Source organism: Nocardia amamiensis NBRC 102102, from assembly GCF_001612745.1.
Lineage (GTDB): Bacteria > Actinomycetota > Actinomycetes > Mycobacteriales > Mycobacteriaceae > Nocardia > Nocardia amamiensis.
In genome coordinates this window covers 1-41,280 of the sequence record NZ_BDBA01000039.1, presented here as the reverse complement: position 1 = coordinate 41,280, position 41,280 = coordinate 1, and the positions used below count along the sequence as shown (strand labels likewise).

The window sequence follows — 41,280 nt, the reverse complement described above, 5'->3', positions numbered from 1 at the left end:
CTCGCTCACGCGCGCTCTGCTGAAGCATGCGCCGAACCGTGGCTGTTCGGGGGCGGATTCGCGAACTCGCTCACGTGGCGCGTAATTCATCCGCTATGCGCCACCGGCATCAGACTCGGTGCATATCCGAAAAGTACTCCACAGCAACTATCTACGAGTGGGCGTCGACCGCGGGAGAAAATCGGCTCGGCGCCCGACGACTATGGCCCGGGCGGGGCGACCGTTTGCGTGCAGAACGGCTCGCATGGGCCCTGTGTCGGAGTGACTTTGGCGGGTCCGGTGTCGAAATCGGTATTGCTGACCATGATCAGTACCAAGACGGCTCCCAGCAGCACCATCGCGAGAGCCAGCATGGTCGGCCGCAGCCAACTCGACCGACGTTCCGTGACGACATGCCCCAGGGCACCCATCTCGATGGCATCAATTTCACGCATAACCCGACAACCTCGCTGACTTGTTTCTCAGCGCATACCCTCGATTCGGTCGCGAAAACGACTCGGCCCGTGGCGACTGTCGAGCGGACGGGCGACAGGGCAGCACGGCTCGCCGCGCAACTACTCGCGTCACTAACCGCGCGAGGCACACAGCAATCCGTCACCGACCGGAATCAGCACACAGGTGAGTTCGGGATTCTCCGCGATGGCGCGGGTCGCGGCGCGCACCGCCTGGGTGGCCGGATCGCGCTGCGCCAGGTCGGGCACCCGACCGCCCAGCAACGCGTTGTGCAGCAGAATGGCCCCACCGCTGCGCAATAATCGCACCGCTTGGGCCACATACTCCGGATGCTCCAGCGGCGCGGCATCGATGAAGACCAGATCGTAGGCGCCGTCGGCCAGCCGCGGCAGCACATCGAGCGCACGCCCGTTGATCAGGCGGGTTCGCGCGGGCGGGATGTCGGCGGCGCGGAACGCCTCCTTGGCCGCGCGCTGATGCTCCGGCTCCGAATCGATGGTGGTCAGCGTGCCGTCCTCGCGCATGCCGTCGAGCAGCCACAGCCCGCTGATGCCCGCGCCGGTGCCGACCTCGACCACCGCCCGCGCGCCGAGCAACTGCGCGTACATGCTCAGCAGCGCGCCCACCGAGGGCGGCACGGGCGCCACGCCGAGTTCGGTGGCCCGCTCGCGCGCGCTGACGAGGATCTCGTCTTCCACGACGGATTCCTCCACGTAAGCGAGATTTCGCTCCAGATTCGATGCCACGGGTATGAGGCTAACGCCGGGCGGGTGGTCTGGGCGTTCCGGACAACACGCGCCGCCACCAATTCCACGGCCATTTTTCTCAGGTGTCCCTCAGGATCTCCATAACCCGGCCATATCAGGACCAGAAAGAGTATGGGCAACGCAAGACCACCGACCGTGTATTAACACAGGACGCGGGAACAACGACATACAGCTTGTCTGTTGTATCCGTACGTGACGGACCGTAGACCCGGCCCCGATCGAGTCCGTGTCTGTGCGGTCCCTAGTAGGAGGTAGCCCCATCCACATGGTCGATGCGGCGCGTGAGTACGCCACCCTGCCCGAGCAGATCCCGCCTGTCGAAGCCGACATCGTCGCCGAACCTGTCGAGCTCACCGGGACTGCCGCCTTCGACGCCACCGGTGACCGGTCGGCCATGCCGTCGTGGGACGAACTGGTCCGCGAGCACGCCGACCGGGTCTACCGGCTGGCCTATCGCCTCTCCGGCGACGCTCAGGACGCGGACGACCTCACGCAGGAGACGTTCATCCGGGTGTTCCGTTCGCTGTCGAGTTACCAACCGGGCACGTTCGAGGGCTGGCTGCACCGCATCACGACCAACCTGTTCCTGGACATGGTCCGCCGCCGCAACCGGATCAGGATGGAAGCGCTGCCCGAGGACTACGACCGGGTGCCCGCCGAGGGGCCCGGCCCCGAGCAGGCATACCACGACGCCCGCCTCGATCCCGACCTGCAATCCGCCTTGGATTCGCTGGCGCCGGAGTTCCGCGCGGCCGTGGTCCTGTGTGATATCGAGGGACTGTCCTACGAGGAGATCGGCGCTACGCTCGGCGTGAAATTGGGCACTGTGCGCAGCCGGATCCACCGTGGGCGGCAGGCGCTGCGCGACTACCTTGCGCATAATGGAAGTGAGCAGCGGTTCGCCGCTGATACGAACATAGGGTGATTCGTCGGAAGCCGGCGTCGCCCCACGGTCGATGTCGGTTGAAAGGGTGAGCACCGAATGAGTGGCGACTTCAGTACGTCCGGTCGTCGTCCGCCTCGCTTCAGCCCCACCGAACATCTGGCGAGTGAGGCGATCGCGGCGTATGTGGACGGCGAACTGCGGATGAACGCGTACCTGCGCGCTGCTCAGCACCTTTCGCTGTGCCCGGAGTGCGCGGCGGAAGTCGACGCTCAGCAACAGGCCCGCATCGCGTTGCGGCACGCGGGCAACGTCGCGATTCCCACCGGACTGCACGACAGCTTGACCAGGATTCCGCTCGGGGAATTGCCGGGTGGCGCCTCCAGCGCGCGCACCCCCACGTCAGGAGCCGGCCAGACCTCCCGTAACGACGCGGTTTTCGGTTTTCTGACCGATTCCTTCACCGCGACTCGGTGGACAACCTGGTGGCGCAAGTAGAGTTTTCCGCGTGACCACCGAATCGACGAATTCCGGATCGGCCGACACCTCGGATTCGGCGGCCAACCGCGGGAATCTCCGGCCACCGGACGCGCCCGTGCTCGGCCCGCGACCGGTCTATCGGCCCCATGTCGACACGCACACCGCGCGCGCCTTCCGCAGGCCGTCCGGGCTGTCCGGTTCGTTCGCCGACCCGCCGCCTGCCCGCACCGCAGGCGCGGCGCAGAGTGGCCCCGAACTGCAGAACCGTCCACCCGACGCGGTGCTGGCCGAGGCGTTCGGTCGCCCCGAGGGTTCCACCGAGCTGCTGCAGCGCGATCCCGATGCCGCAGGCGGCGCCGCCCCGGTCGCCGGTCCCGCCGATCCGTGGCGTGATCCCGACGCCGTCGCGCGGCTGGGCGCCCCCGCGGTGCCAACCCCCAAAACGCAGCTCCTACCCCAGGCCGAGAAGCTCAGCGCGCGCGAAGTGCTGTTCGGCGACCGTGTCGCCCCCAAGGCGCTGGCACTGCTCGCGCTGGCGGCGCTGGTCATCGGCCTGCTCGGCGGGCTGGTCGGCAGGCTGACCGCGGAAACCGCCTCGACGCTCACCTCGCGCAAGGTCACCCTGGAGCAGACCGGCGACGGCGATCGCCCGCACGGCCTCATCGCGCAGGTCGCGAACGCGGTGCTGCCCTCGGTCGTCTCGATCCGGGTCACCGTCGGCGACAACGGCGCCACCGGCTCCGGTGTGGTCATCGATGGCGGCGGCTACATCGTCACCAACAACCACGTCATCTCGATGGCCGCCCAGGACAAGAGCAACCGGGCCGCGATCCAGGTGCAGTTCTCCGACGGAACCCGGGTGCCCGCCCAGATCGTCGGCCGGGACCCGAAGACCGACCTGGCTGTACTGAAGGTCGATGTGAAGAATCTCACCGTCGCCCAGATCGGGAAGTCGGGCGACGTCCAAGTCGGCGATGACGTGCTGGCGATCGGTTCGCCGCTCGGCCTGAGCAAGACGGTCACCTCCGGCATCGTCAGCGCCCTGCACCGTCCGGTGAAACTGGAGGGTGAGGGCAGCGACACGAAGGCCGTCATCGACGCGGTGCAGACCGATGCGTCGATCAACCCCGGTAACTCCGGTGGCGCGCTGGTGGACATGGACGGCCGGGTCGTCGGCATCAACACCGCCATCCGCAGCGAGACCGGCGGCTCGGTCGGCCTCGGCTTCGCCATCCCGGTGGACATGATGACCGAGGTCGCACAGACATTGATCCGCGACGGCGTCGTGCACCACCCGATCATCGGCCTGAGCGCGCGGACCAAGCAGGTGGCCAACGAGGTCATGAGCGGCGCGGCGGTGGCCGACGTCACCCCGGGCGGTCCCGCGGCGAAGGCCGGGATCGTTGAGGGTGACGTGATCGTCAAAGTCGGCGACCGGGAGGTCACCGGTCCGGACGAACTGGTGGTCGCGGTGCAGTCGCACAAGATCGGAGAGATGGTGAACGTGCAGTTGATCCGCGATGGCAGGCAGGTGGACGTGCCTGTGACGCTGGAATCCGACTGACCCGCCGACCCGATCGCCGGGTAGCCTGATTACGTGTTCAGCAACATCGGCTGGAGCGAGATGGTCATCCTGCTCGTCGCCGCCCTCATGATTCTCGGCCCGGAGCGTCTGCCCGGTGCCGTGCGCTGGACCACGCGCAGCCTTCGGCAGGTGCGCGACTACGCCAGCGGCGCCACCACGCAGCTGCGCCAGGAACTCGGGCCGGAATTCGACGATCTGCGCAAGCCGCTGGCCGACCTGAACGAACTGCGCGGGATGACTCCGCGCGCGATGGTGACCAAACATCTTCTCAATGGCGATGATTCGCTGTTCAAGGATTTCAACAGCGCATTGCCCGACCCGAAGGACTTGTACAGCACGAACAGCGGTATGCCGGACTATCCGATGCCCAAGTTCGATAAGCCGTTGGAGCGCAACGAACGTCCTCCGATCGACTCCGACGCCACCTGATCCGTCAAGAAGTCTAGACACCATGCGGTGTTCAGCTGTCTAGACTTCGCACATGTCGGCCGATGACGTGGCGCGCGTGTTCGCGATCGAGGACAAGGTCGAGCGACTGAAGGCGGCCACCGATGGAGTGGCGGCGGCCCAGCAGACCATCAACGAACTGACCAGGATTCGGCGTGCCGTGATCCGCGAACTCCATGCCGACGGCTGGACGTTCGCCAGAATCGGTGCGGCGGCGGGCCTTTCCCGCGCCCGTATCCACCAGGTGAGTACGCAAGGGCCCGCGCCGGAAGGACTGTTCTTCGGGCATGGTTCGCTCACCGTGCTCGTCCCGGAGGTGCGCGCCGGGCGGGTGATCGGCGCACCGGATCCGGCCGCGCCGCAACGGTTGGCCGAACTACTCCGCCAACTCGGATTCACCGTCGCGGTCGAGCATTTCCTCCCCGGCCGCCCGGTCGATCTGCGCCGCGACGGACTGATCGTGCTCGGCGGCCCGGAACTATCCCCCAGCTTGCGCCAATTGGTCGCCGCCGACCCACGGCTACGCCGCGCCGTGGCCAGAGTGGGCGATACGCGCCGGGGAATCGAGGACCGGGCGGCGAGGCGGGTGTACCGGCCGGGCGGCCCGGAACCGCACGACATCGCCTATCTCGCCAGGCTTCCGCGCCTCGACGGCCGCGGCACCGTGCTGATGATCGATGGCATGCACCCGCCCGGCTCGCTCGGCGCCATCCGCCTGCTCGCCACCCGGCTGGCCACGCTGCACGAGCGCGCGAGCAACCACCTGTTCTCGGTGTTGATCGCCTGTCGCTTCGACCGTGCCACCGGGGAACCACTCGAGGCCGAACTGCTCACGCCGGTCTATCGCCACGACCCCGAAAACCGCTCGCCGATATCGGGTCTGCGCCGCTGAGCCGCGGCACGTCAGGACCGGATTCGCGCACTCCACGGCAATCGGCTGCGTCGGGAATTGCTCGCCGCGCCACGCCCCTTCTCTGAGACCGTGATTCGACTGCTCGCCTCCGTCCACGCTGGTACGAACGTCGGATGCGGTGGCGCAAAGGAATTCAGCAAACCATCCGCCACACAAGATGCAGGCGCCGACACGCTCACCAATCGCCGACCGCACGGCGGAGTCGAACGGCCTTCGGCACTCCATGCCGTGGCAAGCAGCCTGCTCAACCGCACCTGCCGAGCAGGTGCCCGCCGCCGACCCGGCTGTGGCGCCGGTCACCCGACCTGCCGATGTCACGTTCCAGGAGAGCTGGCTAAAATAGCTGAAAGATAACGCGCGAGCAGCTCGACCCCGTGGTGCCTACCGAGACCGACGCGCCCTATCTCCGGCTCCGCCAAACGGACGTGCGAGACGTCCGGCAAGGAGGAAATAGTGAATCCGCTTCTGATCATCGGTGCCGCCATCCTGGTGACGGGACTGCTCGTCCTGGTCGCCACCATGCTGCTGCGGCCGACGTCGTCGCGCTCCCACCTCTCCGTGGCCGAACTCCAAGCCCGGCTCGCCACGGAGCAGGAGGGCTCGTCACCCCCGCCAGAGGGTTCCGAGAAGGACGAAACGGCGTCCGACGAGGACACGCACACGGATGGCAAGCCGCGGCTGACCATGCCGGCGGTACGTCGCCAGCTCCCATACCCGATTGCGGATAGCGACGACGCGAAGAGCGAACCCACGTCCACGACGAGCGACAACGGGATGCAGAGCGAAGCCGCGTCCACGCCGAGCGACGACAGCACCGAGAGCGAACCCGCATCCGCGGCGGCGGCCGACTTGGACCCCGTGCAGGCACAACGAAGGGCCGCCGCGGCGGAGATGCTGCGCCGGATCACCTCCGCATAGCCCAGGCCGACGGTACGGCGGAACTCGCCGTCCGTCTCGGCCCTGACGCTCCGGCCAGACGCCGCTCGGAAGGAGACCACCTCCTGGTGGCACCAGTCCGTCGCGCTGGCACGCATCGACCGGTTCGGCTACGCCGACGCCGACCGGCTCACGGTCGGGTTGGCAGATCGTGGCGGACCGGCCGCACCGTTATCTGCGCACCGAGCGGCAAGCCGGGCAGATCGACGTGCGCACCGGGTCTGCGTGCTCACTCAGGATGACGAGTTCGACGCACCAGCCGCGGCCACGGCACTGACCTTCCTGCGAATCGGCTTGGTCGGCGTCCCCGGTTCACCCCGGGACTCCGGAGTCACTGAAGACCAGCTCGCCCGGGTCCGGTCGGACTGGATCCGATCATGGACTCCGGAGCGACGACCAGCTCCATGCCGCTCGGATTCCGGCCGAGCGCGGCGGCGCGTCCGCCCGTCCGCACCTACGGTCCCATCCGCCGCCGAGGCGCTCGAAGTCTCCTCGCACGAAGCGGATTGGATCCTGATTCGCCGGGAATACCCCCGCCAAGCCAGCCGGTCGCGTGAGCGCGCTCATCTCCCCCTTGCACGCCGTGACCGTTCGGCCCACACTTGATTTGCTGAAAGTTAACTAGACCAGGTGACGGTGCGTTGCGCTTCGGCCCCGCCACGCTCTGCCCGGCCCGCCCCACCGAGAGGAGAAAGCGCCGTGACCGCCACCCAGATCGCCGTTCTCTGTTCGCTCGCCGGCGCCGCGAGTCTGGTCGCCACCATCGGTCTGCTGCACGGTCCGGCGACCCGGCGGCGCCGAGTCGGCGTCGCTGAGCACGGGATCGCGGAGCAGGTCGCCCCCCGGCTGCCGACCTGCCCGATCGGTCGGCCGCAGCAACTGCCCACCGAGCCGTTGACCGTGGCGGAGGCACACGAACTCATGCAGCGCCACCGGATCTGTGAGCCCTCGGAATGCGTCTACAAGAACGCGGCCTTCCGCACCCTGATCGAAGCCGGGTACATGCGCGACCCGCGGGCCAAGGGGTCCTGACCCCCGAACCCGGGCACTTCCGGCGTTGCCGGCGGGCGGGGATCCGATAGCGGATCGCGGACGCTCAGGCCGCCGCCCACGCGGGCCGCAGTGTGTTCATCGGCGGGCGATCGATCAGCGACACTTCGGTGCTGTGCGCGGTGAATTCATCGCCGATCAGCGGGAATTGGGTCAGTGCCGCCCCGGAGTCCTGGACCCCGCTACGGCCGAGCACCGTGCCGAGGATCTGGCGGCTCATCACGCCGAGATCGGCCAGCGGCCGGTTCCGATGCGTGCGAACGCCCAGATTGACCTGGCCGATCGCGGACATCCCGAGCCGGTCGTAGGTGTCGAGCAGCAGTCCGATCTCCACGCCGTAGCCCGGCGCGAACGGCACCGAGGTGAGCAACTCCCTGGAGCCCGCGTACTCGCCGCCCAGGGGCTGCAAGACCTGCGACAGTTCGGGCCGCAGCGCCGCGAGCAGCGGGCGCGCGACCAGCTCGGTGACCCGTCCGCCGCCGTGCGCGTCCACCGCGCCGCCCTGCCGCAGCGGCCTGCGGTAGTAGGCCTTGGCCAGGTGCATATCGTGGATCGTGAGCAGCGGTCCGAGCAATTTCGGCACGAAGGCCGGGTCGGGGTCGATCAGATCGGAGTCGACGAAGGCGATGAGGTCGCCGCTGGTCACCGCCAGCGAGCGCCACAGCACCTCGCCCTTGCCGGGGACCGGCTCCAGCTCGGGCACCGCCTGCTCGCGGCTGATCACCTCGGCGCCGGCCGCGCGAGCCCGCTCCGCGGTGGCGTCGGTCGAACCGGAATCGAGCACGACCAGCTCGTCGACCAGCGTGCCGAGCAGCGGCCGGATGCTGGCCACCACGTCGGCCACGGTCCGCTCTTCGTTCAATGCGGGCAGCACCACCGACACGGTGCGTCCGGCTTTGGCGGCGACGAGCTCGTCCACCGTCCAGTTCGGGGTGTCCCAAGTATTGGTCGTCGCCCAGGCGGGCTCGAAGGGTTGGAATGTCATACCAGACCTCGCAAGGTTCGTGCGGGGGGCCGGATGCCCTGGATCGCGGCGATCATGTCCACGACCCGCCGGGTCGCGGCGACTTCGTGGACACGAAAGACTCGGGCGCCGGCCGACGCCGACCATGCTGTTGCCGCCAACGTGCCCTCCAGCCGCTCGGAAAGACCGACACCTAAAGTCTCCCCGATGAAATCCTTGTTGCTCAGCGCCATCAAGACTGGCCATCCGGTTTTTACAAGAACGTCGATTCCGCGCAACAGTTCGAGCCCGTGATAGGTGTTCTTACCGAAATCATGGGTCGGATCGATCAAAATCGAATCTTCGTTCACGCCCGCCGCGAGCGCGTTCTCGGCCGCGCGTACCACCGTTTCGGTGACCTCGTTCACCACGTCGGCGTAGCGCACCCGATGCGGCCTGGTGCGCGGCACCGCGCCACCGGTGTGGCTGCACACCACGCCCGCGCCGTGCGCCGCCGCCACCGGGACCAGCTCCGGGTCGGCCCCCGCCCAGGTGTCGTTGATCAGATCCGCGCCCTCCCGCAGCGCGGCCGACGCCACCTCGGCGCGCCAGGTGTCGATGCTGATCAGTAGCTCGGGGTATTGCGCGCGGATTGCCGCGACGAACGGCACCACCCGGCGCGTCTCCTCGGCCGCGTCGACCAGGTCTCCGGGCCCCGCCTTCACTCCGCCGATGTCGACCAGGTCGGCGCCCTCGTCCACCGCCCGCGCGACGGCGTCCATGGCCGCCGCGTCGGTGAAGGTGGCGCCGCGGTCGTAGAACGAGTCCGGCGTGCGATTCACGATCGCCATCACCAGCGCTCGATCCGTCGCCACCGGTCGCCCGCACAGCGTGGGAAACCGCGCCGGAATCGAGATCGACATGGAGACGACTCTAGTTGGGGGGCGTCGTCAGTTTCGGGGGGCTCGGCCCGCGGCGACGTCGGCGGGGTAGCCGTCGTAGGCGGGGACGTAGCCCTCGGTGCGTCCGGCGAGGACATACAGCGTGCTGTCCGGGTCCGGGGTGTAGCCCTGCTTGCGAAGTTCGACCTTGCGGCTTTTGAACGTGGAAGTGTGTTCCAGTTCGGGGACGACGCGGACGAACAGGGGGACGGCATATCCGGGGAGCTGTTCGTAGGCCAGCTTCGCCAGCGCGGCCGGGTCGAACTCGGCGCCGGGGTGCAGCGTCACGGCGGCCATGCCCGCCTTGCCGTCGGTTCCGGGGATGTCCACGCCGTAGACCACGGCTTGGGCGATCGGCTCCGCCTTGCTGAGAGCGCGCTCCACCTCGGTGGTCGCCACGTTCTCGCCCTTCCAGCGGAACGTGTCGCCGAGCCGGTCCACGAACGCGACGTGATGCCAGCCCTGATCGCACACCAGATCGCCGGTGTCGAACCAGACGTCGCCCGGCTCGAAACCGTCGCGCACGAGCGTGGCCTCGGAGGCGGCCTTGTCGGTGTAACCGTCGAACGGGACACGGTCGGTCACTTTGGCCAGCAGCAGCCCGACGCCGCCGGTGCCCACCCGGCGCAGCCGCCCGTTGTTGTCCCGCTTGGCCTTTCCGGTCTCGTCGTCGTACTCCACCACGGCATACGGAAGTGGGTTGAACCCCGCGGTGCGGTCGACGCCGAAGACGTTGGCGAACCCGGTATTCGCCTCGCTCGCCCCGTAGAACTCCACGATCCGCTCGATGCCGAAGCGCGTTTCGAACTCTTCCCACAGTTCTGGGCGCAGTCCGTTGCCGACGACGAGCCGGACAAGATGCTGCCGATCTGTCGGTTTGGCCGGCTGATTGAGCAGGTAGCGGCACAACTCGCCGATGTAGATGAAGGCCGTCGCCTGCTCACGAATGACCTCGTCCCAGAACCGCGACGCGGAGAAGCCCCGCCCGAGGGCGAACGCGCCGCCGGAGGCGAGCACCGCCGACAACGCGACGGTCACCGCGTTGTTGTGATAGAGCGGCAGGCAGCAGTACAGGGTGTCGTCGCCGCGCAGCCGAATGCCGAGACCGCCCATCCCGGCCATGCACTTGGCCCAGCGCAGATGGGTCATCACGCTGGCCTTCGGCAGGCCCGTGGTGCCCGAGGTGAAGATGAGGAACGCGCGCTCGCGCGCGGTCACCTCGGCGCAACTCGGCGGGTCGGTGTCGTCGGCGCTCTCGGCCGCCCGATGCAGTTCGTCGGCAGGCAGGATGTTGTCGAGCGGCTCGGGCAGCGAGCCGATCGCCTCCGCGCATTCCACGCCGACCACGTTCAGCGCACTGCCGAGCAAGCCGAAGCTGTGGGCGAGCACGCGGTCGCGCTGGTGGTGGTTGAGCAGGCCGGCGGTAGCGCCGAGTTTCACCGTGGCCAGCACGACGAACATCGTCTCCGGCCGGTTGGTCATCAGCACGCCGACCACGTCGCCGCGCCGCACACCGCGCTCCGCCAGCACGCTCGCATAGCGGTTCACCTGGGCATTGGCCTCGCCGTAGGTGTATGTCGCGCCCTCGAACCGCAGGAACGGACGATCCGGATGACGATGCGCGCTGCGCTGGAAGTACAGCCCGATCGAGGACCTGGACTCCGGCTTCACCAGAATCCCCCGCGCGTTGCGCAGCATGCGCGGCACGTCGAGTGCGATGGCGGGCAGATTGCGGACGATATCGGCCAGGCTCACCGTCGAGCGTGCGTCGCTGCTCACGTCTTCAGTTCTCCTCGTCAAGCGGTACGCGGCGCCTCCAGTGCCGCGAAGGCGGACGGGAGATCGGTCACCACGGTAATCCGGGACAACGCTGTCTGGGGCACGAACTTCCGTTCGTACAATTCATCCAGCCAGGAGAACAAGCCGCGAAAGAATCCATTGGGATCCAGCACAATAACCGGCTTCTCATGCTGTCCCAGATAGCCGCCGGTCCAGGTCTCGAAGAACTCCTCCAGTGTGCCGATGCCGCCGGGCAGGGTGAGGAAGGCGTCGGCACGGTCCTCCATCACCTGCTTGCGCTGGCGCATCGTGTCGGTGACCACGAGCTCGTCGGCGTCGACGTCCGCGACCTCGCGGTGCACCAGATGCTTCGGGATGACGCCGATCGTCTTCGCGCCACCGGCGCGTGCCGCGGTGGCCACCGCGCCCATCATCGACACGTGACCGCCGCCGGACACCAATTGCCACCCGCGCCGGGCGATCTCGGTGCCCACCCGAGCGGCCAGCGAGAGGTGGTCCGGGTCAGTGGTGCTCGCCGAGCAATACACGCAGACTGCGAAGGGCTGGTCGTTCACCACTCGTCCTCCGTTCCGATCGCGTCCTCGGCGCCGCCCGCTTCCGCATTGGCCTGGATGATGCTCACGACCTCCTCGACGCTGTCGGTCACGTGCAGCAGACCGAGGTCACCGGGCGAGATCTTGCCGGAGCCGCCGAGCGAATCCCGCAGCCAGTCGACCAGCCCGGCCCAGTACCTGCTGCCGAACAGGATGATCGGGAACCGGGTGATCTTGCGGGTCTGCACCAGGGTCAGCGCCTCGAACAGCTCGTCGAGGGTGCCGAAGCCGCCGGGCAGGCAGATGAACGCCTGGGAGTACTTCACGAACATCGTCTTGCGGACGAAGAAGTAGCGGAAGTTGATGCCCAGATCGACCCACTCGTTGAGGCTCTGCTCGAACGGCAACTCGATGCCGAGGCCGATGGAGTAGCCGCCCGCCTCGCAGGCGCCGCGGTTGGCCGCTTCCATCGCGCCGGGTCCGCCGCCGGTGATCACCGCGAAACCGGCCCGCGCCAGCGCGGCGCCGATCGCCCGGCCCGCCTGGTACTCGGGATGGTCGGCCGGCGTGCGCGCGGAACCGAAGACGGTCACCGCGCGGGGCACCTCCGCGAGCGCGCCGAATCCCTCGACGAATTCGGCTTGGATGCGCAGCACGCGCCAGGGGTCGGTGTGCACCCAGTCCGTGTCGCCGCGCTGGTCCAGCAGATTCCGGTCGGCGGTGGAGATGCCGTCCTTGCGGTCGCGGCGGAACATGATCGGCCCCCGGAACTTCGCTGTCGACTTCGGCTTGGTGGTGACCTCACGGTCGGCGGCGTCGGTGGACATGCGATCCACGCTACCGTCCGGAAACGATCACACACTGGCTGCACGTGAGAAGTCGTCCGGTGTTCAGCCGGGCGCAGCGAGGGCGAGAGGCATCCGCAATCTGCGCGTTCAGCGGCGCGCCGGCAGCGCGAGCGTCGGGTACCGCAGCAGGTCGACGACGCCCTCGCGCTGCATCGGTTCCTGCCGCCGAGAAGCTGACCGAAGTCCGGTCGTCGCTCAGGCCGGAGCGCCGGTCAGGTAGCTGCGCAGCATGGCGGTGACCGCGGTGATCTGGTCGACCGGGACGTGCTCGTCGCGCTTGTGCGCGAGGTTGGGGTCGCCGGGACCGAAGTTGACCGCGGGGATGCCGCGGGCGGCGAACCGGGAGACGTCGGTCCAGCCGTATTTGGCGCGCACGCCGCCGCCACCGTGCCGCTGCACCGAGGCGATGAGGTCCTTGGCGGCCGGGGCGGTCAGGCCGGGCAGCGCGCCGGGTGCGGAATCGGTCACGTCGAAGGAGAGTTCGAGACCATCGAAGACCTCGCGTACGTGCTCGACGGCTTGGTCCACGGTGCGGTCGGGTGCGAAACGGAAGTTGACGTCCACCTCGGCGGCATCCGGCACCACATTGCCCGCCACGCCGCCGGCGACGCGAACCGCGGACAGCCCCTCGCGATAGACGCAGCCGTCGATGTCGACCTCACGCGCACGGTACTCGGCCAGCCGTTGCAGGATCGGAGCCAATCGGTGAATCGCGTTGTCGCCCAGCCAGGCTCGCGCCGAATGTGCCCGCACGCCCGAGGTGCCGAGCCGAACCCGCAGCGTGCCTTGGCAACCCGCTTCGATCCAACCGGCGGACGGTTCGCCGAGCACCGCGAGATCGCCGGTGAGCCAGCCGGGCAGATCACGTTCGATGTGGCCGAGCCCGTTGAACTCCGCGGCGATCTCCTCACCGTCGTAGAAGATCAGGGTCAGATCGTGCACCGGATCGGCGACCGTCGCGGCCAGGTGCAGAAACACCGCGTCGCCGGATTTCATGTCCACCGTGCCGCAGCCGTAGAGCACCTGCTCGCCCGCCGGGTTCATGGCGAAGCGGCTGGGCACGTTGTCGGCGATCGGCACGGTGTCCAGGTGCCCGGCCAGGATCACCCGGGTCGGCAGCCCGCGATTCGTGCGCGCCAGCACCACGTTCCCGTGCCGCAGCACCTCGAACCCCACCGTCTGCTCCCGCAGCGCCCGCTCCACCACATCGGCGATGGCCGCCTCGCCGAGCGAAACGCTCGGTATGTCGACGAGTGCGGCGGTCAGCGTGATCGGGTCGGCATGCAGGTCGATGGTCACGCCCTTCACCCTACGGCGGTCGCCCAGCCGCGCCCGCGCACCACGTCTCGACGCTGGGATTGGGGACACACTTCTCCTCTTCGGTGCAGCTGGTATTGCTGTCTGCCGGGCCGAGCTCGTCCGACGAAGGTCTGGGCTGTCATCTCCGCGTCGCGGCTTCTGCTGGCGGCGAGCGCTCGGACATCCGCCGGCAACTGGCGTCGTCTCTCGGATGCGCTGGCAGCGTGGTCGCGGATCCGGCGGGTACCGCGACGGCGGTCCCCGCCGGATCGGCGACCGGAACTCACCCGATGCGGACGATGCTCTTGCCGCTGGTCGCTCCTGCGGCCAGGTTCGAGATTGCGGTCTCGACGTCGGCGAGGGCGTATTCGGCGGTGACGTCGATGCGCACCGACCCATCGGCCACCATCGCCATGGCGTGAGCGGCGCTGTCTGCCAACCGCTGCGGGTGGGTCTGGCTGGCCAGGTTGCTGTTGTAGGTCAGCAGAGACTGCCCCTGCATCAGCAGGTCGTTGGCCGACACGGTGACCGGTTCGAAGGTCGCGATGTTGCCGTAGACCACGATCCGGCCGTGCGGAGCCAACCGCGCCAGATTCGTGACGCGGGTTGGGCCGCCGATCGGATCCAGGATCACATCGAACTTCTCGTCACCATCGGGAAACTGCTCCCGGACCAGCACCTCGTGGTAGCCGAAACGGCGGGCGTAATCGACCTGACCGGCATCACCGACCACCCCGACGATCCGCTCCGCACCGGCGGCAGCAGCGAACTGCACGGCCAGCGAGCCGACGCCACCGGCGGCCGCGTGGATCAGCACACTGTCCGCGCCCTGCACCCTGGCGACAGTGTTGATCAGGTCGTACGCGGTCGGCGCGACCCACCCGAACCCGGCGGCGTCACGCAGGCCGACTCCGGCGGCATTGATCGCAAGCACCGCGGGTGCGGTCACCACTTCGGCGTAACCACCCCCGCCGATCAACGCGGTGACCTGCTCACCGATCCGCGCCTCGTCCACACCGTCACCGACCGCGACGATCTCACCGGCGGCTTCGAAACCCGGCACGAAGGGGCGCGGGATCGGGAAATGACCCGCACGCACCAGCACATCGCCGTACTGCACGCCCGCGTAGGAGACGTGGATCGCGACCTCGCCCGGACCGGCTACGGGTTCGGGCATCTCCGAGAGCCGGAACTGATCGTCGGTGTCCAGAACAACAGCCTTCATCACATACAACCCTTTGTCTTGAATCAGTATCCTGATACAGGAACTAAAGCATTATCAAATACCTGAGTCAACTTAGAAGGTTGTGTCATGACGGACGTGCCTGTCGAGGAGTACGTATGCACCCGGATCCGTCGCGCCGAACAGGCGCTGATGGGCCATCACGAGACGGTGCTGCGCGCTTACGGGCTGACCATGATCCAGTACGCCGTGCTGCTGACCCTGTCGCGCGAGGACGACATGTCCGGCGCTCAACTGGCCCGCGCCTGCGGGGTCACCCAGCAGAGCATGGCCACCGTCCTGGCTGGGATGCAGAACAAGGGACTCATCGACCGGAATCCGTCCCCGGTGCATGCCAAAGTCATGATCGCCGGCCTCACGCCAGCGGGCTGTGACCTGCTCGAGCGCGCCTACCAGGAAGTCATCGTGCTCGAACGCGCCCTCACCGACCGCTTCACCCCCGAGGAGCACCAGCAGTTCTGCGAATTCCTCGACCGCGCCACCGCCACCCTCGTCGAGCAGACATCCACATCCCACACCAAGTGACAAGCCGTACAACGCCCCGGAGTGGTCGCAACGCCACGGTTCGTTCAACGCCGCGGCGTCTCCTCCGGGTTGCGACGCGGACATTCGGCAGACCGGCCATGCGCCTCGGCAGGGCGGGCGAAGGGAGCGTGCGGCCCGGAGCACCCGCACACTCGTTCGCCTCGGGTGGGTAACCTCTAGTGACGTGAGCATCCAGGGAGCAGCAGCAGTCGGTATCGCCAACGTGACCGCGGACGGGACCGTGCTGGACACGTGGTACCCGAACCCGCAGCTGGGCGAGTTCTCCGAGACCGGCACCAAGCGACTGGACGAGGCGCCCGCCGAGTACGCGGCGCTGCTCGGCTTCGACGACGCCCGCGGGGTCGACGTGATCGCGGTGCAGACCACCGTCGCCGACCTGTCCGCCGCCCCGGTCGACGCGCACGACGTCTACCTGCGCCTGCACCTGCTCTCGCATCGCCTGGTCAAGCCGCACGAGGTGAGCCTGGACGGCCAGTTCGGCCTGTTGACCAACGTAGTGTGGACCAACCACGGCCCCGCCGCTGTGGAGGGCTTCGAGGCCACTCGCGCCAAGCTGCGCGCTCGCGGCCCGGTCACGGTGTACAGCGTCGACAAGTTCCCGCGCATGGTCGACTATGTGCTGCCATCGGGCGTGCGCATCGGCGACGCCGACCGGGTCCGCCTCGGCGCACACCTGGCCTCCGGCACCACGGTCATGCACGAGGGCTTTGTGAACTTCAACGCGGGCACTCTCGGCGCCTCCATGGTCGAGGGCCGCATCTCCGCGGGCGTCGTAGTCGGCGACGGCTCCGACATCGGCGGCGGCGCGTCCACCATGGGCACACTCTCCGGCGGCGGCACCACCGTGATCTCCATCGGCGAACGCTCGCTGCTCGGCGCGAACTCCGGCCTCGGCATCCCCCTCGGCAACGACTGCGTCGTGGAGGCGGGCCTCTACCTCACCGCGGGCACCAAGGTCACCACCCCGGACGGCACCAAGGTCAAGGCCGCCGAACTGTCGGGCCGCGACAACCTCTTGTTCCGCCGCAACTCCACCACCGGCGCGGTCGAGGTGGTCCCCCGCAAGGGCACCGGCATCGAGCTCAACGCCGACCTGCACGCGAACGACTGAGGTCCCGGGGACACCGGAAGCTGCTGAGCGGTTCGCCAGGTCCCGCGTCGCCCGGCAACCGCGCAGCGTAGTTGGCTGCGCGCTTGCCGACGCGTGCGTATTACGGCTTCGGGTGTTCCGCCAAGATCTCATCGAGACTGTCGGCGGTAACAGCGCGGTCTATCCAGATGTTGATCTGGTCGAGATCGGTGCACTCGGCAATGCGGCTAGCGATGGCTTCGGACATCGTGAAGCCGCGGGTCCGCAGAATGCGCAACAGTGCCGCGGCCTCACCTTCGGCCCGGCCTTCGGCCTTGCCCCTGGAGTAGTAACGCCGGGCGAACTCGCTCTTGTATTCATAGGTGCCGGTCGTCATGAGGCTCTCCAAGAAGTGCCGGGCCGCCTTTGGGAGAACGGCCATTACCAGGTCTGGCCGCAGCTGCACCTCGATAATGACCCCGAGGGCGGGATCGGTCCCGTTGGCCAGGACTACGACGGCATCTGCTCGGTATTCGGTCGGGTCGATGTCAGGGAAATCGCCGGATTCCAGTCGGGCATGGTCGAATTCGGGTAGTGGAGAATCCATCACGAGCGCCAATAGGTCGGCAGCCAGTCGCGGGCGTTGCCGGAACAGGTCGATGATCACCTCGTGCAGGACGGTGGGCATGCGGGCACAGTACCCATGCCCACCGACAGGAAATCAGTGCCGGGGTATGCCTGCGGCGTCGACGAGTTCTATTGCCTTGCCTCGGATTTCGCGCCGCAGCGGCGGTCGGGGCGAACCGGCTGGATGGTCAGCTCGGCTGCCGCCATCTCGACTTGGACCATGCGCCGCTCGAACACCGCAAGACAGCACTAAAGGCCGACCGAGAGCCGAGGGTGATCAAGCAACGCCCGCCATGCGGCGATCCATGGGAAGCGGTTGATGTAGTCGCTGCCTGCTTTCGGCTCGTGCGGGGAATCTTCGGTCAGCATGGTCACGCCCCACCCAGAGAGCTTGTGCACTGCTTCTTGCACGGCAGGGAAGCTGAGCAGTGCTCGATTTGCGAAAGGCACTGCCACCAGTGGTAGCCCTAGCCCCACGGCTTCGACCAGTAGTCCGAGCGGCAAAGTATCGGAGATACCTGCCGCCCACTTCGCGAGTGAGTTGGAGGTGATCGGCGCGACGATCATTCCGTCGGCTGGCGGCAGGACATCCGGGGCGTCAGGTTCCTTGTATGCACTGCGCACCGGGTGGCCCGTCTTGGCCGCAAGAGCATCGGCGTCGATGAAGCGGAGACCGTTCGGTGACGCGATCACGCACACATCCCAACCGTCTGCCGTGGCCAGATCAACCAGCTTGTCAACGTCTCGGGCGACGCGTGCCCCAGTCACGATCGCGTACAGGACGGGTTCTCCGTTCTCGTTCACGGATTCATGGTCTCAGCGCAGCGCGATCGGCGGGCTCCATCCGGATCAGAGAGTGACGCCGACCCATCGAGCGAATGCGCCGAGGCTGTCACTGCGCCGACGTTCGGCTGCGGCGATCCCGTACAGCGTTTCGCGAACGTTTGGGTGCAGCTTGGTTTGCTGGGGAGCCACGCGACGGGCCACATTCAGCGCTTTGAGCGCGTTGTCCGTGCGCCCGGCGAGTAGCCAGGCACGGGCTGTGTCCTGCCAGTGATGGCCTGCCCGTGGCGGTGCGACGTCGTCGGGTAGCTTCAACGCCGATCCTTCACGGGCCGCTTTGCCAGGGTCGCCCGCTTCCAACTCGACAGCACAGGAATGGATTTCGGTGTTCGCCTGGCTGAACAGCGTTCCGTAGGAGTCGCATTCGCCCGAGATGTGCCGGGCCAGTTTCCGAGCTTCGCTGATATGGTCGCGAGCGATGTCGAGTCGACGATCTCGCGCGGAGATAATCGCCCCGGACAGGTGGCTGAATCCGAGCACTTCGGAAGAGGCCGGATCATCGCCGCCGATCTGGTCGAGAGCCCCTTCGACCAGTTGGAGTCCTACGTCGTTGGATCCGTAGTACATCAGCACCTTTGCCCGTCGGGGCTTGGCTTGCACGGCGTACAGCGGATCGTCGGCTTGGGCCGCCGCCCATTCCAAACCGTCCAGCGACGGCAACGTGAGCGTCATGAAGCCGAATCGGTGAGTCAGCCGCTCCGACTGGATGTAGGCGTGCGCCAAGAGCGAGAAGACTCGACCACGATCGGCATCGCCGGTAGCTGCGTGCAGTGCACCGTACAACTGGCGAATCAGTATCGGTAGCCGGGCAAGGGCAATGCGGCCTTTGTCGTTGCGATACAAGCGGTTGATTGCGTCCAGGTCGGCGACAAGTTGCGTAAGTGGCGGTGGTTCGATCTGCCGGACGTAAGTGCCTTCGGCCAGGATGGCACGCAGCTCGGTGAGCCCTTCCAGGGGACCATCCTCTTCAAGAGTGTCGTAGTACGGAGCCCCGGTCAGCTGCTCCGGCTCGATACCCAGCGCTTTCGCGGCAGCTGCCACAAATCCAGGCGACGCCGGTTCGCGACTCTGCTCGACGGCTCGCACCATGCTCACGCTGTATCCCGCGCGGCTCGCAAGTTGGGGCTGGGTCAACCCGGCAAGCTTTCGTTCGGCGCTGATTCGGGCACCGATACCGACGAATGTCACTGCGAAGCCCCCTAATTCGGCCAGACCTCTTGGTTGATTTCAAGCCTATCGGCATTCGCTGGGCAACGCGGGCAACTGGCAGAGAACTGTCACTTCGGCTGGTACGCCCCGTGTGAGTCTCGGAACCAGGCCCCGGCGCCGGGTCGATGCCGTGCCTCGCATCGGCACACCGACCGCAGTGAGCTGCCGGTCGGTGGCGAAAGCCCTCGGCGCCGGGCGCCACCAACAGACAGCGAATACGACAGGGGTGAAGTGGTGGGATTCAACTGGTGGCGGGAAGCCGAGCCCGACGAGACATCGCCGCAGGCGATCATCGACCGCGTACAGGCCGAGTGGCGAGCCGAGCGCCAACGTATCCAGGCCGGGGATGCACTGCCCGCCGACGCCGGGCTGGGGCCGCGGGGGTGGCCGCATGGGGCACCCGACTACCCGCTCAGCGTGCCCGAGGCGCACGCCACCATGCAGCGCCACAGGGAATGCCGCGTACAAGACTGCCCGCGCAAGGCGGCAGCACGGCAAACGCTGATCGACGCCGGTCGAATGCGGCCGGACACGTCACGGGAACACTGAGCATTGTCGGCCGCATAGTGCTGTGGGGGAAGGGTTTTCACACCGGGATACCGTCCCGGAGCGCTCACCGGACGGAGTGCGGTGCGGCGGAAGCTACGAGCTGTCGCGGCGGAGCTGCGGTGGGGCGTCCCACTGCGGCGTGTGGCCCGGCGAGCCGGGGTCGGCCGGGACGGCGTCGATGGTTTTGCTGCGCGCGAGCGCGACCGTCGCGAAGACCACCGTTGCGAGCGCGGCAACCAGTACCGCGACGAGTTCGATGTTCACGTCCAGGTATTCGCCGAGGGCCAGGAATCCGAGGGTTGCGACCACCATGGGTTCGACGACCGTCGCCGCCGGGAATGATGCGTGCAGGCTTCCGGCCCGATACGAGTATTGCTGCAGCACCGTGCCGGCGAGACCGATGACAATCAGCGCGTATGTCTCGGCCGAGACGAGCACGGCGTTCGCGCCACGGCCTGCGGTCGAGACCACGCCCTTGACGAGCACGGCGGCGAGGCCGAACAGCGCGCCGGAGCACAGGCCGAGCAGGACCGCCCGCCGCGGCCCCGGCCAGGCACGGGCAGCGAGCAGCGCGGCGGCGAACAACGGAATGGCGATGATCCCCACGAGTACCCAGTGCAACGCCTCGGCGTGCGGTTCGCCGGGCCGGGGGTCGCCGACCACCACCAGAATCGCGATCCCGGCGGTCAGGGCCAGCGCCCAGGCCCAGTCGCCGGCCGAAACCGAGCGCCCGTTGAGCCACGCGCCCAGCGGCAGCACGAACAGCAGCGACAGCACCAGCAGGGGCTGCACGAGCATCAGCGCACCCCTGCCCAATGCGGCCGCCTGGAAGGCGAATCCGCCGGCGCCTACAAGCGTTCCCAGCCACCAGTCGGGCGAGCGGAGCAGGCCACCCATGAGCCCGGGAGATTCGGGCGTATCGGCCGACCGTGCCGCGGCACGCTGGCGGATCACCGCCCCGAGCGCAATACATACGGCCGCGCTCACGGCGAGAACTATGGCGACCTGTGAGGACGACACTCCGGTAGCCTACTCCGGGGCCTGGCCGTGCCGCGGTGCTCCGCACTCCACCGCGAAACGATGGATGACCTTGCAGGAGCCGGTTTTCGGTGTTCACCCGACACGGCGAAATCGGCCCTCGGCCGGGGCTGGAGTGCTGGTGCCGCCCGCAATCGTCCGCAGCACCGGTGGCGTCACGGATGTCTGTGAAGGTTGCAGGAGCGCCTGCCGTGTGTACGGCACATAACAGGGGCTCTGCCGCCGCTCGTAAGGGGAAAGCCGATCTATATCGGCATCCCTCGCTGTCGGCAAGGAATTCGCGAAGTAACAGAATTCGCGCGATGGAAACAATTTGGGAAACATTCGAGATCGACCTTGCGTTTAGATTGCGCGTCTGCATGATCGGGCACGGATCGCGAATTCCGACGCATTTTCCGCCCGGCGTGGTCAGGTGTCCTGTTCGGCGGCTTCGCTGCCCGTTTTCCAGTGGCAGGATGCGGTCGCCTGGGCGGCTCATCGTGTGCATTCGCGCTGGTCAGCAAGGTTTGGAGAAGAGCGCGACACAGGAGGAAAACGGACGCCGCGACTGGCTGGCGGGCGAGCCGACTATTGCGGCGACAGTGCGACTCAGTCGTATACTCGCGCTATGTCGGATGAGTCTTCCACGGAATTCCCCGACGGGCCGGTTCTTGTGGTACAGACACGAGAACGCGTCTATCGGCTTCGCGCTGGGGGTGCATACAACGTCGGTCGCGATCCGGCAGCCGACATTGTTGTGACCGATCCGCGGGTATCTTCGTTGCACGCCGTTCTGGAGCGCGGTTCGGGCGGTTGGGAAATCGAGGACAGGGGCAGCCTCAACGGGACCTTTTTCGAGGGTCACCGAGTCGAGCGGATGCTGATCGACCACGACGAGACGTTTCAGCTCGGTCACGCCGTCGACGGTGAGCAGTTGGCCTGTTCCGTAGAGGGACAACCGGGACCCGGGCCCGAGCCGGGCGGTGACGTCGGTGGCGACACGATGATCGTCCCCGATCCCGGATACCAACTCGACGACGAAGCGACGGTCACGAAGTTCGAGCCGGGCCTGCCCCGCCGGGTTTCGCGATCGTCGGCTCCAGCGGCCGCCGGGACGGTAGTCCGGATCACCTCGCCCACCATGCGGATCGGGCGCGCGGCCGATAACGACATCGTGGTGAATGACCTCATGGTCTCCCGCCATCACGCCGAGCTGCGTACGATCGGCGCGGGCAGATACCGGATCGTCGACCTCGACAGCCACAACGGCACCTACGTCAACGGCTCCCGGGTCCACACCGCAGACCTCTCCGAATCCGATTTGATCGGCATGGGGCACACCACGGCCCGGCTGGTCGGCGACGAACTGCGCGAGACCGTCGACACCGGCGACGTGTCGGTCTCCGTGCAGAACCTCATCGTCCGGACTCCGGAAGGCAAGGTGCTGCTCGACGAGGTGAGCTTCCCGATCCCAGAGCGCTCGCTCGTCGGCGTCATCGGGCCCAGTGGAGCGGGCAAGTCGACGCTGCTCGGCGCGGTCACCGGGTTGCGGCCCGCGACGGAGGGGACGGTTCGCTACGACGGACGCGACCTGTACACCGATTACGACGAGCTCCGGCATCGCATCGGGCTGGTCCCGCAGGAGGACATCCTGCACAGCCAGCTTCCGACGCGGCGCGCCCTGCTCTACGCGGCCGAACTGCGCTTCCCCGGTGACACGGGCAGCGAGGAGCGGGAGCAGCGGGTCGACGAGGTCCTCGAGGAACTCGGTTTGGCGCGGCACGCCGATACCCGCATCGATCGGCTTTCGGGCGGGCAGCGCAAACGCGTGAGCGTCGCATTGGAGTTGCTGACCAAGCCGTCCCTGTTGTTCCTCGACGAACCGACCTCCGGCCTCGATCCTGGCCTGGACAAAACGGTCATGGAGATGCTGTCCGAACTGGCGCATGACGGGCGGACGGTCATCGTCGTCACGCACAGCGTCGCGAATCTCGATGCCTGTGACCGCTTGCTGGTTCTGGTGCCCGGCGGGCGGCTGGCCTACTACGGGCCCCCGGAGGAGGGGTTGCAGCAGTTCGGGCAGCGCAGCTGGGCCGAGGTGTTCCAGGCGTTCGACCGCGAGGAGGACCGCGACTGGGCCGGTGAATTCCGGGCTTCGCCACGCTTCCAGCAGTACGTGGCGGTCGGACTGACCGACGAAGTCGGCCCAGCGGAAACGCAGCGCCCACCGGCGCCGCCGCCGGCGCCGCAGTCCAAGCTCAGCCAGCTCAGCACACTGTGCAGGCGATATCTGGCGGTCATCGCCTCGGACCGGAGCTATCTGGCGCTGCTCGGCGTGATGCCCCTGCTGCTCGGTGGCTTGATCGTCGCGATACCGTCGGGCGAGGGTTTCACCGGGTCGCCGGGAACCAACACCGATGCCCCGACCAAGCTCATGATTCTGATCTTCGCCGCATGCTTCGTCGGCACCGGCAACTCGATTCGCGAGATCGTCAAAGAGCAGACGATCTACCGCAGAGAACGCGCGGCGGGCTTGTCGTCCGGGGTCTACCTGATGTCCAAACTCCTGGTCCTTGGGGTGATCACCATCCTTCAGTCGGTGGTGCTGTTCTTCATCGGCACCATTGGTGAGACCATGCCGGCGAAAGGGGTGTTCACCTCGGTCGAGCTGGAGCTGATCCTGGCGATGGCGACGATCGGCGTCGCATCGCTGGCATTGGGCTTGCTCGTGTCGGTGGCGGTGAACACCTCGGAGAAGACGCTACCGCTGCTGATCGTGCTGTCGATGGCGCAGCTGGTGCTCACCGGCGGTCTGGTGCGGCTCCCCGGGACACCCGTCCTGGACCAACTGTCCTACCTATCGCCGTCCCGTTGGGGCTACGGCGCGGGAGCCGCCACCCTCGACCTCGACAACCTCTCACCGCACACCGGCGCAGCCGACCCGCTGTGGAAACACACCCTCGGCACGTGGCTGCTCGATATGGGCGTCACGGCCGGTCTAGGGGTCCTCTTCCTCGCGCTGGCCTGGTACCGCCTGTACCAGCTGCGTCCACGGCGCCGTGGTGCGCGCCCCGCGAGGATTTGACGCCACGACGCTGGTTCCATAGGCCGACCCCATGGGCTACGGTCCCGTCCGTGGCGACGGCGAAGGAGCAGCCGACGGCGGGGCCGTTGACCACGGTGAGCACGGGTTTTGAGTAAGCACGCCTCGCGAGTCGGCGGCGTGCACAGGAAGAACGATCAGCTTCCAATGACCGGGCTGCCGAGATCTGAGTGCACGCCGCCCGGAGCGGTCAGGCGTTGTCCAGGGCCTCTTCCGTCAAACCGAAGGCGATGACGCGGTCCGGATGGATGCGGATCATTTCGCGAGAGACTCCCGCCATGTAGGGATCGACGTCGGTGAGCGCTTCGGCGGTGCCGCGGATTTCCAGGCAGCGGACGCGCCAGGGCTGGACCGAGGCGACGTCGTCGACGACGAATGCGACGTGGGAGTTCGTGGTCAGGTTGCGGAATTTCCAGGAGGCACCCATGTTCCAGCCCGCGATGTCGATGGTGCCGAGGTCGGCGTTGTAGCGGAAGCCGACCGGGTTGTTCTGCGGAGTGCCGTCGGGGCGGACGGTGGCCAGGCGGCCGAGGCGCTGGGTGTGCAGGTAATCGATCTGTTCGGTGGTCAGCGTCGAAGTCATGTGGCGACCGTAGAACCTTGACCTCACTCGAGGTCAACCGATCGATCCCCTCAGCTCAGCAACTTCTTCTGCACCTTCCCCATGGCGTTGCGCGGCAAGGCGTCGACCACGCGGATCTCACGGGGACGTTTGTGCACCGAAAGTTGTTCGGCCACGTGGTCGATCAATTCGCGTTCGGTGGCCGCGCCGCGCAGGACGACGAAGGCGGTGATGCGCTGGCCGAGGTCATCATCGGGCAGTCCCACGACCGCGGCCTCCGCGACGGCGCGGTGGCCGAGCAGCACCGTCTCCACCTCGCCCGCGCCAACGCGATAGCCGCCGGACTTGATCAGGTCCACCGATTCCCGGCCGACGATGCGGTGGAAGCCCTCCGGGTCGATGACGGCGACGTCGCCGGTGCGGAACCAGCCGTCGTCGGTCCAGCTCTCCGCGGTGGCCTCCGGACGGTTCAGGTAGCCGTCGAAGAGCATCGGGCCGAGCACTTGGAGGCCGCCGATACTTTCCCCGTCGTGCGGGACCGGGGCGCCGGACTCGTCCACGAGCCGGGTTCGCACACCGCGCACCGGCGTGCCGACCCAGCCCGGCCTGCGCTCACCGTCGGCCCGGGTGGACAACGTGATCATGGTCTCACTCATGCCGTAGCGCTCGATCGGCGCGTGCCCGGTCAGCTCGCGCAGCCGGTCGAATACGGGCACCGGCAGCGGCGCGCTTCCAGAAACCAGCAGCCGGGCGTCGGCCAATTGCTTTGCCGCGTCGGGGTCGTCGACAACCCGCGACCACACGGTGGGCACGCCGAAGTACAGCGAACCTTTGGCTTCCGCGTACGCCTGCGGAGTCGGCTTACCGGTGTGGATCAGCGGACTGCCCACCCGCAGCGGGCCGAGCACGCCGAGGATCAGACCGTGCACATGGAACAGCGGGAGTCCATGTACCAGAACGTCGTTCGCGGTCCATGCCCACGCGTCGGCGAGCGCGTCCAGGCCCGCCGCGATGGCGCCGCGGCTCAACACGACACCCTTGGGCAGACCCGTGGTACCCGAGGTGTACAGCACGAAAGCCGTTGTGGCCGGGTCGGGTTCGGGATAGGTATGCCAGGACCTGGCGTGCCGCCGGACCGGCACCCGCGGCAGCTCACTGTCCTCCGGCGCCTTCCCCAGCCACGCCTGCGCGCCCGAGTCGGCGAGGATGTGGGCCCGCTCCGCGGTGCCGGAGTCCGGCGGCACCGGCACCACCGTGACGCCCGCGATCAGGCAGCCGACCACCGCGAGGACGGTCTCCACGGTCGGTTCGGCCAGCACCGCCACCCGCTCCGCGCGCGCGACGCGTTCGGCTACCGAGGTGGCGGCGCCGAGCAGGTCGCTGCGCGACAGGATGGTCCCGTCGATGGTGACGGCGTCGGGGATGTCCGCTCCGCCCGCGACGGCGAGCGGGTTCAGCGAACTGAGCAGCAGCGGTGGGGCGAACGGCATTCGACCACGCTACTTCGTCGGCTCCCCTGCGACATCCGGCCGGGCACCGCGTCGCGGATCGTTGACACCCCGCTGACGCGGTGAGAAAGTTGTTGCATAGCCTTCTCAGTTCCTGCGAGGTCAACGATGACCAAGCCACTTCGCGCGACGCATCGGCCCGAATCGCCGGACTCCTTCGACATCGGGCAGTACATCGACGGCATCGCCGGATTCCTCGGCGGCACCGCGAACGTCATCATGCAGCTCAGCGCACCACCGGTCGGCTATGGCGTAGTCGAGAGCACGGTCGACAGCGGGAAGGTCATGCTGCACCCGGTCAAGCGTCTGCGGACCACTCTGACCTACCTGTCCGTGGCGATGCTCGGCACCGACGAGGAGCGTGCCGCCTACCGAGAGGCGGTCAACGTCTCGCATCGCCCGGTCCGTTCGACCGAGTCGAGCCCGGTGCGCTACAACGCCTTCGACCCCGCTCTGCAACTATGGGTCGCGGCCTGCCTGCACTGGGGCGGGAAGGATCTGTACGAGCGGATGCACGGCCCGATGGACGAGGCGGCCGCCGACGCCTTCCACCGGCTCGGCGCCCGGCTGGGCACCACACTGCAAATGCCCGAATCCATGTGGCCGGCCGACCGGCGCGCCTTCGACGAGTACTGGGCTGCGAACCTCGCGGCAACCAGCATCGACCCGACCGTTCGCGCCTACTTCTACGACCTCATCGACCTGCACATGTTGCCCCGACCGGCGCAACTGGCATTCGCCCGGCTGCACCGGTTCTTCGTCACGGGCCTGCTACCCCAGCACTTGCGCGACGAGATGGGTCTGACCTGGACCGAACGCGACGAGCGCGCGCTCCGCTACATCCTGCGCGCCGTCGGCGCCGCGGAGGCCAGGCTGCCGCGGCCGATCCGCGTCTTCCCGTTCAACGCCTATCTGCTGGATATGCGCATCCGGCGGCGGCTCGGCCTGCGCCTGGTCTGAGGCGATCGGATCGGGTCCACCCGTTTCACTCCGGCAATCGCTGGGCAATCGCTGCTCCAGTAGTCCGATCCAGCTGTCGCGAGCCAGGAGGAAAGATGGGCTATCGAATGACGATGACCGCGCTCATCGCAGGCGCGTGCCTGGCACTGTTCGCGCCGGTCGCTGGGGCCGAACCCGAAGAGAGCGGCGCCGCTTCCGTGCCGCCTCGCACCGCGATCTCCGTGCGCACCACCTTCGGCATCGGATGGGGCACCGCCAACGAACACGAATCGCGCTCGAGCCTGTCGCTGGCCAAGCTGTTCATGGCCGACTACGCCCTGCGCCACGGCGACGGCTCAGCCGAAGACCGCGCCTTGGCCGAACGGATGATCCGCTATTCCGACGACGCGGCCGCCGGCCAGATGGAGGCCAAATATCCGCAGGCGGTCGCCGCCATCGCCCAGGAGTACGGCCTCACCGAGACGGTTCCGGGTCCCAGCTGGGGCGCCGGGGCGACGAGCGTCGCGAACGTATCCGACTTCCTCGTCGCCAAACTGCGCGCCGACCCAGGATCGCCGATCTTCGAGTGGATGGCCGCCGCGGGCTCCATGGCCCAAGACGGCACCGAACAGGATTGGGGCACCGCACGCTGGCCGTTCGTGCTCGGCACCAAATGGGGCTGGTCGGATTTCGGCGAGCCGGAGGTCGCCTCGGCGTCCTACGGCAACGGCTTCGCGGTGACGGCGCACACCCGCGGCACCGCGGCCGAGCAGACCGCCGACGTCCTCGCCGCGCTCGGCGCGATGATGAGCGGGCAACCGCACTTCCGCTGACCAGGCTCGCGCCGATCCCGAGATCGCTACGGCACCCGGAACGACACCACCACGTGGTCGCGCGCGAACTGCCGGATCGCGGCGTCGTCGCCGAGCGGGATCACCGTTTGCGGGGTGAGCGCCAGCGAAAGCGCTGTGCGGGCGATCATCTCGGCCAAGGGCTCCGGGTCGTACTCCGGCAGCTTGCCCTCGCGCTGTAACCGCGTGATGAACTCGGCGAGGTAGTCCCTGCCGAGTTCGATGACGGGGGCGCCTTCGGTGGTGAGGTAGGGCAGCACGAGTTCGGGCTCGGTCGCCAGCAGCCGGTGGATCAGCCGGTTTCCGCGCAGGCCGGTGATGAACGCGGCGAACAACTCGACGATCTGATCCTCGGCACTCGCGTCGCGATCGACCTGCCGTTGCAGCGCGGCGTCGACTTCCTCGATGAACTCCCGGGTCTGGCGCAGCCCGACGGCTTTGATCAGATCGGATTTGCTGGCGAAGCGCCGGTAGAGCGTGGCCAGCGACAGCCCGCAACGACGCGCGACCTCGACCATGCTGGTGCGTTTGATGCCGAAGTCCAGGAACGCCACCAGCGCCGCGTCCAGCACACGGGCCTGATTGCGGTCCTCCGGTGCCGAGCTGCGCACGAGCGGCAGCAGTCTGGTCAGCGTGGCCATGCCTCCACCCTCTCCGCGTCGGCGAAACAATGACACTTCCAGCATCGCATACCATCACGGCAGTTCCGCGCCGATTGACAGGGCTGACAAGAGAATGAGAAGATGAGGGCATAATCTTCTCATTGCTCGGCTCTGGGTCGGGCGGATACCGAAAGACGAGGTCAACGATGACCGCGCCGCTGGGCACCACCGAGCACGAGCCGGATCCGGACCCGATTCTGACCCCGGAGACCGTCGCGGAATATCTGGACGGAATCGCCGCGTTCCTCGGCGGCACCGCCAATGTCATCCTGCAGCTGAGCCTGCGGCCGGTGGGCCGCGGTGTCTTGGAGAGCACCGTCGACAGCGGCAAGGTGACCTTGCACCCGGTCAAGCGGCTGCGCACCACCTTGACCTACCTCGCCGTCGCGCTCCTGGGTTCGGACGCCGAACGCGCCGCCTACCGCGCGGCGGTCAATGTCTCGCACCGCCCGGTGCACTCCACCGCGGCAAGCCCGGTGAAATACAACGCCTTCGACCCGAACCTGCAACTGTGGGTGGCCGCGTGCCTGTACTGGGGCATCGACGATCTGTACACCCGGATGCACGGCCCGATGGACCCCGCCACCGCTGACGCCTTCTATCACTACGCCGCCCGCCTTGGCACCACATTGCAGATGCGGCGGGAGATGTGGCCCGCGAATCGTGCCGAGTTCCAACGGTACTGGGATGAGAACCTGAAGCAACGCGCCATCGAACCGGCCCTGCGGGACTACTTCGAAGATCTGATCGATCTGAAGATGATGCCGCGTCCGGTGCAGGCGGTCTTCGCGAGGCTGCAGCGGTTCGTCGTCACCGGCCTGCTGCCCCAGCACCTGCGCAACGAGATGGGCATGACCTGGACCGAGCGCGATCAGCGTCGCTTCGATCGGCTGCTGCGGGCCATCGCGGCGGTGCAGACCCGGCTGCCGAGGCCGGTGCGGATGTTCCCGCTCAATGCCTATCTGGCCGACCTGCGCATCCGGATGCGGTTGGGGAAATCGCTGGTGTAGGTCCGCAGCGGCGGTATCACGTGTCCATGTGCGGGTAGCGGTATTCGACCGGCGCAACGAAGGTCTCCTTGATCGTGCGCGGCGCGACCCAGCGCAGCAAGTTCAGCGGCGAGCCTGCCTTGTCGTCGGTACCGGAGGCGCGGGCGCCACCGAACGGCTGCTGGCCCACCACCGCACCGGTCGGCTTGTCGTTGACGTAGAAGTTGCCCGCCGCGAATCGCAGTGCGGCGTCGGCCTGTTCGATCGCGTTTCGGTCTCGTGCGAACACCGCGCCGGTCAGCGCGTAAGGCGCGGCGGACTCGACCTCGGCGAGAATGGCGCTGTACGCGCCGGGTTCCGCGTCGTCGTAGACGTACACCGACAGAATCGGTCCGAAGTATTCGGTCGCGAAGGATTCGTCGTGGGGGTTGTCGGTCAGGAACACGGTCGGCCGGACGAACCAGCCTTCGCTGTCGTCGTAGGTGCCGCCGACCGGAATGGTGAGACCGGCATCCCTGGCTCGCTGGATGGCCGCTACATTCTTGTCGAACGCCCGTCGATCGATCAGCGCCCCACCGAAATTCGACAGATCCGCGACGTCGCCATAGCTCAGCTCCTCGGCGACGTGCAGGAAGTCGTCACCCATCGCACGCCACACCGATCGCGCGATATAGGCGCGCGATGCCGCCGAGCACTTCTGGCCTTGATACTCGTAGGCGCCGCGAATCAGGGCGGTGCGCAACGTATCCGGATCGGCGGAGGAGTGCGCGACGATGAAGTCCTTACCGCCGGTCTCCCCCACCAGACGCGGATAGCCGTGGTAGCGGCCGATATTCGCGCCGACTTGCTGCCAGAGATGCTGAAACGTCTTGGCCGAGCCGGTGAAATGGATACCGGCCAACCGAGGATCGGTCAGCGCCACCTCCGACAGCTGCACACCGTCCCCGGTGACCATGTTGATCACGCCGGGTGGCAGGCCCGCCGCCTCCAGCAACCGCATCGTGTGGAACGCCGACAAGGTCTGGGTGGGTGATGGCTTCCACACCACGGTGTTGCCCATCAGCGCGGGAGCGGTCGGCAGATTACCGGCGATCGCGGTGAAATTGAAGGGGCTGATCGCGTAGACGAACCCCTCGAGCGGCCGGTAGTCCATCCGGTTCCACATCCCGGCGCTGGACTGCGGCTGCTGCGCGAGGATGCCGCGCGCGAAGGACACGTTGAACCGCCAGAAGTCGACCAATTCGCACGGCGCGTCGATCTCGGCCTGCTGGGCGGATTTCGACTGGCCGAGCATGGTAGCGGCGGCGACGGTCTCCCGCCACGGGCCGGCCAGCAGGTCGGCCGCGCGCAACAGCACCGCGGCGCGTTCCTCGAACGGCAGCGCCCGCCAACCCGGTGCGGCCGCCATTGCGGCGTCGATGGCTCCGTGTGCTTCCGAATGCGTGGTGTCGGTATAGGTCCCCAGCACGTGTCGGTGCCGATGCGGCGCAACGATGTCGTGTCGTTCGCCGATGCCCGGCCGGTGCTTGCCGCCGATCACCAGCGGCACGTCGACCGGTTCGGCGGTCAGCTCAGCAAGTTTGCCGATCAATAGCTCGCGTTCCGGCGTGCCCGGCGCGTAGGAATGCACCGGCTCATTACTCGGCGTGGGGACAACCGTGACAGCGTCCATACCACAGGCTAGCTCTCCCGGCGCGACGCGCGCGGCTGCCGACACGCTCGCCGGTCAGGATCAGCGCGAGCCGCCCCGCCCTCAGCCGGCGGTGAGGCGTTCGGCCGCTGCGGCGATGCGCTCGTCGGTCGCGGTGAGCGCGATGCGCACGTGCGCGGCCGCGCCGGGGCCGTAGAAGTCGCCGGGCGCGGCCAGGATGCCGCGGTCGGCCAGCCAGTCCAGCGTGGTACGGCACGGCTCGCGGCGTGTCGACCACAGGTACAGGCCCGCCTCCGAGTGATCGATCCGGAAACCGGCCTCCACCAGTGCCTTTCGCAGCACATCGCGGCGTGCCCGGTACCGCTCACGCTGCTGCGACTCATGCGCGTCGTCGCTCAGCGCGGCCGTCATCGCGGCCTGGATCGGGAAGGGCACCATCATGCCGGAGTGCTTGCGCACCTCGAGCAGCTCGGCTACCAGGGCCGGGTCGCCCGCCACGAATCCGGCCCGGTAACTGGCCAGGTTGGAGGTCTTGGACAGCGAATGCAACGCGAGCAGGTTGGTGTGGTCGCCGTCGCAGACCTCGGGGTCGAGCAGTGAAACCGCGCGGCCCTCCCAAGACAGTCCCAGGTAGCACTCGTCGGAGGCGACGATCGCACCTCGTTCGCGCGCGAACGCGACCACCTTGCGCAGATGATCGACGCCGAGTACGCGGCCGGTCGGGTTGGACGGCGAGTTCACGTAGATCAGCGCGGGCGTCTGCGGACCGAGCCGGGTCAGCCCGTCGGCGCGCAGCACCTGTGCGCCCGCCAACAGCGCGCCCACCTCGTAGGTGGGGTACGCGACCTCGGGGACGACCACCAAGTCGCCGGGGCCGAGACCGAGCAGCCGGGGAAGCCCGGCGATCAGTTCCTTGGTGCCGATGGCGGGCAGCACCGCGGCAGGATCGAGACCGGTGATCCCATAGCGCCGCTTCAGCGCGTCGACCGCGGCCGCGCGGAGCTCGGGGGTGCCGTGCGTGGTCGGGTATCCGGGCACTTCGGCGACGGAGTTCAACGCCGCGCGGATCAAGGGATCGACCGGGTCGACGGGGGTGCCGACGGACAGATCGACGATCCCGCCGGGATGAGCGGCGGCCTTCACCTTGACCGAAGCGATGGTGTCCCAGGGAAAATCGGGCAGCTGACCGCTGACCCGGCCACGCGGTGACACGTCAGATCTCACTCACTCGCCATCGGGGGCAGTTCCTTGACGAACGGCGGGTCGTAGTCGACCTTGCCGACCTTCGTGGCGCCGCCGGGCGAGCCCAGCTCGTCGAAGAAATCGACGTTGGCGTTCACGTATCCGCTCCACTGGTCCGGGGTGTCGTCTTCGTAGAAGATCGCCTCCACCGGGCACACCGGCTCACATGCACCACAGTCCACGCACTCGTCGGGATGGATGTACAGCATGCGACCACCCTCGTAGATGCAGTCAACGGGGCATTCCTCGATGCATGCCTTGTCCTTCACGTCAACGCACGGTTCAGCGATGATGTACGGCACTGCCGCTCTCCTAGTCTGTCCTCGCCTGCGGTATATAGTCCGCCCGACAAAACCCTATCCCGGCCACCCCACGTTACTACTGGTCAGCCTTGCCTAACTCGGATGTCCCGCCACCCGCGATACGCTGCGGTCGCAGCGGCGAAATCCCGCTCACGACGTGGGTACGGCCAGGACCGCGACAACAGCACCCTCTCTGCGGCCTTGGTTACAGCTGCGGCGCAACTTCGAGATCCGACCAGAGCAGTTCCAGCGGAAACGGATCCGAGACCGATACCGCGACCGGACCCATATCGCGGTGCGATGTTCCGATATGCGTGTACGGGCCGGTGCGCCCGGACAGTGCGTAGCGCTCGATCGTCAGGGCACCGACCTTGTCGAAACTGACCAGCCAGTAGTGCGGAATGCCCGCGTCGGAATAGTCGCTCATCTTGTGCACTCGATCGCGGCGAGCCGACCACGTCGACAGCACCTCGGCGACGATCAGGCAGTGTTCTGCGGCAAGCTGCTCGAACTCCGGTATACATCGATGCAATACCGCATCGGGTTTGCGAGCGGTCGGCGGCACCTCCCAGAGCGGGACGTCGACTTCCGTGTTGGTCTCGTAGCAGGAACCTTCTCGGCTGCGACGCATTTCTTCGACGGCAGCTCGTTCGAGCGCCAACGACAGCCGCGTGCCCACCTTCTGGTGGTCGCGGCCTCGCTGCTCCCGCGGCACGACATAGCCGTCGACTATCTCCAGCTCACGCCGGACATCCTCGTCGATATCGAGGAACGCCTCCCAGGTGATGGGTTCCTGTTGCGCTCCCGGCCAGCTCACCGTCACGGCACGATCGTAGTGGTCAGCCAACGGATAGGGGTAGTGCGGCGACCTTGTGCCGGGGCACGCCGTAGGTCGTGGTCCGCTCCCGGGCCGGTCGGCCGATGCCCGCGGCGATCTCGACCAGCTCGGCGACGGTCTTCGCCGAGCCGTGCTGCGATCCGGCCATCCGGGAAATGGTCTCCTCCATCAGCGTGCCGCCCAGGTCATTGGCGCCGCTGTTCAGCATCACCCGCGTTCCAGTGGTCCCGAGCTTGACCCAGCTGGTCTGGATGTTCGGGATCCGGCCGTGCAGCATGATCCTGGCCAGCGCGTGGGCGGCGCGGTTGTCCCGGTTCGTCGGTCCGGGTCGCGCCGCACCGGCCAGATACAGCGGCGCGCTCTGATGGACGAACGGCAGCAGCACGAATTCGGTGAAACCGCCGGTCTCGTCTTGGATTCCGCGCAGCACCCGCAGGTGCCCGACCCAGTGCTTCGGATTGTCCACGTGGCCGTACATCATGGTCGAGCTGGACCGGAGGCCTACCTGGTGCGCCGTGGTGATCACCTCGATCCACGCCGAGGTGGGCAACTTGCCCTTGGTGAGCACCCAGCGCACCTCGTCGTCCAGGATCTCCGCGGCCGTGCCGGGAATGGTGTCCAGGCCGGCTTCCTTCAACGCGACCAGCCAGTCCCGGATACTCTGGCCGCCGCGCGAAGCGCCGTTGACGATCTCCATCGGACTGAACGCGTGCACATGCATCGACGGCACCCGCTGCTTGACCGCGCGCACCAGGTCCGCATACCCGGTGACCGGCAGGTCGGGGTCGATGCCGCCCTGCATGCAGACCTCGGTGGCGCCGTCGACGTGCGCCTCCCAGGCCCGGTCGGCGACCTCGTCCGTGCTCAGCGTGAACGCGTCGGCGTCGCCCTTGCGCTGGGCGAAGGCGCAGAACCGGCACCCGGTGTAGCAGATATTGGTGAAGTTGATGTTCCGGTTGACCACATAGGTGACGTCGTCGCCGACCGTGTCGCGACGCAGCTGATCGGCCAGTGCGGCGACCGCGTCGAGTTCGGCGCCGTCGGCGGTGGCCAGCGCGAGATACTCGGCGTCGCCGAGCCCGGCCGGGTCGCGTTCGGCGGCGCGCAGCGCGGCGAGCACGTCCGAGTCCAGCCGCCGCGGCGTCGCGACCGCGAGATCGCGCGCCTGCTCGCGGATGGTGTCCCAGTCGCCGAAGGCACCGACGACGTCCTGGCCGAGCCCGGCGTCGCTGCGGTGCTCGGTGTTGCGGCCATCGATATCGATGGCGGTGTTGAGGTCGACGCGTCCGGTCGATTCCCAGGACTCGTCGGGCTCCTGCCAGGGCAGGCCCACCGGTAGCGCATCCGGATTCGCCAACCCGGTCGCCGGATCGGTGAGCGCAGCGACGTGCGCGCCGATGCGCGGATCAACCCACGGATTGCCCGCCCGCACGTACTTCGGGTGCGCGGAGGTGCGCTCGACCAGCTGATAGCCCGCCGCCTCGGTGATCTCGCGCAGCGTGTCGAGATTCGGCCACGGCCGCTCCGGGTTCACATGGTCGGGCGTCACCGGTGACACACCGCCCCAGTCATCGATGCCCGCGTCGATCAGCGCGCGGCATTCGGCATGCGACACCAGGTTCGGCGGCGCCTGCACCGGCACGTCGGGTCCGAGCAGGATGCGGGTGACGGCGATGGTGGCGAGGAATTCCGTCAGGCCCGCGTCCGGCATGTCCCGCATCGCGGTGTCGTCCTTGGCGCGGAAGTTCTGCACGATGACTTCCTGGATGTGCCCGAAAGCCTTGTGCTGCTTGCGGATCGCCATGATCGACTCGGCTCGCTCGGCCATCGTCTCACCGATGCCGACCAGGATGCCGGTGGTGTAGGGCACCGAGAGCCGGCCCGCGTCGGTGATGGCGCGCAGCCGCACCGCGGGGTCCTTGTCGGGGCTGCCGTAGTGGCAGTTGCCCTTCTCGGTGAACAGCCTGGTCGCCGTGGTCTCCAGCATCATGCCCATGGACTGCGCCACCGGCTTGAGCCGGGCGATCTCCGCCCAGGACATGACACCCGGATTCAGGTGCGGCAGCAGGCCGGTCTCCTCCAGCACCATGATCGACACGGCGCGCAGGTAGTCCAGCGTCGAGTCGTAGCCGCGCTCGTCCAGCCACTGGGCGGCTTCCGGCCAGCGGTCCTCGGGCCGATCCCCCAGCGTGAACAGCGCCTCCTTGCACCCCAGCGCCGCGCCGCGCCGGGCGATGTCGAGCACTTCGTCGGGTTCGAGGAACATCCCCTTGCCCTCGGCGCGCAGCTTGCCCGGCACGGTGACGAAGGTGCAGTAGTGGCACTTGTCCCGGCACAGGCGCGTCAGCGGGATGAAGACGTTGCGGGAATAGCTGATCGTCTTCGGACGGCCCGCCGAGGCGAGCCCCGCATCGCGCACCCGGGCGGCACTGCGACAGAGGTCGGCGAGGTCGTCACCGGTCGCGTGCAACAGCACCGCGGCCTCGTCCACGTTCAACGTGACACCGTCGCGGGCCCTGCGCAGCGCCCGGCGCATGGCCGATGGACTGGGCGGCGCCGGCGGGACGCTCGGGTTCGGTAGGTCGGTCACGCCCTCGATCATGCGCTACACATCCGGAACTGTCTCCCTCCAGTGCTCGAGAGTGAGGCGAAGCGGACCAGCCGCGCTCACTGCGGCGCCCACGCTGGGCGCGGCCGCCGTCGAGCGTTGACAACTGTGCGGCGCCCGAGGCTATTCCGGGGGTGGTGCCGGTGCGCACGACGTCGCCTCGGTCCGCGGGCGATTACCTGCGACATCGGGTGCGCGATCGTGCAACCATGGCAGCATGTCGCAGTCGCGCACGATCTTGGCCGACCCGGCCTGGCGCCCCAGCCCGAAGGCGAAGCTGCTGTGGACCGTGCAGGCTGCGATGGCCTGGGTGATTCCCTTCGCGGCGCAGATCGTGTGGGCGCTGCTGGACTCCGCGCACCGCGGCTGGCAACTCGGCGTCTTCCTGGTCACGGTGGCGCTGGCCGCGCTGAACATCGGCGTCGTGCCGTGGTGGCGGTACACCGTGCACCGCTGGGAGGTGACCGACGAGGCGGTGTACACCAGGGTCGGCTGGCTCACCCAGGAGAGCCGGGTCGCGCCGATCTCGCGGGTGCAGACGGTCGACACCGAACGCGGACCCCTGGAACGTCTGCTCGGCCTGGCGACAGTCACCGTGACCACCGCCTCCTCTGCGGGCGCGGTGCAGATCACCGCCCTCGATCTCCCGATCGCCGAGGAGACCGTGACCCGGTTGACCCGGATCGCCGCCCAGCACCGCGGGGACGCGACATGAGTGAGCGACCGACCGACACAGCCGAGCACTCGCTCGTGGCGACAACGAGCGCCGGCGAGGCGGCGCCATGAGCGAGCGCAGCGAGCGACCTACCAGCACAGCCGAGCCCTCGCTCGTGGCGACGCCGAGCGCCGGCGAGGCGGCGCCATGAGCGAGCGCACCGCAGATCCTCCTGATGCGGGCACCGCACAGGCGGAGCAGCCGTGGCAGCGGCTGGACAAGCGGATGCTGCTGGTCCATCCGATCACCGAGGTGGTGAGGTTCATCCCGGTGCTGATCGGTTCGGTGATCCTCGGTACGAGCAGCGGCAACCATGTGTGGAGCATCATCCCGGTGGTGCTGATCGTCGGGTTCGCGCTCACCCGCTGGTTCACCACGACGTACCGGGTCGGACCGACGCACGTCGAGCTGCGGACCGGATTGCTGCAGCGCAAGAAGCTGTCGGTGCCGCGATCGCGCATCCGTTCGGTGGACATCGAAGCGGACCTGCTGCATCGGGTGCTCGGGCTCGCGGTCCTGGCGATCGGGACGGGGCAGCAGGCCGATTCCGGCGAGCAGTTCAAGCTCGACGCCTTGGACACGCAGGTGGTGCCGCCCTTGCGCACCGCGCTGCTCGCGCACACGGCGGGCCAGGTGGATGCAGCCGAGGAACGAAAAGTACCGCCGGAGAACGCCTCTGCCGGTTTCGCCACGACACGAACCCCGGCGCATGAGATCGGGCATTGGCGCCCGGCGTGGGTGCGCTACGCCCCGCTGTCGCTGACCGGGTTCGCGATCGTCGCGCCGATCGTCGGCGTCGCTTTCCAGTACGGACTCGGCGAGATCGTGTTCCAGTCGGACGCCGTGCACGACGTGGAAGACGGCGGCGGGCCGGCCTTGGCGCTCGCCGGTGCCGCGCTATTGTCCGCGATCGTCCTCGTGGTCAGCGGCGCCGCGTGCGCGCACTACCTGGCCACCTATTTCGGGCTGCGCGTCAGCGATGACGGCAAGACCTTGCAGCTGCGCCACGGCCTGTTCACCACGCGGCAGATCACCCTGGATCTGGCCCGCCTGCGCGGGGCAACAGTGAAGGAACCGCTGCTACTGCGCCTAGCGGGCGCCGCCGAGCTAGAGGCGATCATGACCGGCGAGAACCCGCGGCAGAAGATACTGCCGCAGGCACCGCGCGGCGCGGTCGAACACACCCTGAGCCATCTGCTCGCCCCGGACAAGATGCGCGACAACGATATTCCCGTCCCCCGGGACGCGAGGCCCAGTGGCGCAGGGGCATCGGACGCCGGTCCGGCGCCGGGCCGCGCACCGTTGGTCGTGCACGGCCCGGCCGCACGGCGGCGCAGGCACACGCGCGCACTCGCGCCGATCGCTCTCCTCGCCGTCGCGATGGCCTACCTCGGCCTGGCCGGAGCGGGCTATTCGCCATGGTGGTGGTTGCTGCCCGGCCTCGCCGTTCCGGTGGCGATCGCCCTGGCGGAAGACCGCTATCGCGGCCTCGGCCACGCCGTACTTTCCCGCACGGCCACCAACCCGACCTGGTTGGTCACCCGCTCCGGATCCCTCGATCGGGACCGGGACTGCCTGGAGGCGCCCGGTGTGATCGGCTGGACCGTGCGTCAGACCTTCTTCCAGCGCCGCGCGGGAGTCGCCACGGTGGTCGCGGCGACCGCAGCGGGCAAGAAGCGCTACGCGGTGGTCGACATCCCGATCGACCAGGCATGGGAGCTCATCGAGGCCGTGACGCCGGGGCGGCTCGGCACGCGCTGACAGCTCGCGGTGCGGCCCCTCCCGCCTCGCTGGTCCGGCCCTGGTCGGCACTGTCCGCAAAGATAGCGGTGTCGCTGTCACAGTCCGGCTCGCGCAGTTCGAACCCACCACCGGTGGTCACGTCCGCTGCACAACCGGGCGGTCCGGCTTGCGCACGGACACCGTGATCACCACCGTGCCGTCCGGCTCGACTGGGGTCAGCGCGGGCGGACCACGCCGGCGTTCATCTGGAAGTAGATGTACGCGAGCGGCGGGAGCAGTCCGCAGAACAGCAGCAGCGCGGTGCGCCCGTCGCTAGCGAGCAGGATGTCGCCGCCCGGGCCGACGCTCGCGCAGATCAGGAACCCGAACGCCCACGCGGCCAGCGGAAGTGCCATGGCCGAGGTGCGCTGGGTGACCGACCGCACGCCCGCGACGAGCAGCACGTTCACCGCACCGGCCAGGGCAGCCGCGATCGGGAACGCGGTGGACCCGAGATAGGTCGGCAGGTACAACACCTCGATCGACAAGGTGAGCAGCGCGTCCAAGACCAGGACGGCGAGGATCACCTGGGCCAGTACGCGGCCGACCGCGAGCCGGGTGGCTCCGGATGCGGCGGGAGCCTGGTCGTCGACTTGCGTCGTCACGGCACCGGCGGATAACCGAGGAGGGTCAACAGGTGGCTCTGCATGTCGACAAACGCGTACAGCACCGTCATATACATGTCGTGCTGCTCCTGCCAGTGCGGCTTCATGCTGTCGACGAACGCCGCGATCGCGTGCTGGAGCTCCCAGTTGTACATACTGGCGAGTCTATTCCGGCGTTCCCACGCACATGATCAGTTCCCTCCGTCCACCGGGAGGTTCGCGACCACTGCATACTTCTCGCGCCGCGATGGCGAGCGCCCGCTCGCGGGCAGCGAACCAGGAGAACGGTCGGGAAAGCCCGCCGTGGCCGGTGATCACGCTCGGTCCGGTCGGCCTGTCCTGAACGGCGCACCGGCCGAGCAGAAGACCGTGCCGACGATCAGGAACGCGCTGAGCGCGAACACTTCAGCGAACGCGGCCGAGAATTCCATTTCGCCCGAACCACATGCGAGGGCTATCTCCGCGGCGTCTTCGGTCAGTCCGAACCCGCGAACAAGTCGTGCTCCCGCCCGTCCGGCCCGAGCGGACCGCTCGAACCGCGCACGAGGACGAAGTGCTCTTCCGGCAGCACCGGTTGGGCGACATTGTTCGACAGGGCGAATTCCCGCCCGGACGGCGCGACAGTGACCTGAGTGGCGTGCGCACGCAGCGCGGCACGCTTGGCCGTCAGCACGTCGGAGACGTCGACCGTGGTGGTCACCGCGTGGCTGGGCACGCACGCGAGTTCGCCTTCGGCAGGCAGCCGCCAACCCTGCGGCAGCGCGCCGGGCAAACCCTCGATGGTGCGCCGGGCCAGCGCGGCGGTGTGCAGGCGCAGCATGTCGGCGTCGGTGACCGTCCAATAGAACTTCGGAGTGTCCCAGCCCTGGTCGGCCGCGGCGTGCACGGCGGAGGTGGTGATCTCGTGTGCCCGGATGTGGTCGGGGTGGCCGTATCCGCCTTTGGGGTCGTACCCGACCACCACTTGCGGCCGCACCCGCAGCACCACCTCGGTGAGGGCCTGTACCGCCTCGTCTCCGGAGCGCACGAACACCCGCGGTTTGCTCGCGGCGGGGGTGCCCGCCATCCCGGAATCGCGCCAGCGGCCCGCGCTGCCGAGGAAGTGCGGCGGACCGGCGTCCAGTGCGGCCAGCGCCCGGGTGAGTTCGAGGATGCGGTAGCCGCCGAGTTGATCGGCGTGGTCCGCGGCCAGCAGCGCCCATTCGTCGCCGATCACCTCGCCCTCCTCGCCGAGGGTGCAGGTGACCACGGTGACCGGCACGCCGCGACGGCGGTAGTGCGCGATCGTCCCGCCGGTGGTGATGGATTCGTCGTCCGGGTGGGCGTGCACCAGCAGCAGCCCGCCGGTTGCCGCCGAGGTCACGGGATCCTGCGCCACAGCGACGCGTCGCCGAAGATGCCGACCTGGATGGCGCCGCTGAGCGAGGCTCCGTCCACCCGGGGGCCCGCCGCGGCGACGGCGTTGTCCTGCACGATCGGCAGCACCGTGGCCATGGCCCACAGTTTGGGCTCGGCCTCGGCGAGCACCCGGCCCACATCCACCCCGCGCAGCGCTTCGTCGATCGCGGGCTGCAGGCCGGGATCACACACGCCGGACAGGTTGCTCGGCGCCCGCTGCGCCGCCTCGGCGATGGCCTGCGCCGGGCCGGTGACCCCCGGCACCGCCGGTGGCGGGCATCCATAGCGGGACGCCAGGACCGTCGCCGGGTCCGAACCGGCCACCTCCCAGCCGACGATGGCGTCGACCGTGCCCTCGAGCAATTCCTTGCCGTACAGCTCGTCGGCCGCGACACTGCGCACCGTGGCGTCGATGCCCGCGCTGCGCAACTGGTCGGCGGCGGTATTGGCCACCGCGAGCGCGGCGGCGTCCTTGTCGGCCGCGCCGATGCGCACGGTCAGCGGCTTGCCGTCCTTGCCGACGGTGCGCGGCTGCGGCGCGGGC

Annotated in this window: 40 protein-coding genes and 1 pseudogene; 16 read left to right on the top strand and 25 right to left on the bottom strand. The window is 68.0% G+C overall.

Annotated elements, in window-relative coordinates; all coding sequences use genetic code 11:
• Positions 1-200: 200 nt before the first annotated feature.
• Positions 201-434, bottom strand: a complete 234-nt coding sequence (locus NA4_RS10535; RefSeq protein WP_157128934.1) for a hypothetical protein — start codon at positions 432-434, stop codon at positions 201-203.
• A gap of 132 nt (positions 435-566) precedes the next feature.
• Positions 567-1,205 (bottom strand): O-methyltransferase, encoded by a 639-nt coding sequence (locus tag NA4_RS10530; protein WP_067467804.1) that lies wholly within the window; start codon positions 1,203-1,205, stop codon positions 567-569.
• 280 nt (positions 1,206-1,485) lie between these two features.
• Here NA4_RS10530 and sigE point away from each other — a divergent pair, with 280 nt between their 5' ends.
• The 7 genes from sigE to NA4_RS10495 all read left to right on the top strand — a co-directional run bounded on the left by sigE (position 1,486) and on the right by NA4_RS10495 (position 7,496).
• Positions 1,486-2,145, top strand: a complete 660-nt coding sequence (gene sigE / locus NA4_RS10525) for an RNA polymerase sigma factor SigE (protein WP_245671253.1) — start codon at positions 1,486-1,488, stop codon at positions 2,143-2,145.
• Between the two features lie 57 nt (positions 2,146-2,202).
• Positions 2,203-2,601, top strand: a complete 399-nt coding sequence (locus NA4_RS10520; protein ID WP_067467801.1) for a hypothetical protein — start codon at positions 2,203-2,205, stop codon at positions 2,599-2,601.
• Positions 2,602-2,611: 10 nt separating this feature from the next.
• Positions 2,612-4,147, top strand: coding sequence for a S1C family serine protease (locus NA4_RS10515; protein ID WP_067467796.1), 1,536 nt, complete (start codon positions 2,612-2,614; stop codon positions 4,145-4,147).
• A gap of 33 nt (positions 4,148-4,180) precedes the next feature.
• Complete coding sequence (gene tatB / locus NA4_RS10510) at positions 4,181-4,597, top strand: Sec-independent protein translocase protein TatB (protein WP_067467791.1); 417 nt, start codon at positions 4,181-4,183, stop codon at positions 4,595-4,597.
• A 52-nt stretch (positions 4,598-4,649) separates the two neighbouring features.
• The gene (locus tag NA4_RS10505; RefSeq protein WP_067467786.1) at positions 4,650-5,507 is read left to right on the top strand and encodes a hypothetical protein; all 858 of its coding nucleotides are present in this window, start codon (positions 4,650-4,652) and stop codon (positions 5,505-5,507) included.
• A 474-nt stretch (positions 5,508-5,981) separates the two neighbouring features.
• Complete coding sequence (locus NA4_RS10500) at positions 5,982-6,446, top strand: hypothetical protein (protein WP_067467783.1); 465 nt, start codon at positions 5,982-5,984, stop codon at positions 6,444-6,446.
• Positions 6,447-7,163: 717 nt separating this feature from the next.
• On the top strand, positions 7,164-7,496 hold the full coding sequence (locus tag NA4_RS10495) for a hypothetical protein (RefSeq protein WP_067467780.1): 333 nt from the start codon (positions 7,164-7,166) through the stop codon (positions 7,494-7,496).
• A gap of 64 nt (positions 7,497-7,560) precedes the next feature.
• Here NA4_RS10495 and NA4_RS10490 read toward each other — a convergent pair whose 3' ends face one another.
• The 7 genes from NA4_RS10490 to NA4_RS10460 form a co-directional block, all read right to left on the bottom strand.
• Positions 7,561-8,499 (bottom strand): glucosyl-3-phosphoglycerate synthase, encoded by a 939-nt coding sequence (locus NA4_RS10490; RefSeq protein ID WP_067467777.1) that lies wholly within the window; start codon positions 8,497-8,499, stop codon positions 7,561-7,563.
• On the bottom strand, positions 8,496-9,380 hold the full coding sequence (folP, locus tag NA4_RS10485) for a dihydropteroate synthase (protein ID WP_067467774.1): 885 nt from the start codon (positions 9,378-9,380) through the stop codon (positions 8,496-8,498). Before folP ends, NA4_RS10490 begins: the two co-directional genes overlap by 4 nt.
• A gap of 27 nt (positions 9,381-9,407) precedes the next feature.
• Complete coding sequence (locus tag NA4_RS10480; protein ID WP_067467771.1) at positions 9,408-11,177, bottom strand: long-chain-acyl-CoA synthetase; 1,770 nt, start codon at positions 11,175-11,177, stop codon at positions 9,408-9,410.
• A 17-nt stretch (positions 11,178-11,194) separates the two neighbouring features.
• The gene (locus tag NA4_RS10475) at positions 11,195-11,755 is read right to left on the bottom strand and encodes an LOG family protein (RefSeq protein WP_067467768.1); all 561 of its coding nucleotides are present in this window, start codon (positions 11,753-11,755) and stop codon (positions 11,195-11,197) included.
• Entirely contained in the window at positions 11,749-12,558 is an 810-nt protein-coding gene (locus NA4_RS10470) for an LOG family protein (protein ID WP_067467765.1), read from the bottom strand. The genes NA4_RS10475 and NA4_RS10470 overlap by 7 nt, the downstream gene beginning before the upstream one ends.
• 216 nt (positions 12,559-12,774) lie before the next feature.
• Positions 12,775-13,878, bottom strand: a complete 1,104-nt coding sequence (dapE, locus tag NA4_RS10465; protein WP_067467762.1) for a succinyl-diaminopimelate desuccinylase — start codon at positions 13,876-13,878, stop codon at positions 12,775-12,777.
• A 283-nt stretch (positions 13,879-14,161) separates the two neighbouring features.
• Positions 14,162-15,103, bottom strand: coding sequence for a quinone oxidoreductase family protein (locus NA4_RS10460; RefSeq protein ID WP_067467759.1), 942 nt, complete (start codon positions 15,101-15,103; stop codon positions 14,162-14,164).
• An 87-nt stretch (positions 15,104-15,190) separates the two neighbouring features.
• Here NA4_RS10460 and NA4_RS10455 point away from each other — a divergent pair, with 87 nt between their 5' ends.
• Positions 15,191-15,646 carry a MarR family winged helix-turn-helix transcriptional regulator gene (locus tag NA4_RS10455; RefSeq protein WP_067467756.1) on the top strand — a complete coding sequence of 152 codons (456 nt, stop codon included), beginning with the start codon at positions 15,191-15,193 and terminating at the stop codon, positions 15,644-15,646.
• Between the two features lie 184 nt (positions 15,647-15,830).
• A complete protein-coding gene (gene dapD, locus NA4_RS10450; protein WP_067467754.1) occupies positions 15,831-16,778 on the top strand; it encodes a 2,3,4,5-tetrahydropyridine-2,6-dicarboxylate N-succinyltransferase in 948 nt (315 codons plus the stop codon).
• Positions 16,779-16,878: 100 nt separating this feature from the next.
• On the opposite strand, the gene NA4_RS10445 is transcribed toward dapD, so the two are convergent.
• The 3 genes from NA4_RS10445 to NA4_RS10435 all read right to left on the bottom strand — a co-directional run bounded on the left by NA4_RS10445 (position 16,879) and on the right by NA4_RS10435 (position 19,394).
• Complete coding sequence (locus NA4_RS10445; RefSeq protein ID WP_067467751.1) at positions 16,879-17,424, bottom strand: hypothetical protein; 546 nt, start codon at positions 17,422-17,424, stop codon at positions 16,879-16,881.
• Positions 17,425-17,612: 188 nt separating this feature from the next.
• Complete coding sequence (locus NA4_RS10440; protein WP_067467748.1) at positions 17,613-18,167, bottom strand: flavoprotein; 555 nt, start codon at positions 18,165-18,167, stop codon at positions 17,613-17,615.
• 45 nt (positions 18,168-18,212) lie between these two features.
• On the bottom strand, positions 18,213-19,394 hold the full coding sequence (locus tag NA4_RS10435; RefSeq protein ID WP_067467745.1) for a helix-turn-helix domain-containing protein: 1,182 nt from the start codon (positions 19,392-19,394) through the stop codon (positions 18,213-18,215).
• A 255-nt stretch (positions 19,395-19,649) separates the two neighbouring features.
• Between NA4_RS10435 and NA4_RS10430 the strand changes: the two genes are divergently transcribed.
• Positions 19,650-19,964, top strand: a complete 315-nt coding sequence (locus NA4_RS10430; RefSeq protein WP_067467742.1) for a hypothetical protein — start codon at positions 19,650-19,652, stop codon at positions 19,962-19,964.
• 93 nt (positions 19,965-20,057) lie between these two features.
• On the opposite strand, the gene NA4_RS10425 is transcribed toward NA4_RS10430, so the two are convergent.
• Positions 20,058-20,984: a DMT family transporter gene (locus tag NA4_RS10425; protein WP_084496960.1), complete on the bottom strand. Its 927-nt coding sequence runs from the start codon at positions 20,982-20,984 to the stop codon at positions 20,058-20,060.
• A gap of 625 nt (positions 20,985-21,609) precedes the next feature.
• Between NA4_RS10425 and NA4_RS10420 the strand changes: the two genes are divergently transcribed.
• Positions 21,610-24,066 (top strand): FHA domain-containing protein, encoded by a 2,457-nt coding sequence (locus NA4_RS10420; RefSeq protein WP_067467739.1) that lies wholly within the window; start codon positions 21,610-21,612, stop codon positions 24,064-24,066.
• Between the two features lie 208 nt (positions 24,067-24,274).
• On the opposite strand, the gene NA4_RS10415 is transcribed toward NA4_RS10420, so the two are convergent.
• Entirely contained in the window at positions 24,275-24,667 is a 393-nt protein-coding gene (locus tag NA4_RS10415) for a PPOX class F420-dependent oxidoreductase (RefSeq protein ID WP_067467737.1), read from the bottom strand.
• A 50-nt stretch (positions 24,668-24,717) separates the two neighbouring features.
• Positions 24,718-26,136: an acyl-CoA synthetase gene (locus tag NA4_RS10410; protein WP_067467734.1), complete on the bottom strand. Its 1,419-nt coding sequence runs from the start codon at positions 26,134-26,136 to the stop codon at positions 24,718-24,720.
• Positions 26,137-26,262: 126 nt separating this feature from the next.
• Between NA4_RS10410 and NA4_RS10405 the strand changes: the two genes are divergently transcribed.
• Both NA4_RS10405 and NA4_RS10400 read left to right on the top strand, forming a co-directional pair.
• A complete protein-coding gene (locus NA4_RS10405) occupies positions 26,263-27,114 on the top strand; it encodes an oxygenase MpaB family protein (protein ID WP_067467731.1) in 852 nt (283 codons plus the stop codon).
• Positions 27,115-27,209: 95 nt separating this feature from the next.
• A complete protein-coding gene (locus NA4_RS10400; protein ID WP_157128932.1) occupies positions 27,210-27,926 on the top strand; it encodes a hypothetical protein in 717 nt (238 codons plus the stop codon).
• 26 nt (positions 27,927-27,952) lie between these two features.
• Here NA4_RS10400 and NA4_RS10395 read toward each other — a convergent pair whose 3' ends face one another.
• Positions 27,953-28,585, bottom strand: coding sequence for a TetR/AcrR family transcriptional regulator (locus NA4_RS10395; RefSeq protein WP_067467727.1), 633 nt, complete (start codon positions 28,583-28,585; stop codon positions 27,953-27,955).
• 167 nt (positions 28,586-28,752) lie between these two features.
• Between NA4_RS10395 and NA4_RS10390 the strand changes: the two genes are divergently transcribed.
• On the top strand, positions 28,753-29,616 hold the full coding sequence (locus tag NA4_RS10390; protein ID WP_067467724.1) for an oxygenase MpaB family protein: 864 nt from the start codon (positions 28,753-28,755) through the stop codon (positions 29,614-29,616).
• Positions 29,617-29,632: 16 nt separating this feature from the next.
• On the opposite strand, the gene pruA is transcribed toward NA4_RS10390, so the two are convergent.
• The 5 genes from pruA to NA4_RS10365 form a co-directional block, all read right to left on the bottom strand.
• On the bottom strand, positions 29,633-31,267 hold the full coding sequence (pruA, locus tag NA4_RS10385) for an L-glutamate gamma-semialdehyde dehydrogenase (protein WP_067467722.1): 1,635 nt from the start codon (positions 31,265-31,267) through the stop codon (positions 29,633-29,635).
• Positions 31,268-31,348: 81 nt separating this feature from the next.
• Positions 31,349-32,458, bottom strand: a complete 1,110-nt coding sequence (gene dapC, locus NA4_RS10380; RefSeq protein WP_067467719.1) for a succinyldiaminopimelate transaminase — start codon at positions 32,456-32,458, stop codon at positions 31,349-31,351.
• A gap of 8 nt (positions 32,459-32,466) precedes the next feature.
• Positions 32,467-32,790 (bottom strand): ferredoxin, encoded by a 324-nt coding sequence (gene fdxA, locus NA4_RS10375; protein ID WP_043697397.1) that lies wholly within the window; start codon positions 32,788-32,790, stop codon positions 32,467-32,469.
• Between the two features lie 205 nt (positions 32,791-32,995).
• Positions 32,996-33,613, bottom strand: a complete 618-nt coding sequence (locus NA4_RS10370) for a Uma2 family endonuclease (RefSeq protein WP_067467716.1) — start codon at positions 33,611-33,613, stop codon at positions 32,996-32,998.
• Between the two features lie 16 nt (positions 33,614-33,629).
• Positions 33,630-36,230 carry a bifunctional FO biosynthesis protein CofGH gene (locus NA4_RS10365; RefSeq protein ID WP_067467713.1) on the bottom strand — a complete coding sequence of 867 codons (2,601 nt, stop codon included), beginning with the start codon at positions 36,228-36,230 and terminating at the stop codon, positions 33,630-33,632.
• Positions 36,231-36,453: 223 nt separating this feature from the next.
• Here NA4_RS10365 and NA4_RS10360 point away from each other — a divergent pair, with 223 nt between their 5' ends.
• On the top strand, positions 36,454-36,951 hold the full coding sequence (locus NA4_RS10360) for a PH domain-containing protein (protein ID WP_067467710.1): 498 nt from the start codon (positions 36,454-36,456) through the stop codon (positions 36,949-36,951).
• 147 nt (positions 36,952-37,098) lie between these two features.
• Positions 37,099-38,712 carry a PH domain-containing protein gene (locus NA4_RS10355; RefSeq protein ID WP_067467707.1) on the top strand — a complete coding sequence of 538 codons (1,614 nt, stop codon included), beginning with the start codon at positions 37,099-37,101 and terminating at the stop codon, positions 38,710-38,712.
• 197 nt (positions 38,713-38,909) lie between these two features.
• On the opposite strand, the gene NA4_RS10350 is transcribed toward NA4_RS10355, so the two are convergent.
• From NA4_RS10350 to NA4_RS41340, 4 genes and pseudogenes are all read right to left on the bottom strand, one after another.
• On the bottom strand, positions 38,910-39,338 hold the full coding sequence (locus tag NA4_RS10350; protein ID WP_084496958.1) for a hypothetical protein: 429 nt from the start codon (positions 39,336-39,338) through the stop codon (positions 38,910-38,912).
• Positions 39,335-39,493 (bottom strand): hypothetical protein, encoded by a 159-nt coding sequence (locus NA4_RS41345; protein ID WP_169811011.1) that lies wholly within the window; start codon positions 39,491-39,493, stop codon positions 39,335-39,337. Before NA4_RS41345 ends, NA4_RS10350 begins: the two co-directional genes overlap by 4 nt.
• 320 nt (positions 39,494-39,813) lie before the next feature.
• Positions 39,814-40,701, bottom strand: a complete 888-nt coding sequence (mshB, locus tag NA4_RS10345; protein WP_067467809.1) for an N-acetyl-1-D-myo-inositol-2-amino-2-deoxy-alpha-D-glucopyranoside deacetylase — start codon at positions 40,699-40,701, stop codon at positions 39,814-39,816.
• A pseudogene (locus NA4_RS41340) lies at positions 40,698-41,280 on the bottom strand (ABC transporter family substrate-binding protein); the annotation flags it as partial. The pseudogene NA4_RS41340 and the gene mshB, both read right to left, overlap by 4 nt.

Coding starts and splice junctions, on each gene's coding strand:
- folP (WP_067467774.1), bottom strand. CDS start 9,380: ATGTCGATCTCGATTCCGGCGCGGTTTCCCACGCTGTGCGGGCGACCG.
- NA4_RS10455 (WP_067467756.1), top strand. CDS start 15,191: ATGACGGACGTGCCTGTCGAGGAGTACGTATGCACCCGGATCCGTCGC.
- NA4_RS10360 (WP_067467710.1), top strand. CDS start 36,454: ATGTCGCAGTCGCGCACGATCTTGGCCGACCCGGCCTGGCGCCCCAGC.
- pruA (WP_067467722.1), bottom strand. CDS start 31,267: ATGGACGCTGTCACGGTTGTCCCCACGCCGAGTAATGAGCCGGTGCAT.
- sigE (WP_245671253.1), top strand. CDS start 1,486: ATGGTCGATGCGGCGCGTGAGTACGCCACCCTGCCCGAGCAGATCCCG.
- NA4_RS10365 (WP_067467713.1), bottom strand. CDS start 36,230: ATGATCGAGGGCGTGACCGACCTACCGAACCCGAGCGTCCCGCCGGCG.
- NA4_RS10535 (WP_157128934.1), bottom strand. CDS start 434: ATGCGTGAAATTGATGCCATCGAGATGGGTGCCCTGGGGCATGTCGTC.
- NA4_RS10445 (WP_067467751.1), bottom strand. CDS start 17,424: ATGCCCACCGTCCTGCACGAGGTGATCATCGACCTGTTCCGGCAACGC.
- NA4_RS41345 (WP_169811011.1), bottom strand. CDS start 39,493: ATGTACAACTGGGAGCTCCAGCACGCGATCGCGGCGTTCGTCGACAGC.
- NA4_RS10520 (WP_067467801.1), top strand. CDS start 2,203: ATGAGTGGCGACTTCAGTACGTCCGGTCGTCGTCCGCCTCGCTTCAGC.
- NA4_RS10395 (WP_067467727.1), bottom strand. CDS start 28,585: ATGGCCACGCTGACCAGACTGCTGCCGCTCGTGCGCAGCTCGGCACCG.
- NA4_RS10505 (WP_067467786.1), top strand. CDS start 4,650: ATGTCGGCCGATGACGTGGCGCGCGTGTTCGCGATCGAGGACAAGGTC.
- NA4_RS10400 (WP_157128932.1), top strand. CDS start 27,210: ATGGGCTATCGAATGACGATGACCGCGCTCATCGCAGGCGCGTGCCTG.
- NA4_RS10420 (WP_067467739.1), top strand. CDS start 21,610: ATGTCGGATGAGTCTTCCACGGAATTCCCCGACGGGCCGGTTCTTGTG.
- NA4_RS10355 (WP_067467707.1), top strand. CDS start 37,099: ATGAGCGAGCGCACCGCAGATCCTCCTGATGCGGGCACCGCACAGGCG.
- NA4_RS10390 (WP_067467724.1), top strand. CDS start 28,753: ATGACCGCGCCGCTGGGCACCACCGAGCACGAGCCGGATCCGGACCCG.
- NA4_RS10470 (WP_067467765.1), bottom strand. CDS start 12,558: ATGTCCACCGACGCCGCCGACCGTGAGGTCACCACCAAGCCGAAGTCG.
- NA4_RS10460 (WP_067467759.1), bottom strand. CDS start 15,103: ATGAAGGCTGTTGTTCTGGACACCGACGATCAGTTCCGGCTCTCGGAG.
- NA4_RS10415 (WP_067467737.1), bottom strand. CDS start 24,667: ATGACTTCGACGCTGACCACCGAACAGATCGATTACCTGCACACCCAG.
- NA4_RS10405 (WP_067467731.1), top strand. CDS start 26,263: ATGACCAAGCCACTTCGCGCGACGCATCGGCCCGAATCGCCGGACTCC.
- NA4_RS10490 (WP_067467777.1), bottom strand. CDS start 8,499: ATGACATTCCAACCCTTCGAGCCCGCCTGGGCGACGACCAATACTTGG.
- NA4_RS10410 (WP_067467734.1), bottom strand. CDS start 26,136: ATGCCGTTCGCCCCACCGCTGCTGCTCAGTTCGCTGAACCCGCTCGCC.